We start from the raw sequence: 57,671 nt of genomic DNA on the forward strand, positions 1-57,671 counted from the left end.
CCGTGGCCATGCGCAACTCCAGACCCGGAGCGAACGCACACTGTCGATCAGGCGAACCGCGCAACTCTGGGCTGCCCCAGTCGCCCGGCCTCAAAGCCGCACGACGCCGGACTCCGGTCGCCGAAGTAAAGGCCGTGGCCGCAACGCTGGGGGGAGGTCGCCGCGGCCACGGCCGTCCAGGGGGCGGCTCAGTCGTCCGGGGACGGGGACACGGAGATCACGCGACCCTCCGTGCCCGAGCGGTGGGCGGCCTCGATCACCCGCAGCGCCGCCACCGCGCTCGCCGGGTCCACCGGGAACTCTGCCTCGCCGCGGAGGGCGTCGCGGACCTGGGCGTAGAACGTTTCGGACCGGCCGGTTTCGGTCGGCACCGGCTCGGTCCGGTCGTCCACGCCGAGGTGTCCGGTGTCCGACTCCGGTTCCACTCCCCAGCCGTCGGCGCCGGGGCGCAGGCCTGCCTTGATCTGCGGTTCCTGCACGTCCAGGCCGTACTTCGTGAACGTCGACGCGGTGCCGAGCAGCCGGAAGCGCGGGTTGCGCGTACCGGCCAGCGCCGACGACCACAGGTGCGACCGCACGCCGTTCGCGTGGTGCAGGGCCACAAACACGTCGTCGTCGACCTGTACGCCGGGGCGGCGGCGGTCGACCTCCGCGTAGACCTGGGTGACCGGGCCGAACAGCTGCAGTGCCTGGTCGACGATGTGTGCGCCGAGGTCGTACAGCAGCCCACCGGCCTCTGAGGGGTCGCCGAATTCGCGCCAGTTGTCCTTCACCTTCGGTACCCAGCGGTCGTAGCGGGATTCGAAGCGGAACACGTCGCCGAGCCGTCCCGAGTCGAGGACCTTGCGCACGGTCAGGAAATCCGAGTCCCACCGCCGGTTCTGGAACACCGTGAGCCCGACGCCCTTGTCTCGCGCGGCGGTGACCACCTGCTCCGCCTCGGCCGCGGTCGGCGCGAAGGGCTTGTCCACCACCACCGGCAGGCCCTCTTCGATCGCCCGCAGTGCAAGCGGCACGTGGGTTCGGTTCGGGGTGGTCACCACGACGAGGTCAAGTTCACTCGCCCGGGCGAAAAATGCATCCGCGTCCGGGACGACGTCAGCGTCCGGATGTTCTGCGCGTGCCTGCGCGACCCGCTCGGGATTCGCGGTCACCAGCAGGGCCGGGACCAGGCCCGGTGTCGCGGCGACCAGTGGCGCGTGGAAGATCCGGCCGCCGATCCCGTACCCCAGGATGCCGACCCGCGCGTCATCAGCCATGCCGCCATTAAACAACAGTGTTGCGTAACCAGCCAGCGGTTCGGGATGATCTCCCGATGGCGGATACCGGCGTCAACCTGCGCGGGCTGCGACGCCACAACCGGGCGCTGCTGCTCGGGCACATCCTGCGGGCAGGCGGGCTGAGCCGGGTCGAGCTCGCGGAGCGGTCCGGGCTCACCCAGCAGGCGGTGTCGAAAATCGTCTCCGACCTGCTGCCGGAGGGGTTGCTGGACGTCGAGCGGCAGGCCGCGGCCGGGGTCGGCAAACCCCGCACGCTGCTCCGCCTGCGAGCGGAAGCCCGGTGCGCCCTCGGTGCCCAGCTCGACCGCGACAGCTTCCTCGTGCTGCGTACCGGGCTCACCGGCGAGGTCGAGGAGATCGTGGAAGGCCCGCTGCCGATCGGGTTCAGCCCGTCGACCGCCGTCACCGCGGTGACCGACGGGGTACGCACACTGCTCACCGACGTCGATCCGGCGCGGGTGCTCGGCCTCGGCGTCGGCGCGGTGGGTCCCCTCGACCGGCACGCGGGCCGGGTCCGCGACGCCACGAACATGCCCGGCTGGCACGACGTCCCACTGCGCGACCTGCTCGCCCGCCGTACCGGATTGCCCGTCACGCTGGACAAGAACACCAACTCCGCCGCCTTCGCCCACGCGTGGCCGGAGGAGAACCCGGCCGCCACCGCGGTGGTGCTCGTGGGTACCGGCATCGGCGTCGGGCTGCTCATCGACGGGCGGGTCTACCGCGGTCCGCGCACCAACGCCGGTGAGTTCGGCCACACCACGATCGCCTACGCCGGACCGCGTTGCGCGTGCGGACGGCGCGGCTGCGTCGAGGTGATGCACCGCGCCGCCGGGACCCCGCACGACGCGGCCCGGCTGCTCGGCATCGGGCTCGCCGACCTGGTGCAGGTGCTCGACCTCGAGCGGATCGTCCTGTTCGGACGGACCGTACGCGCCACTCCCGAGGTGTACCGCGAAACGGTGGCCGAGCAACTGCGCGACCTGCTGCCGGTGCCGTACTGGCAGCGGATCGACGTCGAGGTGAGCGACCTCGACGAGGAAGCCGTCGCCCTCGGTGCCGCTTTCGAGGTACTTGCCGGGTTTTACGAGGATCCGAAATGACCGGCAGCCCACCGGCGGACCGATAGCATCTCCAGCCGTGCCCCGCACCAGGAATCACGCCACCGCCGACGAGGCGGATTCGGCACCCCGCACGCTCACCCCCGCGGAGCGGATCGCCCCCAGCCGACAGGACCCGCTGGTGGGCGCGGCGACGAGACCGGTCGGCGGCCCGGTCGGCGAGCACGCCGCGGTGGGCAGGCAGTGGTTCTGGTCGCCGCAGCGGGTCGGGCTCGCGATGGCGGTGCTCGCGCTGGTGGTGTGCTGGTTCGGCAAGGCGTCCTGCATCCAGCAGTACACCGACTCGAACGGCGTGAACCAGCTCGACTGGCGTTCGGGCCGCCCGTTCGTCGCGATGTGCTACTCCGACATCGTCCCGCTGTACAGCTCGGAAAAGCTCGACAATCCGCAGACCTTCCCGTATGCCACGTCCTGGCAGGAGGACTCGCAGACCCGGTACATGGAGTACCCGGTGGTCACCGGCCTGTTCCAGTGGGTCAACGCGAAACTCGCGGCAGGCTGGACGACGGTCGCGAACGCAGGCTGGCTACCCGGCGCGCTACCGGTGGCGATCTACTTCAACATCTCCGCATTCTGGCTCGCGCTGGCGTGGCTGGTCACCGTGTGGGCGACCGGCCGCACCACGAAACGCCGCCCGTGGGACGCGGTGCTCGTCGCGATCTCCCCACTGGTGCTGGTACACACGTTCACGAACTTCGACGCCCTCGCCACCGCCTGCACGGCGGCCGGAATCCTGGCGTGGTCCCGAAAACGCCCGGAAGTCGCGGGTGTCCTGTTCGGACTCGGCGTCGCGACGAAGCTGTACCCGTTGCTGTTGCTGGGAGTGCTGTTCCTGCTGTGCCTGAGAGCGGGAAAACTGCGCGAGTGGAGCCGTACCGCGCTCTTCACCGTGCTCGCCTGGGCAGTGGTGAACGTCCCGTTCATGATCATGGCGACCCGCGGCTGGTGGGAATTCTTCCGCCTGAACACCCTGCGCCCGATGGACCCGGATTCGCTCTACAACGTGGTCGCCCACACCACCGGCTGGGCAGGCTTCGACGGCATGCTCCAAAAAGGACAGTCACCGACCGCCCTCAACATCGTGGTGGCGCTACTGTTCCTGATCTGCTTCGCCGGAATCGCGTACATCGCCCTCACCGCCCCGCGCCGCCCGCGATTCGGGCAGCTGGCCTTCCTGGTGGTGGCGGCATTCCTGCTGACGAACAAGGTCTGGAGCCCGCAGTACTCGCTCTGGCTGGTCCCGCTGGCAGTACTGGCAATCCCGCGCTGGCGGCTGCTACTGGGCTGGATGGTCCTGGACGCACTCGTCTGGGTGCCACGAATGTTCTACTACCTTGGCGTCGACCACAAAGGACTCCCGGAGAGCTGGTTCCTGGGCACAGTCGTGGTACGCGACCTGGCCGTAGCCGCCCTGTGCGTACTGGTGATCCGCGAAATCTACCGCCCCCACACCGACCTGGTCCGCCTAACCGGCGACGACGATCCCACCGGCGGCGCACTGGACCGCACCCGCGACCACCTCAAACTCCCAAACTTCCGCCGCCGTCACCCCACCCCCACCCCAGCAAGTCCGTGAAGGGAACCTTCACGGAATCTGATTCCCTCATGGTTCCCTTCACAGCCTTCCCCCGGCACCCCACCCAAGCCGCACCCGCGCACCCACCGGGACCCAGGCACCCAGACCCGGCCCTGCACCCCGATACGAAGCCAAAAACACGTGCGGAGGGTGGTTGTCAAGGCATCTTTCCCGCCTTGACAACCACCCTCCGCACGTAGTCACAATCCAGCTTCGGGGTGCCCCCACGCAACAGTTCCCTCAAGCAACCTCAAGCAACACTCTTGCGTAAAAACGCGATATCCCCAGCCTGCCCCTCCGAAGGCGTCTCCACCACCACCGGCGCCCCAGCCGCCCGGACCACCTCCGCCAGCAACTCCGGCTCAATCGTCCCGTCCCCATCGACCACCGACGCATGCCGATCCCGATTGGACCCGAACTCGTCCCGAGAGTTGTTGCAGTGCACCAAATCGATCCGCCCGGTGATGGCCAAGACCTTCTCCACCGCAGTACCGAGATCCCACCCGGCCGCATACGCATGACACGTATCAAGGCAGAACCCGGCCCCGAACTCACCGACCTTGTCCCACAACCGGGCGATCACCTCGAGCTCACGGGTCATCGCATTGTCCCCACCCGCGGTGTTCTCGATCAGAATCGGAACCGCAAACCCGCCCTTCTCCGCCTCCCGCTCGAAGAGCTTGCGCCAGTTGGCCAATCCCTCCTCGACGTCGTCGGTCGCACCGACGTGCCCGCCGTGCACGATGAGGCCTTTCGCCCCGATCGCGGCCGCACCGTCGGCGTGCTGGGTGACGTTCTTGCGGGACGGAATACGGATGCGGTTGTTCTTCGACGCGACATTGATCAGGTACGGCGCATGGATGAACACGTCCACCGGCGCGGCGGCGATCTCCGCGCCGTGCGGATGCGGTTTCGGAGCCTTCCACCCCTGCGGGTCGGACAGGAAGAACTGGACGACGTCGGCTTCTCGCTCGGCGACGGCGGCCAGCGGATCGTCGTCGCGGACATGGGCGCCAATCTGCATGCCCTGACGCTACCCCCGGCGCAACCGCCCCCTTCCGCCCGAGCTGGTGACGCTCGTGGAGTACCGTGAGCGCGTTCCGTGATCCAGTCGGGCCTGGGAGGGGCGAATGCGGAAACACGCTGGCCGGATGACCGCACTCGCAGCTGCGCTCGCAGCACCCGTGCTGTCGGCAGCCCTCGCGTTCCCGGGTACGGCACAGGCCGACCCGAGCCCCACGCTCAACGGCGACTGCGCGGCGACCCTGCAGAACGGCAAGTCCGGGCAGGGCCTAGCGCTCGACGCCGGTGCCCCGCTCAACGCGCCGAACCGGCTCACCGTCGGCCTCGATTCCAAGGCACAGCAGACCGACGGCAAGAGCCCGCTCTTCACGCTCCCGGTCGGCGACACTGCCCGCACGCTGGGCGTCGGCGAGACCCCGGTGGTCGGCGACGCAGCCGCGAACACCGTGTGCCCGGTCGCGCAGAACACCGCGAACGGCGTCGGCAACACCACGCAGCAGCTGGTCGGCGACGCGGCGAAGGTCGTACCCCCGCCGGACAACCCTGCCCCGAAGCCGAACCCGCCGTCGCCCGGTCCCGGACCGGGTGGGCCCGGCGGGCCGGGACGGCCTGGGCAGCCGGGTCCGGGCGGCATCATCCTCGAGCCGGTGACCTCGGGCGGCTCCGTCGGCGGACTGTCCGGCCTCGACTCGATCTCCGGCATCTTCACCGGTGCTGCCATGCTGCCGGCGAGCTTCGTGCAGGCGCCGGTGGTCACCACGATCATCCCGGGCCAGCTGCCGCAGGACCAGCCGCCCACGGTCGACGCGAAGAAGTCCGGTACCGCGGAAGCGCTGCCCACCGCGAACCCGCCCGCGCGGCTGCCGCTGCTCATTGCGGTGCTCGCGCTCGCCATTGTCGCCGCGGCGCTGGTCCGCGCGTGGCTGCGGCGCAACCCCGCCTGACCCTGACTCTGCGTGACGCCCGCTTCCACCCGAATGCCTGACCTCGGGAACGAGGCGGGCGTCACTCGTCTTCGTTACCGTCGTTGTCCTTGAGAGCAGCGGGAGCGGCGGAAGGGTCGACGGCCATGCAGCATCGGACACGGAGGGCAACTGCGGTCAGCGCAGCGGCCTTCGTCTTGGCCGGTTCGGCCGCCCTCGCCGCACCCGGCACCGCCGCCGCGGACACGCTCACCACGCCGTGCGGCTCCACGATCACCGCCAAACCGGGCGACCACGTCAAAGGCACCACGCCGCTGCTCGGCCTGCCGCTTGACCTCGGCGTGGTCGGCCAGGTTTCCGGCGTGCTCACCGGCACCATCAACGCGCTGCTCGGCACGGTCTGCAAGGTCACGGTGAACGTGGTGAACACCGCCGTTTCCCCGGTCCCGGTGGTCGGTGCGCCGGTGGCGAGCGCGGTCAACGGCGTTGTCGAAGGCGGCACGAGCGCAGTGCAGCAGGGCGTCGGGGCGGCCGGTCAGGCACTCGGCGGCCCGGCGAAGGAAAGCCCGGCGCCGAACCCGCAGCAACCGCCGTCCGGAGGTTCGGGCGGCAGCCCGCAGCAGGGTGGCGACCCCGCCGGGCAGACCCCGATGCCGGGCTCCACCAGCCCGGTGCTCACCGGCGGCGGGGGCGGCGCGCCGTTCGCGGCGTTCCTGCCCAACTTCGGCAACCTGTCGTACGGCTTCGGCACCGGGTACGCGCCGATGCGCGACTACAGCGGCATCCCGATGGCGATGGCCGGTCTGTTCAGCCCGTCGCCCGCCTTGCGTTACGGCAGCCAGATCCCGGGTTACGCGCCGCAGTACGGCCTCGCGAACCCGGCCGGATCGGCCGGTGGCGATTCGACGATCCAGAATGCCGGGCAGGCGCAGGCGTTACCGAACTCCGGGGGTAACCACACGAACGGGTTGGACTGGCCCGTGCTGGTGGCAGTTTTAGCACTCTCCGGAGTCAGCGCGGGCCTGGTCCGCACCTGGGTACTCCGCCGAATGGCCGCTGCGACTTAGGCCAACTCACCAGTATCTTTGCCGGGGTCCACTCGTTATTCCTGTCGCAATGGCTCACGCCCGCGAACCCCGGAGGAATGTGCTCGTGCGGAAAATCCCCACCTGGAAGCGAACCCGTCGAGCACTCACCGTCACCACCCTCGCCGCCCTTGTCACCGGCGGCACGTTCCTCGGCACCGGCACCGCATCGGCGGCCACCACGCTGGCGAACACGTGCACCGGTTCGGTCAGCGGCGGCATGGGCGACACGGTCGCGGTGCCCGGATCGTCGGTGAAGGAAATGGTCCGCCAGGCCGCGCAGGAGCAGGTCAACCTCTTCAACTTCCTTACCGTGCAACCGAACCGGCTGGCCGACGCGATCACGGCCAAGCCGCCGCTCACCGTCGGCAAGATCCCGAGCTCGGCAGGCGGGAACATCGGCGGGGACCTGATCGGCGCGGTGGTCGCCGACAACCTGCGGGACGCGCCGGGCCTCGGCCTGCTGCCGGACACCCAGCAGCACGTGCTGAGCGCGATCCGCAACGAGGTCACCTCGTCGTGCGGGCTCACCACGCTGGCGAACAACTACGAGGCGCCCTCGTCGCCCTCGTCATCGTCGCCCACCAGCGGCGAAACACCCAGCTCCACGGCACCGACCAGTGGCAGCCCGCTCGGCAACTACCAGCCGGGCACCACCGGAACCGCGCCGCCGCGCGACTACAGCGGCATCCCGATGGCGAGCCCGGGCACGCCCGGCACCGCGATCGCGCCCGGCATCCGTTACCCGGCTGGTGGCGCACTGCCCGGCTCCGGCACGCTGCCGCAGGTTTCCGGACCGGACCCGCAGGGCGCCGGTCCGGACATCCGCAACGCGGGCAACGCCGAAGCGCTGGCCAGCCGGGGCAGCACCACGGACGTGCAATTGCCGATGCTGCTCGCGGTGATCGTGCTGGCCGGGGTCACCGCCGGACTGGTGCGCACCTGGGTGCTGCGCCGCGCGGCCTGACCCGCTGCACGGGGCTGTCGGCCCCGCCGGGTACGCTTACCTGGACAAACCCTCCTGTCACGGATCCGCCGTGGCCGCAGAGCCCATAGGAGGTGAGTGGTTGTGTCACGCCATTACGAGGTAATGGTCATCCTGGACCCCACGCTCGACGAGCGGACGGTCGCGCCCACGCTGGACAACTTCCTCAACGTGATCCGCACTTCGGGCGGAAGCGTCGAGAAGGTCGACGTCTGGGGCCGCCGCCGGCTTTCGTACGAGATCAAGAAGCACGCCGAGGGCATCTACGCGCTGCTGGACCTGAACTCGACGGCCGAGGCCGTCAAGGAGCTGGACCGTCAGCTGTCGCTGCAGGAAACCGTCCTGCGCACCAAGGTCATGCGCCGCGAGATCAAGCGCGCCGCGGCCAAGCCCCCCGCGCCCGCCAAGGCCTGATCCGAGCCCGATCCGAAGGGACGCCATCCGTGGCTGGAGACACCGTCATCACCGTGGTCGGGAACCTCACGTCCGACCCGGAGCTGCGCTTCACCCCGTCCGGTGCGGCGGTCGCGAACTTCACCGTCGCGTCCACCCCGCGCACGCTCGATCGCCAGAGCGGCGAGTGGAAGGACGGCGAGGCGCTCTTCCTGCGCTGCAACATCTGGCGGCAGGCGGCGGAAAACGTCGCCGAGTCGCTCACGCGGGGTGCCCGCGTGGTGGTGCAGGGCAGGCTGAAGCAGCGGTCGTTCGAGACCAAGGAAGGCGAGAAGCGCACCGTCGTCGAGCTCGAGGTCGACGAGATCGGCCCCTCGCTGCGGTACGCCACGGCCAAGGTCAACAAGGTCAGCCGCGGCAGCGGCGGCGGTGACTTCGGCGGCGGCGGCGGTTTCAGCGGCGGCGGCTCCGGTGGCGGAGGCGGCAACCGCGGTGGCGGCGCGCCTGCCGATGACCCCTGGGGCTCGGCCCCGCCCGCGGGCGGCGGCGGAGGCGGTTTCTCCGACGAGCCCCCGTTCTGATCTCAGTTTTTCTAGTATTCCAGGAGTAGCACTGTGGCCAAGCCACCCATTCGCAAGCCCAAGAAGAAGGTCTGCGTGTTCTGCAAGGCCGAGAAGAAGGGCCGTCCGGAACTGATCGACTACAAGGACACGAACCTGCTGCGGAAGTACATCTCCGACCGCGGCAAGATCCGTGCCCGTCGCGTCACCGGCAACTGCAGCCAGCACCAGCGCGACATCGCCATCGCGGTGAAGAACTCGCGCGAGATGGCGCTGCTGCCCTACACGTCCACCGCGCGCTGAGAGGAGTCCGAGTCATGGCGAAGATCATTCTCACCACGGACGTGGCGAACCTCGGCGGCCCCGGCGACATCGTCGAGGTCAAGGACGGCTACGCGCGCAACTACCTGCTGCCCCGCGGGTACGCGATCGTGGCCAGCAAGGGCGCGGAGAAGAACGTGCGCACGATCCAGCGCGCACAGGAGTCCCGCCGCATCCGCGACCTCGACCACGCCAAGGAAATCAAGGCGACGCTCGAGGGCCTCGGCGCAATCCAGCTGACGGGCAAAGCCGCAGCCGGCTCGAAGAAGCTGTTCGGCTCCATCACGGCCGCCGAGATCGTCGACGCGATCAAGGCACAGGGCGGCCCGCTGCTCGACAAGCGCATCCTCGACCTGCGCGACCACATCAAGACGGTCGGCAAGCACTCGGTCAAGGCCCGCCTGCACCCGGACGTGAAGGTGGACGTCCGCCTCGAGGTGAAGGCAACCGCCGTCTGAGGCTGTCGTTTCGAAGCATGTTTCGAAGCGCCCCTGGGGATTCCCGGGGGCGCTCCTTTCTGTGTGGAGCATTCGGCTGATGACCGTGCGTTACGATCTTGGCCGGTCTTGCTTAGCGGGGGAGCGTTCGATGCACGGAACCGTCCGGATCGCCGCCGGGGTAGCGGTCTTTGCCCTGGTCACCGGGTGCAGCGGAGGCGCTGCACAGCCTTCCCCTGCCGCTTGTTCCGGCCCGGCGAGCAGGCAGGATGCGGCTGGAAATCCTCCGGCAACTCGGTGAACTCCGTCGGCATCACCGTCGTACCGCAGAACACCGGCGGAATCAGCGACATCTACGCCCAAAAAGCACAACAGGCCTACTTCGAACCGGTCAGCATCAACGGCTACCCCGGCGTCTACTCCGCCAAAGCCGACCACCGCGCCGACGGCAACTGCCAGCTGTGGGTCGGCGTCACCGACCAGCTCGCCGTCGCCGTCACGCCCCTCATCAGCACCGGCCAGAACAAAAGCAATCCATGCGGCATCGCGGAGAAGTTCGCGGCCGTCATGATCAAGCACCTCAAGAACGCCTCGTGACCCTCACCTTCGGGAAGAGTGCGCAGCTCGGGAGCCCTCCGGAAGGAACTGAACAGCCAGCGGGAACCAACAGCCGTGCGTTACCATCCAACTTGCTGATCTCGCCGTTTGGGGAGCGAGAAGTAGCCTAAGGGGGTCAACCGGATGTCCGATGTGCCACCGCCCGCGCCGATCATGGTCGGCGGATACGGAACCGCAGGTGGGTACAAGTTCAGCGAGGACGAGGTCGACTCGGTCATCAAGCAGTGGGAAGACCTGCTCGCGAACCTGAACAAGGACCTCAAGGACGCGCGGAACATCGCCGACGTGAAGCGGCCCGCCGACGAGTTCGCCAGCAATGACTTCGTCGACAAGGGCGCGAACCCGTCCGGACAGACCTTGCTCGATCAGCACCAGCGCATGGTCGACTACGTGAACAACTTCATCACCGCACTCAGGGCCGCGAAGAACAAGATCACTGTCGCCGAGCAGGAAGCTCGCGACGCCGCGAACAAGTCTGGAGTCTGAGCAGCTCATGCCGCACCGCACCGTCCGGGTCGCCGCCGCAACCATCGCCGCACTCGGTTTGCTGACCGCGTGCAGTGGTGGCTCGGGTGGTTCAGGTGGCACCAGCCAAACTCCCGCGCCTGCCGCTTCGAGCGGTGCGCCGAGCACCGGATCCGGTCCGAAGGTCCCGGCGCCACTGCCGACCCAGGTCTTGCTCAACGACCCATGCAACGTGCTCACCGCGGCCGAAGCCACAGAGATCGGCCTGGCCTCGCCCGGAGAGAAGACCACCGGCAGCGGCCTGATCGGGTGTCAATGGACTTCGTCTGGCAGCAGGCAGAATTTTGTGGGGATCACGCCGCTTCCGCAGAACACCGGCGGCATCGGGGACATCTACGCCCAGAAGGCGCGGCAGGCCTACTTCCAGCCGACCGCCATCGACGGCTACCCAGGTCTCTTCGCCGACACCCAGGACGGCCGCCCCTCAGGCACCTGCACCCTCTGGGTCGGCGTCACCGACCAGCTGGCCGTGTCGGTCATCCCGGCAATCGGCACCGGCGCGAACAAAAGCAATCCATGCGGCATCGCGGAGAAGTTCGCGGCCGTCATGATCAAGCATCTCAAGGGTGCGGCATGACCGGCAGGCTGCCGGTACCCGGCTCGGAAGGAGTGGCTCATCATGGGGAATGACGCCAACACCGTCGGCAAGGAACTCAAGTACGCGGCCATCGGTGCCGGTACCGGGGCGGCCGTCGGGTCGGTCGTGCCGGTCATCGGGACCGCGGTCGGGGCCGGGGTGGGTGCGGTCGTCGGCGGGCTCGTCGGGTTGTTCAGTGGGGGGCCCGACGCGAAGCTCGCCGAGGCGGACCTCGGGGGGCGCTCGATCGATGCGCGGACCATCTGGGAGAAGATCCACGTCGGCGACAGCTCGTCGCTGCAGGGCGGGGTCACCGCGGCCAACTCGCTCAAGGGCGTGCACGACTCGCGGATCACCGAGATCGACGGTCTCAACAAGAAGATGGACGCCGCCTGGCAGGGGGGTGGCGCCACCGCGGCGCAGGCCGGTGCGCATCCGCTCGGGATCTGGCTGCACGACTCGGTCGGCAACCTCGGCAAGAGCCACACGTACCTGAACACCCAGGTCGACTGCTTCAGCACGGTCAAGACCAAGGTCGCCGAGATCGCGAAGGACCCGCCGCACGCCGGGTTCTGGGACGGGGTCAACCCGCTCAGCGACAAAGACGACGAGATCAACCAGTACAACGAGACCGGCAAGGCGAACGTCCAGGCCTACACCAACTACTTCAACGCCAGCGGGCAGAACGCGAGCCAGCTGCCGCAGTACACCGCCTGGCAGGGCAACAACATCTCCGACCCCGGCGGTCCCGGCAAGTTCGGCGGCGGTCCCGGTGGCAACTTCGGCGGCGGACCAGGCGGCGGTCCCGGTGGCGGCGGCAGCTTCACGCCGCCCAAGACCGACATCCCCAAGTTCGACCCCAACGGGCCCAACACTCCGCCGCACACCAACCTGCCGAACGATCCCCGGCACGGGCTTCCCGACCCGAACACCCAGATCCCGGTCGGGCAGTACCCGAACGACACCACGTCGGCATCGAGCTACGTGCCGCCGTCGGTCGACCCGAGTGCGTTCAACCCGAGCGCCTTCGGACCCGGTGGCAGCGGCAGCGGGTTCGGTCCCGGTGGTGGCGCGGGTTCCGGTGCCGGCGCGGCGGGCTTCGGGCCGGGCGCGTTCGGCGGGGCCGGATTCGGTCCTGGCGGAGCGGGTTCCGGTGCGGCGGCAGGCGGCGCGGGTGCCGGGGCCGGTGGCATGGGCGGCATGCGCGGTGGCGCGGGCGGCGCAGGCGCGGGCAAGGCCGGGGCAGCCGGAATGGGCGGCATGGGCGGTGCCCGTGGCGGTGGCAAGGGCGAGGACGACCAGGAGCACACCACCAAGTACCTGGTGGAAGAGGACGCCAACGAGCTCTTCGGCTCCGACCAGCTGACCGTGCCCCCCGTGATCGGTGAATGAGGCCTTCCGACGTGATCACCCTTGATCGACCGACCAAGTTCACCCTCCCGACGCTGTACAACCTCATCCGGCGCCGGGGCGGGGAGCCCCACCAGGCCATCGCCGACACCCCGACGTTCTTCGACCCGGACGCCGAACGGCGGATGGACCAGCAGGTCAACGAGGCGCTCACCGAGTCCGGCCTGATGGGACCCCGCGGGATGGACCGCGACCTGCTCGCGCTGGTCGAATCCATCTCGCACCCGCAGCTCGAGTACTACGGCTGGTTCGACGGGACCTTCGACGACGGCAGCCCCGGCAACTACTCGGTGCTCGTCGGCAGTGGCAACGGCGGCGGTTTCGGCCTGCTCCGGATCATCGGCGAGAACACCGTCACGGTGTCGCGCCAGCGGCCGGACCTGCTGCTGCAGACGTTCCTCGACCTCATCCCGGCGGGACGGCCGGCGAGCGGGCAGCCGCTCGTCACCAGCCGGAGCGAGTACGAGAGCGGGCGGGCCGCGGGGTCGGAGGACGCGTCGCAGCGGTCGATCATGCAGAGCGGCCAGCGCAACGAACAGCTCTCGCCGCTCAAGGAGATCCAGCGGATCCTCAAGCTGCCGCGCACCGGCGCGGGGGCGCTGTACGTCGCGGCCCGGCCGAACGGCGGGCGACGGCGGCGGATCCCGAAGCCGGTCAACTTCATCGACACCAGCGAGGGCCGCTGGCTGATGGAGGAACGCCCCGGCCAGGACTCGCTGATCGTCTTCACCCCGGGCTCCCCGCAGACGATCTCCGAACGCCTGCGCACCGCTCAAAGCGCGCTCGGCTGAGCGCTCAAGCACTACTCCGGGTGGGGTTCCCGCCGGGCCACCGCGAGGTGACCGGCCGGTGAATCCCACCCGGTTTCGTGTTTGCACGCGGTTAACCTGCGCTTTCCCCGGTCCGGTCACGGAACGCAGTCCCCGGCGACCCGTCCGGCCGTGATTCTCCGTCGTTCAGCCCATCGGGTCGGCGCTCTACCGTCCGTAGCAACCATCCACAGGCAGCCGTGCACCGGCGCGCGCGACACGCCGAAGAACACGTCGGCTGCGACACGCCGGACGAGTTTCCGCGAAGTTCTCCACAGTCTCTACACAGGGTTTGACCTGCAATTTCCCTGAAGCCGATCAGCACTGTCCCCACCTTGTCCACAGGCTGACCGGCACCTGTGATTCGTTGCCCCCAGTCATCCACAGGTTGTCCACAGGACGGTCAACACCCGGAATTGCGCTCGTCCTTCCGGGGGATCTAGCGTGCCCTCTCGCCCAGTACTCACGGTGGCTCCCGGCGTGGCGCTCATCGGCGGCGGGGACGCCGGTCCATCATCGGGAGGGACCGGGCAGACGACTGGGAAAGCCGGGCCGAATCCGGCATACTCGAACAGGTGTTCGCACGAGGGAGGTGTCCGGGGCGGTGGCGGTGACCGACGACCGCGGTCCGATGTACGCGGAGTCCGATCCGGGTCCCAGCGATCCCGGGCCGGGCGGGTTCGACCGTCAGCCACCGCAGGACATCGCGGCGGAGCAGTCGGTGCTCGGCGGCATGCTGCTGTCGAAGGACGCCATCGCCGACGTCATCGAGGCGCTCGGACCCGGCGACTTCTACCGGCCCGCGCACCAGGCGGTGTACGACTGCATCCTCGATCTCTACGGCCGCGGCGAACCGGCCGACCCGATCACCGTGTCCGCCGAGCTGGAACGCCGCGGCGAGCTCGGCCGCGTCGGCGGGGCGCCGTACCTGCACACGCTCATCGCCACCGTGCCCACCGCGGCCAACGCGGGCTACTACGCGGAGATCGTGTCCGAGAAGGCCGTGCTGCGCCGCCTGGTGGAGGCCGGCACGCGCATCGTGCAGTACGGATACGGCGCGGCCGCGGCGGACGGCGCGAACATCGACGAGGTCGTGGACCGCGCACAGGCGGCGATCTACGACGTCACCGAGCGGCGTACGAGCGAGGACTACGTCGCGCTGGAGGACCTGCTCCAGCCGACCATGGACGAGATCGACGCGATCGCCTCGCGCGGCGGCCAGTCGCAGGGCATCCCCACCGGCTTCGCCGATTTCGACGAGCTCACCAACGGCCTGCACCCCGGGCAGATGATCATCGTCGCGGCCCGTCCCGGTGTCGGCAAGTCGACGCTCGGCCTGGACTTCGTCCGCTCCGCATCCATCAAGCACGGGCTCACCAGCGTCATCTTCTCGCTGGAAATGAGCCGCACCGAGATCGTCATGCGCATGCTGTCGGCCGAAGCGAAGATCCGCCTCGCCGACATGCGCGGCGGCAAGATGTCCGACGACGACTGGACGCGCCTCGCCCGCCGGATGAGCGAGGTGTCGGAGGCGCCGCTCTTCGTCGACGACTCGCCGAACATGACGATGATGGAAATCCGCGCGAAGGCCCGCCGGCTCAAGCAGCGGCACGACCTCAAGCTCGTGGTCGTCGACTACCTGCAGCTGATGACGTCCGGCAAGCGCGTCGAATCGCGGCAGCAGGAGGTCTCGGAGTTCTCGCGGCAGCTGAAGCTGCTGGCGAAGGAGATCGAGGTACCGGTGATCGCGATCTCCCAGCTGAACCGTGGTCCGGAACAGCGCACCGACAAGAAACCGATGCTCTCGGACCTGCGTGAATCGGGATCACTGGAGCAGGACGCGGACATCGTCATCTTGATCAACCGCCCGGACGCATGGGAACGCGACGACCCGCGCGCAGGCGAGGCCGACCTGATCCTGGCGAAGCACCGAGCCGGCCCCACGAGCACGATCGTGGTCGCGCACCAGCTGCACTACAGCCGGTTCGCCGACCTCGCCCACGACTAGACGCCCACGATCACGCCCCCCGGCATCGCGACCGAGGGGGCGCGCTTTCGTGCGCCCGGACAACGACGCGCGATTCGCCAGCCGCCCGAACCAGGCGTACTCTGGTAGTTGAACTTTCAAACACATGGAGGCAGCCATGGCGACCCGTACGCCGGTCCTGTACCTCAGCCACGGTGCGCCGCCCCTTGCGGATGATGCGACGTGGACAAGGCAGCTCGCGCGGTGGTCCGCCGGCCTGGCGGAACCGCGGGCGATCCTGGTCGTTTCGGCGCACTGGGAGGAGGCGCCGCTCACCCTCGGTGCCACCACCACGGTGCCGCTGGTCTACGACTTCTGGGGTTTCCCCGAGCACTACTACCAGGTGAAATACGCCGCTCCGGGCGCTCCCGAGCTGGCTGCGCAGGTACGCAAGCTGCTGCATTCCACCGGCACCCCGGTGCACGACGCGCCGGAGCGCGGGCTCGACCACGGCGCGTACGTCCCGCTGGTCGAGATGTATCCCGGCGCCGACATCCCGGTGCTGCAGATCTCCATGCCCTCGCTCGACCCGCAGCAGCTCTACGACCTCGGCCGCAAGCTCGCTCCGCTACGGGACGAGGGCGTGCTGATCATCGGCAGCGGTTTCTTCACCCACAACCTCAGCGCCATGCAGCAGGTCACCGGCACCGACGGCACGCCGCCGCAGTGGTCAGCGGAATTCGACCACTGGGGCGACGAGGTTCTGCAGGCCGGTGACCTCGACGCGCTGCTCGACTTCCAGCACAAGGCACCCGCCGCCGCGCTCGCGCATCCGCGGATCGAGCACTTCGCCCCGCTGTTCGTCTCCCTCGGCGCAAGCACCGCGGAAGGCAAGGGCCGCACGGTGATCGACGGATTCTGGTACGGCCTCGCGAAGCGATCGCTCGAATTCTCCTGACCACACAACGAAACGGGCCCGGAAGCACTTGGCTTCCGGGCCCGTTCGGGGTCACCCCCGGCACGCTTCAGGCGAAACGGCTCACTTCTGGAAGAAGCTGGTCACCTTCGCGGCCAGCTTCTGGAACGCACCCAGCGGCGCCGTCGCGTCGCCGACCGCCGGGACGGCCGGGGCCGCGGTGGGCAGGTCGGTGGGCAGCGTGGTCGGCGCACCCGGCACCGCGGGCAGCGCGGTGACGGCCGGCAGCTGCTGCAGCGTCGGCAGCGAGGTCTTCACCGGCAGCTGGGCAGGCAGAGCCGGAACGTCGGCACGCTCGGCACCCGCACCCGGCAGAGCCGGAACACCCGGCAGCGACGGCAGCGACGGGGCCGACGGCAGACGGACGCCGTCCTTGAGCCCGGACACCGACGGCAGCACCGTGCCACCCTGCAGCTGGTTCAGCTGGCCGAGCGCGTTCAGGCCGCTGACCTGCGGCACGTCGGCACGCTCAGCACCCGGCAGCGCCGGGGCGGGCAGCGTCGCGGCGGTGGGCAGGCCGCCACCCGGCAGCGCCGGGAGAGCAGCGGCGTCGGCCGGGAGGGCCGGCATCGCGGGCAGCGCCGAGAAGGTCGGCAGCGCGGGCAGCTGGTCGGCCGCCATCTCGCCACCGATCGGCACGTTGATGCCCGGCTCGTCCACGATCTCGGTGGAGTTGGTGGCCTCGGCGGTCGCCCGCCCGACCAGCTCCAGCGGGATGCCGAAGATCTGCACCACGGCGCCGAGCGGGTGGTAGAAGTTGTAGCCGGACAGCGCGTCGCCCGGACCGTCGGTGGTGGGCTCACCACCGTTGGTCGCGGTCAGCTCGTTGTGCCCGACCGCGTGCGCGACGCCGCCCACGGCGACCGCGTCGCCGAAGACCTGCGCCACCGCGGTGGCCGGGATGTCGAGGATGTTGCCGGAGATCGCGCCCTCGAGACCCGAGGTGGTGTCGTCACCGGCGTTGGTCACGACCGTGGTGTTGTCGCCGTGGCCCGAGGACACGCCCGCCACCGACACCGCGTCGCCGAAGACCTGCGCCACCGGCAGAGCGTCCACGCCGATGATGTTGCCCGCGATCGCACCGAAGTCGCCGTTGGTCGTGGCGTCGCCACCGGAGGTGGAGGTGATGTCGTTGGTGCCACCGCCGTGACCAAGCGCGCCACCGGCGAGCCCGTCACCGAAGATCGTGGCCGCACCGGCGACCGGCGCCTTCACGATGTTGCCGGCGAGGCCGCCGTCCTTCCCGTTGGTGACGGCGTCGCCGCCCGCCTTCGAGTCGGTGAGGTTGTCCGCCCACCCGGTGCCGATGCCGGCAACCGCGCCGCCGACGCCGTGGCCCTGGACCGGCAGCGAGACCGGAGCCTCGACGATGTTGCCCGCGCCGGCGCCCTTGGGTCCGGTCGCGTGGACGTCGCCGCCCGCGGTCGAGGTGGTGTCGTTGGTGGCCTTGCCGTGGCCCTGTCCGACGAACGCGCCGCCGATGCCGAAGAGCTGCACCGGGGTCGACACCGGGACGGTGCCGAGGTTCGAGCTCAGGAAGCCGTTGTCGTCGTCGGTGCTGCCACCGCCGCCGCCGTGCACGACCTTGGTCTCGGTCGCCTTGCCCGAGCCCTGCCCGATGAACGAGCCGCCCACGCCGAAGACCTCGGCGGGCACGCCCACCGGGACCTGGACGATGTTGCCCGAGCCGGACGAGTCGTTGCCCTGGCTGCCGTCGTAGCCACCGGCGGTGACGGTCTTCGTCTCCTCCGAGGTGCCCGACGCGTTGCCGATGTGGCTGCCGCCGATGCCGTGGACCTCGGGCGCACCCGCGACCTGGCTGTTGACGATGTTGCCGCCGAGCATCGACTCGTTGCCGCGGGTGTAGCTGCCGTTGCCGGCGTTCGCGGTGGTGTCGTTGACGCACTTGGCGTGCGCGTTGCCGATGTACGTGCCGCCGACGCCGCACGCCTCGACCGGGAGGGCCACGGCCGGGTCGACCACGTTGCCCGCACCGGCGGCCTTCTGGCCGCTGGTCTTGACGAAGCCGCCCGAGTCCGCGTTGGTCGAGTGGCTGGAGGACGACCCACCGTCGAGTGCCTTGCCGGTGGTGGCGTTGCCGATCCACGAGCCGGCCACCGACGCGACGTTCGCGATCGGGCTCAGCTGCGCGGCCCCGGCGTTGCCGCTCAGGAACGAGCCGTCACCGTCGGTCTCGACGTAGGTCGGGGTGCCCTTGAGGCTGCCCGGACGGGTGTCCCCCGCCTTGGCGTCGGTCGAGGAGCTCGAGTCCGCATCCGCGTCCGAGCCCCACACGCCACCGGCGTTGCCGTTGAACTTGACCGGGAGGGCGATGGGCGCGCCCACCACGTTGCCGCTGCCCGCGGCGCCCTTGCCGTTGGTCAGGATCGACCCGCCGGAGGTGGCGGAGCTGTCGGCGGAGTACTCGCTGTAGCCGTTGCCGAGGATCCAGGACGCCGCGTTGCCGGTCACCTGGACCGGGGTGGCGAACTGGCCCGCGACGACGTTGCCGGACAGGCCGGAGCCCTTGCCGGAGGTGTCGATGTTGCCGGTCTCGGTGGCGCTCTGGTGCGCCGAGCCGCCGTGCACCGCGCCGCTGCCGCCGGCCAGGCCGACGCCGTTGCCGGCGATCTGCACCGGCAGCGCCCAGTCGAGCGCGACGACGTTGCCGGCGAGGCCGGAGTTCTTGCCGTCCGTCGCGATGTCCTGGTTGTGGCTGTACGTCTGGTCGTGCGAGGTGCCGTTGACGTGTGCGTCCCCGAGGACACCCACCGCGTTGTCCACGATCTGGATCGGCACGACCACGTCACCGACGACCTTGTTGCCCTTGAAGGCGTCGTGGGTCGGCGTGAGCTGCCGCGGCGCCTCGGTCTTGGGGAGGCTGTCGGTCAGGCTGGCTCCGCCGGGCGTCTTCGCCGAGGCGAGCGCGTCCTTGACGGCCGAGGTGACGGGCTTGGTGCTGACCTCGCTGTGGTGGGCCGGGATGTCGACCTGCCCGAGCGGGGTGCCCACGGCGTTGTTGGCGACGTCCACCGGAACGGTGACGTTGAGGTCGAGCGGGGAGGCCGGGGTGTCCGGGTTGACGTTCTCGTCGGCCGAGGCGATGCCGGTACCCAGCATCAGCAACCCACCCGTGACCAACGCGGTCTGGAGTCCGCGCTTTGCCCAGGTCTGCATGGGGTTTTTCTCCTTCATTTCGGGTTCCCTTGCGGGTTCGTGGCGGTGCCTGAATGCACCGGGGAATTGCGAGCGGAAAATGCGCGTCGCACGAAAAAACCCGCGGGTTGTGCCGGTGACTGCGGGAGCACGGAAAAGTGCTCGAGGCAGTCAGCGACCCCGCGGGTGCAGTGGATCAGTCAGGAGTGACGCCGGGCTGCTCGCCCGGGGTGCGCAGCGTGTGCTGCAGGCCGGCGCGGGTCGAACCCGCGACGGCGTTGTCGACGGCGGCGATGACCCACGCGGGGACACCCATGTTGAGACCGTCGAGGTGGCCGCCGGGAGCGGTGGTGCCCCCGGTCGGCGGAGTGGGGACGGAAGGCGGCGCAAGGGGAAGCTGCGCCGGGGAGAACGGGACGCCGGGCAGGTTGCGGTCGCCGTGGTGCTGCGACGGCAGGTCGCTGCCGGACGGGAGGTCGGCGCGCGAGGCGTCGACCGCGGGAAAGACCGACTGCAGTGCGTCGGAGGTGGACATCGCCGCATCGCCGAGATCCTGACCGGCTTCGGCAGGCTGCTCGGGGATGCCAGGGGCGGACCCCTCACCGGCGGCCGGAGCGGCGGGCAGCGAGGGCAGGTCGACCAGGCGGCCGGGGGCGGCCGGGTCGAGCAGGTCCCAGAGCTGGCGGCCGAAGTCCTGCGCGGCAGGCGGCGGCGTGGTCGCGTCGGCGATCACCTGACGGGCGTCCTCCGGCTTGCGCGCGATGTGCTCGAGCGAGCCGAGCGTGCGCTCCACCGGGCGGAGCACGGCACCTTCGCCGAGGTCGCTCACCGCGCCGCTGACCTGCCCGGCGACCTCCTGGCTCTGCGCCAGGTCGTCGCGGTGCGGGTTGCCGAAGCGGTCCAGCGAGCAGCCCGGACGCTCGGCGCCCGGCTCCGACCACGTGGTGGCGTTCTGCCCGCACGAGGTGAGGCTCTTCGCCGCACCGGCGACGTCGCCCGCGAACCGGGACACACCGTCGGTGACATCGCCGAGGCCGGCGACGGTGGCGTCGGTGACCGGCGTGACGCTGCCGGTGCTGGTACCGGTGTCGGCCGAAGCCGTGGCCGAGGAGACGGCCCACGCGGCGGCAGTTGCCGCGAGCGCCCCACCGACGACGAACAGCGCACGCGACGCGAGACGGCCGAAGCGCGTGGCGCCCCGCCTCTCGAGTGCGGCATCGTTCGACACTGGTGATTCTCCTCGGATAAAAAGCGAATTCGGTTATTCGGCGGGTTTCGGCGCGAACGTGGCGCAGTTCCCCGCGGTGTGCAAAACCGAGACAACCAAATTTCCGGTCCGCCGCGCATCCTCGACACGGCTTGATGCCACCATCGTGTGAACAACACAGAGTGTGGCCGGGTCTCACGATGCGTCATCCCCGGAGGAGACGGGCGGTTACTCCGGAGTCGGTTCACGCCGGGCTGTCAAGCCGCGATTCGAGCGAACCTCCGGGCGATCCGCCCGGTTTTGTCGGACCGTACCGATACGGTGATCCTCGTGAGCGAGCCACGGCGCGGACGGCGCGAACAACCGTCCTCATCCGAACCGGCACCCGACATCAGCGGGCTGATCCCGCGCGGGCTGCGGGTGTCCGCTGCGTTGTCGTGGCGATTCATCGTGGTGATCGCCGCGCTGTACGCGGTGGTGTTCCTGATGGGGTACCTCGCCGCGGTGGTGGTGCCGGTCTCGATCGCGCTGCTGCTGGCGGCGCTGATGGCACCTGCGGTGTCGCGGCTGGTGCGCGCCCGTTTCCCCCGCGGGCTGGCCACGGCGATCGTGCTGGTGGCCGGGCTCGCCGTGCTCGGCGGGCTGCTCACCTTCGTGATCACCCAGTTCTCCAGCGGCCTGCCGCAACTGCAGGTACAGCTCAGCAACAGCCTGAACCAGATCAAGGACTGGCTGAACAACGGCCCGCTGCACCTGCGCCAGGAACAGATCCAGGACTTCATCAACCAGGCGATCGGCTTCCTGCAGAGCAACATCACCACTACCGCGCTCACCACGGCGAGCACGGTCGGCGAGATCCTCACCGGGTTCGTGCTCACGCTGTTCGTCACGATCTTCTTCCTCGCCGGCGGCGACGGCATCTGGTCGTTCCTGGTGCGCGGCGCGCCGCAGACCATCCGCTCGCGGGTGGACGTGGCCGGGCGGCGCGGGTTCGCGTCGCTGGTCAGCTACATCCGCGCGACGGCGGCGGTGGCGGTGGTCGACGCGGTCGGCATCGGCATCGGGCTGTGGATCGTCGGCGTGCCACTGGTGATCCCGCTGGCGACGCTGGTGTTCCTCGGCGCGTTCATCCCGATCATCGGTGCGGTGATCGCGGGTGGCATCGCGGTGCTCATCGCGCTGGTCACCAAGGGCCTCATCGGCGCGGTGATCGTGCTCGCGATCGTGATCGGCGTGATGCAGCTGGAAAGCCATGTGCTGCAGCCGCTTCTGCTCGGCCGCGCGGTGCGGCTGCACCCGCTCGCGGTGGTACTCGCCATCGCCACCGGACTGGTCGCCGCGGGAATCGCGGGTGCGTTGCTGGCCGTGCCGCTGCTGGCGGTGCTCAACTCCGGCATCCGTTCCCTGCTGCACGAACACGATCCCGACCCGGCCGCGGTCGACGTGCTGCACAGTCAAGCAGCCAAACCCAACGACGATCCCGGTGAAGATCCCGGTGAAGACGGTGGCGACGAGAAGAAGTGAGTGCTCCGACCACCCGTGATCCGGCGACGCCGCTGTGGCGCGGTGTCGTGGTGCTGCGCGTCGTCACCTGGTTGTTCGCGCTTGCCGTGGTGATCGCCCATCGCTCGGATTTCCAGCGGCCATGGCTGGCGTGGCTGATCGTCGGCGTGATGGGCGCGTGGACGCTCGGGTCGAGCCTCGCGTACGCGCGCGAGAACGGCAGGCACCGCTGGCTGGTGATTCTCGACGTCGTCCTCACCACGGCGCTCATGCTCACGTCGCCGTGGATTCTCACGGACGCGCAGTACGCGGCCGCGGCGCCGTTGATCACCACGGTGTGGGCAGCCGTCGGACCGCTTGCGGCGGCGACGCGTTTCGGCGCGCGCGGCGGCGTGGTAGCTGGTCTGGTGGTAGCTGTGGGTACTGCGGTGGCGCGCGAGACCGTCGACCTGGACGTGGTCCGCGACGGGGTGCTGTTGTGCGCGAGTGGCCTCCTGGTCGGCATGGCGGCCACGCTCGCGCGAAGCTCGGCCGAAGCGCTCGCGCGCGCACTGCGCACCGAAGCAGCGACGGCGGAGCGGGAACGGCTTGCGCGCTCGATCCACGACAGCGTGCTGCAAGTGCTTGCGCGTGTACGGCGGCGCGGGCTCGAGGTCGGCGGCGAAGCAGCGGAGCTGGCCCGGATGGCCGGGGAGCAGGAGATCGCGTTGCGGGCGCTGGTGAGCAGCGAACCCACGCGGCCCGGGGACACGGCTGACCTCCGCTCGGCGTTGCAGCTGCTGGCCACCACGTCGGTGCAGGTGTCGACGCCGGCCGGCACGGTCGCCCTGTCCGCGCACGTCACCGAGGAGCTGGTCGCCATCACCCGCGAGGCACTGTCCAATGTGGAGAAACACGCCGGTCCCGGCGCCCACGCCTGGGTGCTGCTGGAGGATCTCGGCGGTGAGGTGGTGGTGAGCATCCGGGACGACGGGCCGGGGATCGAAGGCGGACGGCTGGAACGAGCGGCGGCCGAGGGCCGGCTGGGGGTGGTGAAGTCGATTCGCGGCCGGGCGGCCGACCTCGGCGGCACCGCGGTGCTGGACAGCGCACCCGGCCGCGGAACGGAGTGGGAGGTCCGGGTGCCGGCCACGACAAGGGACGGGCGATGACGGAACGGGCGATCTCGGTGATGGTGGTCGACGACCACCCGATCTGGCGGGATGGGGTGGCGCGCGACCTCACCGAAAACGGGTTCGAGGTCGCCGCGACGGCACCGGATGCGCCCGCGGCCATCCGGATCGCGCGGGCAGTGCGGCCGGACGTGGTGCTGATGGACCTGAACCTCGGCGGCACGTCCGGGGTCGACGCGACCCGCGAGATCACCGCGGCGGTCCCGGACACGCGCGTGCTCGTGCTCTCGGCGAGCGGCGAACACAACGACGTGCTGGAAGCGGTGAAGGCGGGAGCGTCGGGCTACCTGGTGAAATCGGCCTCGGCGGCGGAACTGGTGGACGCGGTACGCCGCACGGCCGAGGGGGACCCGGTGTTCACGGCCGGTCTGGCGGGCCTGGTGCTCGGCGAGTACCGCCGGATGGCCGACACGCCGTCGGGAACGCCGGAGCCGCCGCGCCTCACCGACCGGGAGACGGACGTACTCCGCTTGGTCGCGAAAGGCCTCACGGCGCGGCAGATCGCGGAGCGGCTGGTGCTCTCGCATCGCACGGTGGAGAACCACGTGCAGTCCACGCTGCGGAAGCTCCAGCTGCACAACCGGGTCGAGCTGGCCAGGTACGCGATCGAACACGGACTGGACGAGGACTGAGGTCTCGGACCGCGCGGCGAAGGGCACCATTCGAAGGTTTCGCGGGCAAGATCGCGTTCACGCGGGATTTCATTGCGCAGTAATTCTCCTATTTTCGGCAGCGCCGGAAATAGACCGGCAGAAACATTTCCGTGAATCGCCGGATCGAAGAATGGATACGCAATGAACAGAAAAGTTTCCGGATTGGTGACCGCTGCGGTCACGCTCGGATCGATGCTCCTGCCCGCCTCGGTGGCCTCGGCGAACCCGGTGCCGTGCAACAACAAGGACTTCGTCCGCGTCGTCTATCATTTCAAGTCCTTCGGGCAGACCTCGTACGACGAGGCGTGCTTTGCGAATGGCGGCTGGAACAGGTTCACCGGGCACGCGAGTGCCACCAGCTGGATGGACCGGCTTTACACCGGCAACAACAACACCGCCTTCCGTGACTGCAATGGGACCGTGCTCCGATTCGCGGCGCACACCGCGAATATGTTCTCGAAAGCCCGGTGCATCAGTGAAATCGGGATCGGCGTCTAGGAGTCCCTAGGAAGTCACCACGCCGGGAGCCTGCAGTGCGCCGGTGAGTTTCGCCTTGCCCAGTCGCCACGCGGGTTCTCCCGGGTGCCAGGCCGCGACCACGCCGTCGTCCAGCACCAGGTCACCTGCTTCGGTCCAGTCGAGGCCGGACTGTTTCAGGTTTTCCGTCGTGAACGGCATCGACGGGGCTTGCTGCCAGGTGCGGTCGCCGAGGTTCAGCAGCCACAGGTCGCGGGTCTGGGTGCCGGTGCCGTGCCACGACGGGGTGCCGAAGTCGACCGCGGCGACCGTCGCGTCGCGGCTCGGCACGATCAGCGGGGTGGTCTGGGCTACCGGCAGCGGCACCTGTTTGCGGGTGCCGTCGCGCAGGTCCAGCACGGTCAGATCGGCCAGCCCGGCGAGGACGAGCCGGTCACCAGCCGCGGAGAGGATGCGTGGCGCCTGCTGCACGGTGCGTCCGGTGGCCGGGTCGATCAGCACGTCGACGGTGTCCGCGGTGCCGGTGCCGACCGTGATGAGCAGGCCGTACGAGGTCTCCTGGCGGACCATCGTGCTGCACGCCGCCACGGTGCCCTGGCCGAACGAGGTGCCGGTGAGCGCGACGTGTTCGAGCCGGCAGTTGTCCGGGCTGTCCTGGCGGATCAGCCACACGCTGGTGCCGTCCGCGCCCGGCGCCGCGCTCACCGCCTTGCCGAGCGAGCGGGGAGCGGAAATGCCCAGGTAGACATACACGTCAGCCGGATCGCACGTGATCCGCTGGCACTTCGGCCCGGTGAGCACCACCGGGGTCCGGCCGACGCGCAGCACCGAAACCAGCCGGTCGCCACCCGGTACGCCGGGGAGCGTGGCGCGGGTGCCGGAGTCGGCGTCGAAAATGGTCGGCGGGGACGTCGCCAGCAGCAGTTCCACCCCGATCCCGCCGGTCGCGACCCCGCCGTAGAGGCCGGTCGGGGGAGGGGTGGTCGGCTCCGGCAGTGGCGGCGAGGAGGGGGCAGGCGGCGGGGCGGGCGGCTCGCCCGTACACGCGCTCAGCAGGCAGCAGGCCACGACCAGCGCGGCCATCGCGCGGAATACGGGACCGTTCAGGGTTTTTCCCCGATCTGCCTGCGGAAATCGAGTTCTACCATCGACGGCATGGCCGAGGAAGAGACGACCGCCGCGGAGACCGCGACCGAGACCAAGCCGTTGACCGAGCGCGACATCCGGGTGTCCGACGACGAACGCGAGCACGTCGTCGGCGTGCTGCAGAAGGCCATCGGCCAGGGGATGCTCACGCTGGACGAGTTCACCGAGCGCACCGACCAGGCGCTCGCCGCCAAGACCCGCGGCGACCTCAACACGGTCCTCGCCGACCTGCCCGGCCTGGTGCACCCGGCCGCCGCGCCGTCGTACGTCCCGCCGAGCGAACCCAGCCCGTCGTACCCGTCTTCTTACGCGCCGGGGCAGCGGCTCGAGCTCAACGCCAAGTACTCGTCACTGCAGCGCCGTGGCCCGTGGCAGGTGCCGGCGGCGATGGTGGTGCGCAACAAGTACGGCAGCACGAAACTCGACTTCACCGAGGCCCGCGTCGCCACGCCGGTGGTGGAGATCGAGCTCGACTCGAAGTGGGGATCGGTCGAGCTGGTGATCCCGCAGCACGCGGCGGTGGACTACAACGCCATCACCGAGATCAAGTTCGGGTCCCTCGACGACAAAACCGGCAGCAACGGCCACGCGGGCAGCCCGCGGTACGTGCTCACCGGCCGCATCCACGGAGGCTCGCTGGTCATCCGTCACCCTCGGCGGGGCATCTTCGGCTGACCAGCGCCCGGCGCCGGACCTGGTCCCCCCGGGTCCGGCGTCTTGCTACCCGGCCACCGCTTTGCGCGCCGCCGCCGGATCGCTCGTGGCCAGCGCGGCTTCGGCCAGCTCGCGAGCCTGCTCCAGCGACACCGACGCCAGGCTCGCGCCCACTCCCCGTACCGCCGGGGCGTTCATCGACAAGCTGGTCAGCCCGAGCCCGGCCAGCACCAGCGCGAGCCGCGGGTCGGCCGCTGCCTCGCCGCACACGCCGGCCGGTTTGCCGGTCGCCGCTGCCGCGTCGCCGATCAGCTTCAGCAGCCGCAGCAACCCGGGTTGCCACGGGTCGTTCAGTTTCGCGACTGCGCCGAGCTGCCGGTCGGCCGCGAAGGTGTATTGGGCCAGGTCATTGGTGCCGACGGACACGAAATCGACCGCGTCCAGAATCTCCCGCGCGGACAATGCGGCGGCCGGGATCTCGATCATCACCCCGGCCCGCGCGATCCCAGCCGCACGGACGCGTCCGGCAAACCAGGCGGCTTCCTCGACGGTGGCGACCATCGGCGCCATCACCGAAACCTCCGCGCCCGAGTCCTGCGCGGCACCGGCAATGGCCTCGAGCTGCCGGTCGAGCACCTCCGGCCGATCGAACGCCACCCGCAGGCCGCGGACCCCGAGCGCCGGGTTGGGCTCGGTCTCCGGCGACAGGAACGCGAGCGGCTTGTCCGCACCCGCGTCCAGCGTCCGGACGATGACCGGCTTGCCGCGGAACGGCGAAAGTACTGCGGTGTAAGCCTTTCGCTGCTCTTCGACGGACGGCTCGGCCGGCGCGTCGAGGTAGCAGAACTCCGTGCGGAACAGTCCGACGCCCTCGGCACCCGCGTCCGCGGCGGCCTGCGCGTCGGCCGGGGAGCCGACGTTGCCGTACACCTTCACCCGGTGCCCGTCGGCCATCGCGCCGACGCCGTTCCACTCGGCCGGGCCGGACGCGGTGGCCGTGACGATCGGTGCATCCGGGTCGGCGGGCTCGACCAGGCCGGTGTCGCCGTCGACGGACAACGCCTTCGCGTCCAGTGCGAGCAACCCGCGGACTGCGACGATGGCCGGAATTCCCAGCGCCCGCGCCAGAATCGCGGTGTGGCTCGTGGGCCCGCCCTCCTCGGTGACCAGCGCGAGCACCTTCGCCGGGTCAAGACCCGCGGTGTCGGCCGGCGCGAGATCCCGCGCGACGAGCACGCTCGGCGACGTCAGCTCGGGCACCCCGGGCGGGGCGACGCCGAGCAGTTCGGCCACCAGGCGATCGCGCACGTCACGGACGTCGCGGACCCGCTCGGCCATGTACCCACCGGCCGCCGCGAGCGCTTCGGCGAAGCCCTCGGCGGCCTGGTAGACGGCGCGGGCCGCGGGTAGGTTCCGCGCCGTCACCAGCTGTTTTGCCTGAGCGGCGAGCGCCGGGTCGGCGGCCATCGCGGCGGTGGTGATGAGGATCGCCGCGGCATCGCCGGTCGCCGCTTCGGCCTGCGCTTCCAACCGCGCGGCGACGACCTGCGCGGCGGGTTCGATCCGGGCCGCCTCGGCCTCGGGATCGGCCGGTTCGGGCGTGCTCGCGGGTTCACCGAGCGGTTCGGCGACCCGCACGACGGGACCACTCGCGCGGCCCGGGCTCACCGCGACCCCGGTCAGCGGCGTACGGGACTCGGCAGCACTCTCAGACATGGTCTAGACCATAGCTCACATAGACGGCGATTACCCGGGGTGGCGCATCACTCACCCGGTTCCGCACCCGTTCCACCACCGGACGCACCTCCTCGTGCCACCACGCACCGGCCAGTTCCGCGCGGTCGCGGAGCGTCCGGCCCCGCAAAGTCTGCCGGAAACCCCATGCCTCCGCCGAGTCCGCGAGCCGGAACCAGTCGGCCGGATCGTCGAGCCACAGACCGGCCCGATCGGCGTCGGCCAGCGGGACGCGTTCCAGGAACATCCGCTCCGCCTTCTTCGACGGCAGGTCCGCCAGGGTCAGGCAGCGCAGCGCCCACGCGACGGTGCACACCGACCGCACCTCGGCCCGGATCGTCGCCGCTCCGCGGGCTCTGGCCAGCGCAATCCGGTGGTGGCCGTCCTCGACGAAGTACATCTCACCCAGCCGCACGAGCCGTACCGGCGGGAGCTCGCCGCCGGTCGCCGCGAGCGCGCACCAGCGGTCCCGCAGCGCTCGGTTGCGCGGCCGGAACAGCCGGTCGAAGTCGTCGCCCCGCGCGAGGGTCCCCACCACTCCGTCGACCGGAACGGTGCGCAACCCCTCGTCCGTCTCGGCCGTTCTGCCCAGAGCAGCAAGCGTTTCGTCGAGCGGCATCAACGCCAGCGGACCGCCGCGGCGCGCCAACCGGGTCGCGTACCCCTGCCACCAGGCCGAATCGAACGAATCACCCACGTGATCCCCAACACAGCCCGGCGGCAGGTCATTCCAGTTCGGCCGCGGTCGGGTACGACGGCTGGGCGCCATGCCGCGTCACGCTCACCGCAGCGACCTTGACCGCGCGCTCGGCCGCTGCCACCAAGGGCGCTCCTTCGGCAAGGGACGCTGCCAGCGCTCCGGCGAACGCATCCCCGGCACCGGTGGTGTCGACCGCCTGAACCTGAGGCGAGTCGACCGTTGTCGACTTGTCGCTCTCGACCACCACCGCGCCCTTCGCGCCGAGCGTGACCACGGCGGCGCGCGGCCCCAGGTCGAGCAGCTTGCGCGGGTCGGCTCCCTCGGCCTCCTCAGCGCCGAGGAGGTACGCCGCCTCGTGCTCGTTGACCAGCAGGACGTCCAGCGCCGACAACGTTTCCGGCGAAATCTCCGCCGCGGGGGACAGGTTCAGCAGCACCAGCGCACCCGTCGCTCGCTGTACCGCGCGCTCGACCGTCTTCAGCGGCACTTCCAGCGAAGCGACCAGCACGCGGACACCGTCGAGCACCTCGTCGGTGACGTCCTCGGGCTCCAGCGCGGAATTGGCGCCGGGGGACACGAGAATCGAGTTCTCGCCGTCCGGGGTCACCGTGATGTAAGCGATTCCGGTGGGTCGCTCGACCGTCTTCACGAATTGCGTACCGACACCCGCGCCGGACAGCGAATCGCGTAGCAGCCGACCGTACGGATCGTCGCCGACCGCGCCGAGCAACGCCACGTCCGCACCCAGTTTTCCGGCCGCCACCGCGGTATTCGCACCCTTGCCACCGGGGGACAGCACGGTGTCGCCGCCCAGTACCGTCTCGCCCCCTCCGGGCCGACGATCGACCGGAACGACGAGGTCGGCGTTCGCGGATCCGACCACCAGTACCGCTGCACACATGGCCGCCACTCTGCCACGGCCCGTCCTGCCCGCCAGGTGTGCCCAAAAGTGAAAGTCTTTGTAACTTTACCCGCGGCGAGTGCGACAATCAGGCAGAACAGCGAGCGCTCGTCACTCGATCGGGGGATCCAACTCCCCCACGCGTCACTTCTGACACGGGCTTCGCTCTTCTGGAGCGTCACTGGCCTCGAGCCGATGACGTTGCCCCGACCGGAAGCGCACCGGAGAGGGCATCGGGTCGCCGGCGCCGATCACGTAGCCCCCCGAGTGATCGGCGTCGGCGGCGCCCCGCCGCCGTGCTTACGCGAAAAAGAGTGTCCGGACCACCTAGAATGTCCGGATGAGCAGCCCCACGCGGAGGGGTCGCGCGCGAGCGGCTACCGAACAGGACATCCGGTCGACCGCCCGGCGGCTGCTGGTCGAGCACGGACCGGAGGCGGTCACGCTGCGGGCGATCGCCCGGGAGCTGGGGATCACCGCCCCCGCCCTGTACCGCTACTACGAATCGCGGGACGACCTGCTCGAGAACCTCCGCCTAGACGTCTGCGCCGATCTCGCCGCCGGTCTGGCCGAGGACATCGCCGACCTCCAGGACGAGGGCCTGCTGCAGTTGTTCGCAATCTGCAAGGGTTTCCGTCGCTGGGCACTCACCCACACCAAGGAGTTCACGCTGGTGTTCGCGTCGCCGACGGGTGGCACCGGCACCGCGACCGGCAGCGCGTTGCACCGCCTCGACGAGCCGTTCGGCCGGATCTTCCTCGCCAGCGCCGGGCACGTGCTCGCGCAGCACGACCTGGTGATGCCACCGAACGACGTGGTCCCGCCCGAACTCCGCGACGACCTCACCGCCTTCCAGCAGGACCTGCTCACGGTGCTCGCCGAGTCCGGGCGGGAAATCCCGCCGGAGAAGCTGGACCTCGGGCTCACGTACCTGATGATCACCTTCTGGGCACGGCTCTACGGCCACGTGACCCTCGAGGTCTTCGGCAACTACCCGATCCCGGTGTCCAAACCGGACGTCCTGTTCGACGCCATGCTCACCGACCTCGCCCGCGACGTCGGCCTCTACTCCGGCTAGGGCGTGTGCCCGCCGTCCACCGAAACGGTCGCGGCGGTGACGTACGAACTGGCCGGATCGGCAAGGAAGGCCACGGTCTCCACCACCTCGTCCGGCGAGCCGTAGCGCCCGACCGCGGTCATCGCGGACTTGCTCACCGCGTACAACATTCCCGGCCCGGGCACGCGATCGGTGACGCAACTGCCGACCCGATTCCGCGGCTGCTGCCGGTCACCAGAGCTCGTGACGCTTACAGGACGATGTTGACCAGCCGCCCCGGTACCACGATCACCTTGCGCGGCGTCTTGTCCCCGACCAGCGCGGCGATCTTCTCGTCGGCCAGCGCCGCGGCCTGCACCGCGTCGTTCGCGGCGTCGGCGGCCACCGTGACTCGCGAGCGGACCTTGCCGTTGACCTGGATCGGGTACTCCACCGAGTCCTCGACCAGGTACTTCTCGTCCACCACCGGGAACGGCCCGTGCACCAGCGAGTCGGCGTGGCCCATCCGGTGCCACAGCTCCTCGGCGATGTGCGGGGCCAGCGGGGCCAGCAGCAGCACCAGCGGTTCGGCCAGCTCGCGCGGGGTCTCCGCGGTCGCGCCGTACGCCTTGGTCAGGTGGTTGTTCAGCTCGATCAGCTTCGCGCCCGCGGTGTTGAACCGCATTTCCGCGTAGTCCTCGCGCACGCCGGCAATGGTGCGGTGCACCAGTTTCCGGTCGGCCTCGGTTGCCTCGTCCGCGGAAACCCGCAGCTCGCCGGTCTGCTCGTCGATCAGCAACCGCCACAGCCGCTGCAGGAACCGGTGCGCGCCGACGACGTCCTTGGTCGCCCACGGCCGCGACATGTCCAGCGGGCCCATGGACATCTCGTACAGCCGGAAGGTGTCCGCGCCGTACGTCTCGGACATCTCGTCCGGCGTCACGACGTTCTTCAGGCTCTTGCCCATTTTCCCGTACTCCTGGCTGACTTCCTCGTCACCCAGGTAGAACTTGCCGTCGCGCTCGACGACGTCCTCCGCAGGCACGTACACGCCGCGCTGGTCGGTGTAGGCGAACGCCTCGATGTAGCCCTGGTTGAACAGCCGCCGGTACGGCTCCTTCGACGACACGTGGCCCAAGTCGTACAACACCTTGTGCCAGAACCGCGAATACAGCAGGTGCAGCACCGCATGCTCGACACCGCCGACGTACAGGTCGACGCCGCCCGGGTCATCCACGCCGTGCTCGGCCGGGCGCGGGCCCAGCCAGTACGCCTCGTTTTCCGGCGCACAGAACACATCCTGGCTCGCCGGGTCGACGTACCGCAGCTGGTACCAGCAGGATCCGGCCCACTGCGGCATCACGTTGGTGTCGCGGCGGTACTTCTTCGGCCCGTCACCCAGATCCAGCGTGACCTCGACCCAGTCACCCGCGCGCGACAACGGCGGCGAGGGCTCGGAATCGGCGTCGTCCGGGTCGAAGGTCCTCGGCGAGTAGTCGTCGATTTCCGGCAGTACCACGGGCAGCTGGTCTTCCGGCAGCGCGATCGGCAGGCCGGACTCGTCGTACACGATCGGGAACGGCTCGCCCCAGTACCGCTGGCGGGCGAACAGCCAGTCGCGCAGCTTGTACTGCACGGTGCCTTCGCCGTGGCCGTTTTCCTCCAGCCAGGAGATGATCGTCTTCTTCGCGTCGGCGACGCCCATGCCGTTCAGGCTCACCGTGTCGTTGGCGGAGTTGATCGCCGGACCGTCGCCGGTGAACGCCTCGCCCTCGAACCCCTCGCCGGGGTCGACCGTGCGGACGATGTCCAGCTCGAACTTCTTCGCGAAGTCGTAGTCACGCTGGTCCTGCGCGGGCACCGCCATGATCGCGCCGGTGCCGTAGCCCATCAGCACGTAGTCGCCGACGAAGACCGGGATTTCCTTGCCGTTCACCGGGTTCACCGCGAAAGTGCCGGTGAAGACGCCGGTCTTGTCCTTGTTCTCCTGACGGTCCAAATCGGACTTGCGCGCCGCCGCCGCGCGGTAGGCCGCGATGGCCTCGGCAGGCGTGGCGGCACCGCCGGTCCAGCTTTCCGGGTGCTCGCCCGGCCACTTCGCCGCGGTCAGCTTCTCCACCAGCGGGTGCTCCGGCGCGATCACCATGTACGTTGCGCCGAACAGCGTGTCCGGCCGCGTCGTGAAGACCTCGATCTTCTCGTCCCCGGCGGCAAACGCCACGCGCGCGCCCTGCGAGCGGCCGACCCAGTTGCGCTGCATGGACTTGACCTTCTCCGGCCAGTCCAGCAGGTCCAGGTCGTCGACCAGGCGGTCGGCGTACGCGGTGATCCGCATCATCCATTGCCGCAGGCTCTTGCGGAACACCGGGAAGTTGCCGCGATCGCTGCGGCCGTCCGCGGTCACCTCCTCGTTCGCGACGACGGTGCCCAAGCCGGGCGCCCAGTTCACCGGCGCCTCGGAGATGTAGACCAGCCGGTGGTCGTCGATGACCTTGCGCTGCTCGACGTTGCTCAGCTCGGCCCACGGGCGGCCGTCGGGCGTCTCGCGCTCACCCGCGGCGTACGCCTTCTCCAGTTCCTCGATCGGGCGCGCCTTGCGGGCGTCCTCGTCGTAGTAGGAGTTGAAGATCTGCAGGAAGATCCACTGGGTCCACTTGTAGTAGTCCGGATCGATCGTCTCGACCGACCGGCGCTCGTCGTGGCCCAGCCCCAGCCGCCGCAGCTGGCGGCGCATGGTGGCGATGTTCTGCTCGGTGGTGGTGCGCGGATGCGTGCCGGTCTGCACCGCGTACTGCTCGGCGGGCAGGCCGAACGCGTCGTAGCCCAGCGTGTGCAGCACGTTGCGGCCGATCATCCGGTGGTAGCGGGCGTACACGTCGGTGCCGATGTAGCCCAGCGGGTGCCCGACGTGCAGCCCGGACCCCGACGGGTACGGGAACATGTCCTGCACGAACAGCTTGTCCGACGGCACCGGCTCACCCTCGTCGGCGAGCGGCCCGACCGGGTTCGGCGCGTGGTAGGTGCCGTGGTCGGACCAGTGGTCCTGCCAGCGCTGCTCGATCTGCCCGGCCAGCTCCGCGGTGTAACGGAACGGCGGCAGCTGCTCGCCGTCCGCCGCGCTGTGCGCCGTGGCACCAGTGTCGGTGGACCCTGTCATCGCCGTCTTCCTCCGTGTCGAGCCACTCCAGAAACAACTCGACCCCCCAAGCCCGAGGGCATGAGGGGTCGCCGCGCCGGCCCGGTCATCCGACCAGGTCAGCGCGGCAGGCCAAGGAGCAGCCGAGCCATGTTCATGACGTCATCGTAACGCCCTGGTCAAAGCCGTTCCGACGGGACCGCCAAAGCGACGACCTGGGTCACCTGCGCCGCGGAGAAGTTGTTGTCGCTCACGAGCACGAGACTGCGCTCACCGCGGGGCAGCCGCGGACCCCAGGTCATCCCCTCGATGTTGTCCACAGTGGACAGTCCGAGGCTCGAAAGGTCCACGAGCAGCTTCTTTTTCACCGGCTTGACGTGCTTCGCGTTCAACAGCGACGGAGTGTTCAGCACATTGGTGGCCCCGCTGGTGTCGATCTCGAAAATCCGCACCTTGTTGCCGACGCCCGCGACGAACGAGCGCTCCATCATCAGGAATTTCGTCGGGTCGGCCTGGTTCAGGGCGAGCATCGACGAGACGCCGGTGTCGGCGAACGCGCCGGGCGCCGGGGTGGTGAAGAGCTTTTCCTGCGGGTACGCGTACTGCGCGAGCAAGTGCCCACCGCGGGTCTGCAGCGTGATCCGCGACAGCGCACCCGACGTCGGGGTGGGCGGCGGACCGTCCTGCAGCAGCGGAGCCTCGACCTCGCTGGCCAGCAGCGTGCCGAAGCCGGTGTAGGTGAGGCCTTCGAGGACGTAATTACGGCGTGGGCCGGCGTCGGGGGTCATCCGCTCGTTGGCGGGAAGCGGCAGGTCACGGACGTAGTGGCCATCGCGGGTGGCCTCGCGGATCGAGGGCTGGATGAGGTGGCCGGCGAGCCGGTCGCCTTCCTGTGACCAGGTGTAGTGCCCGGTCCACGGGTCGACGCGCAGCTCCTCCGGGTCGACGGTCTGCGCGTTCTGCGGCGCGGCCGGGTCGTTCTTGGCGAGCGGCGGGTACGGCGTGCCGTCCGGACGGAGCAGCGGGCTGGTGCCGGTGAAGGTGACCGGGCCGATGCCGTGTGCGTCGATCGGGAACTCGGCGGTGTAAAAGCGGGCCGGGTTGATGGCGGAGCGGTCGTCGCAGATGAGGGCGTACCCGCCGGTGCGCGGGTCGAAGTCGATCGACGACAGCCCGCCGACGGTCGTGCCCTGGAACTGCAGGTTGTGCGGCACGATCTGCTCGCCGAGGAGCCGGACCGGACGTGGTGCGGCGTCAGCGGTGCTTGGGACGAGCAATGACAGCGTGACGATTCCGGCGGCAGCGAGCAGCCGGGGTCTCGTGGACGAAGACATGGCCCGTAGCACAGCGGACGAGGGTATCCGGGACATGGCCGCGAGGTCACGCTTATCCTCATGCGGTGTTCGTTATCGCGCTCGTCCCGATCGTGCTCGGTGCCGTCGTCGGCTGGGGTGGTTTCCTCGGTTTGCGCGAACGGCTGACCCGGGCAAGCGGTACCGGAGTCCGTACAGCGGCTTCGCTGCGCAGCGAAGCGGCGTTCAAGCTGGCCAACCACGTGGCCGGAATCCCGACGCTGGCCGGCGGCGCCGTCGCGGTGGTCGCCGGACTCGCCGGGCTCGCCATGCCCACGACGGCGGGTCTCGTGGCAGCCGCGGTGGTGGGAGTGCTGGGACTGGCGGTGATGGTGCTGGCCGGTGCCCGGCTCGGCGCCCGCGCCGCGCTCACCGTGCCCGCGCCCGCACCCGCTGGTTGCAGTGGCTGCGCGTGCGGCGCCGGCGGCTGCGGAGTACTGCAGAAGGCCGACGAGGCCTAGTTGCGCTGCAGGTCGCCCGGATGGGTGGCCAGCAACGCAAGCGGTACCCCCTGACGGCGCAGCACCTGACCCCACAGGTCACGGCTGGGCGGCGCGAGAATGTCACTCGGCAACGCGGGGACGATCACCCAGTCCTCACGCTCGATCTCGCCCGCAAGCTGCCCGGAGTCCCACCCGGCGTACCCGGCGAACACGCGTACGCCGCGGACTTTCGGCACCAGCACCTCGGGATCGCTGTCCAGATCGACCAGCGCAACCGGCCCCCGCACGGCCACGACGCCCGGCACACTCGCCGCGGTCTCGCCGGTCCGGAGCGCCGCGAGACACAGCGCAGTCTTCTTGTCGACCGGCCCGCCGACGAACACCGACTGCGGCTCCGCGACATGCCCACCCCAGCCGGGTAAGACGTCGTGCACGGGAACGTCACTGGGCCGGTTGAGCACCACCCCGAGCGTGCCCTCCGCCCGATGGTCGATCACGAACACCACGGTCCGCTTGAAGTTCGGGTCGAACATCGTGGGTGCGGCGACCAGGAGCGTTCCCGGTTCAACCTCGGCGTCCGCTGGCACGCCGACAATGATCCCATCACCCGCGGAGGGAAATCCGCCCGGCACGGGAACACCAGCCACAGGAGCCCCGTTGGGAACAGTAGGCCGGTGCACTCGTGTCCCCCGGGCTCACTGAAGAACCGCCTTTGTGGAATACCGTACGGCCGGAGCCACACTGCGCCAAGCCGCCGAGAGGCGACCCGAGTGCACCGGTTGGGGGTCTGTGTTCGGCGCTTTTGGCGCCTTCCCTCCGCAACCGGTGCCTTTCTCCCGGGGGGCCGAGCCCCCCGGACCCCCGCGGTGCTTATCGTTCCGGTTTTCGGGTTGGCGGGGCTGGCGCCCCTTTGGCTCGGGTCGGTGACGTCCTTTTTCTCTGTTGTGCGCGTCTGTCGGTTTGGGTCGTCCCAGTTCGATCCACGTCGCGGACCCCAACCGCTGGCGCCCCGCCGACTCAGGTCGATCCACCTGGCGGGATGGACTCCGTTCCCGCGACTGCGGCGCCAGCGTTCGCTGTGGCCGTCGGAGGGTTCTCAAGCCAGCTGGCTCAGCTGGCCAACTCTGGTCCCGCGACCGCCACACACCACCACCAACCTCAGGCGCCCGACGGAATCCGACCTGCCGGGCCCCGCCAGCGAGCCCCGGTCTAGTCAGGGCTGGGGTCTCGGGGCGGCTTCGTTGCATGCGGGGCTGGCGTCGGCGGTAGTCAGTGTGCTGGGTTCGGCCGACTTTCGTTCCGCGGCCGTCGCCTGCCTGGGCTTCTTGTCCGGTGGGTCTCGATAGGGTTGGGGGCGTGGCTCGGGTGGTGGGGGAGCGGGGCGGGGCTCGGGGGCTGGTTCGTGATCCGCAGTTTCGGCGGTTGTTGTTCACTCGCTTCGCGGCGCAGTGGGGCGACGGGGTTTACCGGGCCGGGCTCGCCGGGGCCGTGTTGTTCAATCCCGAGCGGGCGGCTGACCCGCTGGCCATTGCGGAAGGGTTTGCGGCTCTTCTGCTGCCCTATTCGCTCGTCGGGCCGTTTGCCGGGGCGCTGCTCGACCGGTGGGATCGGCGGCGGGTGCTCGTGTTCGCCAACGTCGTGCGGGTGGGGGCGATCGTGGCGTCCGCGGTGGCGGTCGGGACCGGGGCCGGGGGGATCGGGTTGTTTTCGCTTGCGCTCCTTGCCGAGGGGGTTACCCGGTTCATCGGGTCCGGGTTGTCCGCCGCGTTGCCGCACGTGGTCGCGCCCGAGAGGGTGGTCTCCGGGAATGCGCTGGCGGCCACGCTCGGGTCGGCGATTGCGGTCGTCGGGGGTGGGTGTGCGATCGGGTTGCGGGCGGTTTTCGGGTCCGGGGACGTCGGTTCGGCCGAGACCACCGCGTTTGCCGCGGCCGGAGCACTGCTGTCGGCGTTCCTGGCGCACCGGTTCGCGAAAGGTGTGCTCGGGCCGACGGTCGTCGACGAACCGACCAACCCGGTGCTCGCCGTTGCGCGTGGGCTCGCGGACGGGGCTCGGCATGCGTGGCGTGCGCCCAGTGTCACGGCCGGGTTCATCGCGCTCTTCGCGCATCGGGCGGCGTACGGGATATCGCTGCTGGTCAGCGTCCTGCTGATGCGCAACTACTTCGCCGACGACGGTCTCCTCCGCGCCGGGTTACCCGGGCTCGGGCAGATGGTCGGGTTCGCCGGGATCGGGATTCTCCTGGCCGGCGTCTTCACCGCGCGGCTGATCCGCGCGTTCGGCCGCCTCCGCACGGTCCTCGGGGCGCTTCTTCTCGCCGCTCTCGCGCAGGCCGGGCTCGGGCTGCCGATGCTGCTGCCACCGGCACTCGTCGCTTCCTTCCTGATCACCGGTGCCGGGCAGGTGCTGAAACTGTGCGTCGACTCGTCGGTACAGCTCGACGTCGCCGACGAAGCCCGTGGCCGCGTCTTCGCGTTGTACGACACCCTCTTCAACATCACCCAGGTCGCGGCGGTCGCGGTTGCGGCGATTTTCGTCCCGGACAACGGACATTCGCGCGGCCTGATGATCGCGGCAACCGTGCTCTACCTGCTGGGTGGCGCCGGATACGTGCTGGCCCGGCGGCGGCACGCCGATTCGCTGCCGCAAACCGTTGAGCCTCAAGCGGGGTCGTAACTCCCTGTTGGGCACTAGGGTGACGGCTGACCCGGTCGAGTTAATCTCGGCCCGCGCAACCACCACGGGGGGCCACCGTGAGCACTATCGGCGACGACCGTGCCCGTCTTGACGCCGTCCTGACCTCGCCCGACGGCCTCGTCCGGGCGACCCCGGGCACCGCTGGCACGCTCGGCCGGCTCGAGTTCGCCCCGGACACCTTCGAGCGGACGACTCCCGCCCAGCTGGCCGTCATCGTCCAGGCGCTCGTGCAGCAGCTCACCGACGTGCCGGACGCCGCGTTGTCGCAAATGCCCGCCCCGCGGCCGACCCCGCGGCGCGTCCGTCCGCGTGGACCCGTTCCGCAGAACCGCCGCCGCGGTTCCTGAGGCCGTCCTCGCCGGACGGGATGATTCACGTGGAACCAGCGCTCACCAGGCCAGAGCAGCACGCGCCGGGTGACCTTGCCCGCACGCTGCCGCACAACCGGAGACTCACCCGGTTGGTGGACGGTACCGTCGTGATGCGATGCGGTGAAGAGCCCGCCAACCTGGTTCATCACCGCGAGGTACGGTTCGCCACGACGCCTCGGCCACTCGAACGGGAGCGAGTGACCCGCAGTTTTCGTCCCCGGAGATCACTCTGCGTGATCATCGGCGACGCAGTGGCGTACGTACTGCCCAAGCCGATCGCGGAGCACGAGTCCGACGGAAGCCTGGAGAGGACCTGAGTAGGTGGAAGCGGCGGAAGCGGTGGACAAGGTCGGGAAGTGGTTGCGCGCCGTGCACGGCCCCGAGGTCTCCGGCCCGGGTGGCCTCCGGGTCGACCACGACCGCGTGCTGCGGGTCCCCGAGGGCTGGTCGATCCCCTACAACACGGTCGCGTTCCTCGACGACGGCCGCCCGGAGAAAGAGCTGTTCCCACCGCCGTCGGTGGTCGTCCGCGAGCCCGACGGCGAGCTGCGCCAAGCCCATCCGCAGCCCGGCGGGCTCAGCACGCCGGTGGCCTACCCCGGGCAGGAAAGCTGGCGCGAGGTCGTCGACCCGGAGTACGCCAAGGCCGGGCTCGGCGAGCTGGGCGTGCCGCTGCCTGCCGTCGCGGGCTGGGTGAAGGTCGACAACGACGGGCACCAGACCGGCGACGAACGCGAGAACCCGGAGTACAAGGCGGGCCCGATCCGCCGGGGCTACCCGCGGCCGGAGAACCCGCTCGAAACCCTGCTGGCGTTCGCGAGTGTCGGCTGGCTGTCACGCGAGCAGCTGCTGATCGGCCTGCTGCGCTGCGAGGTCTTCGTGCCGCTCGACCGCCAGACCGGCGCCACCGACGATTTCTACTTCTCCGAGGAACGCAACGAGCTGCGCGTTTTCAGCTCGACCCGGCATTTCCCGGCCCGCGAGCACGCCTGGTGGCGCGTGGACCTGGCGACGCTGGCCGAATTCGAGCATCCGCCGAACCTCGTGATCAACGGCGGACCGGCCACCTTCGAGGACGTCTCCGGCACCGAGCTCACCGCGACCGCGAAGCGGTTTCCCCGGCACGAGCCGCGCGTCGACGAGCACGGCAGCTGCCCGGAAATCGAGGAGGACCTGGAGAAACTCGCCGTCGACACCGCCGCGCGGATGGGCTTCGACCAGCCGGTGGACGTACCCAGGATGGCCGCCGAACGAGCGCGCCGGCACGGTTTCGAGCTCACCGCCGACGAATGCCGCAAGACCGTGCTCGGCCGGTCCTGGCTGCGCCGCCTCGAACAGCCGGAGCCGGTCCGGACGCGGCCGAACGACTTGCGTGCCAACGGTCTCGTGCCCTCCTGGGACAACGACGGCCGGATCGTCCCGCGGCTCGACACCTTCGGCAAGTACCCCGAGACGAACCTGGAGAACTTCCGTTTCGGCTGGCAGCGCGTGGTCGGCGCGTGGGTCGGGTTCGCGCTCGGCGAGGCACTCGGGGCGGCCGTCGACCGGATGCGGCTCGACGAGATCGTGTCGGCCTACGGTCCGGACGGCGTCCGCGAGCTGCCCCTCGCCTTCGACCAGCCGGGCCGGATCGGCTCGTTCACGCAACGGCTGCTGTTCCTCACCGAAGCCGTGATCCGCAGCCCGCACCGGGAACAGCCGGAGTCGCGGGACGTCGAAAAACTCTTCCCCGGCGTCGTCCGCAGCGCGCTCGGCCGGTGGCTGCACACGCAGGGCGCGCCGATGGACAGCGCCGACGGCTGGCTTGTGAAGGTGCCCGAGCTGCACGTCCGCCGCACGGCCGACGAGGCCGAGCTCAACGGGTACCACGCGCTGGTCACCGGTGATCCCCAGGCGGCCCCGCTGTCCGGTCCGGCCGCGCTGATCGCCGCGCTGCCGGCGGTGCTCACCGAGGCGGGTCCGGGTACCGGGTTCAGCGGCGGCATCCAGCAGGTCGTGCGCGACCTCGCGGGTGTCACGCACCAGCCGGACGACGTGGCCGCGGCGACGTACCTGGCGTGGGTGTTCGAGAAGGCGCTCACCAAGGATTCGTTCAGCTACCCGGTGTGGAATCTGTCGCGGGAAGTGCTGGAGGAGCACGACGACGAGACGATCCGCGCGCTGGTGGCGGAATCCGTACCGTTCTTCGGCGAACACGGACTGCCGGACCTGCGGATGCCCGAGCTGATCGGCGACGGACAGAGCACGTTGTCGGTGCTCGGCCGCGCGTTCGCGGCGCTGTCCGGCTTCGAAAACTACCCCGAACAGGCGCTCTTGCGCGCCATCAACCACTCCGGCCGCAGCGCGCTCACCGGTGCGCTGGCCGGTGCTCTGCTCGGCGCCCGCGCAGGGGTGCCCGGACTGCCGTGGAAGTGGGTCGAGCAGCTCGAACTGCATCACCTGATCGAACAGCTCGCGACCGACGCGCTCTGGCATTTCGACCGGCATTCGGCGCGTGCCGCGCTCGGGGACGCCTGGGTGCAGCGCTACCCACGGCACTGACAAGCACTGAGCGTCACCCGAGCGGGTATCGGTGACCGATGATCCCGCGACGCCCCGGTCGGCTAAGTTCGGTGCCGGGCACACGGGGGATTCGGGGAGGAACCAGACGTGCGGTACCGGGTGGAATCGGGAGAACGCCCAGACGGCCGGTACGCCACGCTGGACGGCCGCACTTTTACCGCCCAGCGCTCCACCACCGACGGCACCCTGCTGCTCAGGGTGCTGCCCGGCGAGGAAGCACCCGAGGGTTTCGACCGGATCCACGAAGGCCGACCGGCCCGCGTCATACTCGCCAACGAGGTCCCGGCGACCTTCGACCTGCGCACGTACGCCGAATACGAGGCCGAGCTGTTCGAGGTCGCCCCGGGTGACCAGGCGAATCTCACGCTCCGCTGGACCCGGCACGATCCGGTCCGCGCCACGCAGCTCGGGCTCACCGATTTCTCCGCCACCGTCCCGGGAAAGCAGCTCACCGGCTTGTGGCTGACCCGCCACGACCACGGCGAGCCGCAGGCCGAGAGCGGTGACCAGGGAAAACTGCTGCGCGCGATCGGCCGCACGCTGCGTGCGGTACCCGGCGGCTGGACCCGCGTCGCCGCGCAGTTCCGGCAGGTCGGCGACTACGCCGAGCTGGAAGTCCGGGCCGTCGGCGACGAAAACGGCCCGGTTTCCGTGTCCCTGCCCGGGTCTCCGCAGCTGAGCACGCTCTTCGCCCAGTTGCGCGCCGCGATGTACCACCCGGAGAGCGGCACCTGGTTCCAAGGCACCTTCACCCTCGACTCGGCGTCCCAGTTCGACTTCGATTTCGACGCCGACCACGAGCCTGGCTGGCGGCTGCCCCCCAACGACGGCGGCCGCCCGGCCCGCGAGTCCTACGCGGTCGAGCTGACCCGGTTTCCCCGTCCGGACAAGCATTTGCCCGACTGGCTCGCCGCGAAAGCCGGGCTGCCGCTCGACGTCGTCTTCCGCCAGGCCAGCCCGGTCGACGCACACCGTGAGGGCGAACGGCCGATGGTCAACCGCCCGCCCGTGCCGCCGGAGCAGGTCCGCGGGGTGCTCGACTACCTGTTCCGCGCGCCCGTCGTGCTGCACCGCCCGACCCCGCAGCCGGACGTGTTCGCGCCCGGCTCCCCGCCCGACGTACCGCAGGCCTTCCACACCGATGGCACCTGGCTCTGGCCCGCCGCCGTGCCGCATTACCTGCGTAAATACGGTGTACCGCCGGAGCCCGAACTGGTCGAGCACATCCGCGCCGCCGGTTTTCGCCCGCCGCTGGTGCCCGAACTGGTGCGCGCGACCGCCGAGGCCGTCGTGCTCGGCACCCCGCGTCCGCCGCGCACCGAAGCCGAGCTGCCGGACGACAGCGCGCTCGCCCAAGCCGTCCGCGGTGGCAGCGAACCGGACCGTCCGCTGCGCGGCGCCGACACGTTGACCCTGTTGCAGCAACGGCTCACCGAGCACGGCGTGCCGTCGACGGCGTACCGGATCGGCGCGAACGAGATGCCCGCCGAGGGCGTATGGACGTTGCGCCGCGCGGAAAACGGCTGGGAAGTGTCGCGTCCGCCCGCCGTGGAACCGGTGGCTTTCGCCGCCCTCGCCGACGCCGCCCGGTTCCTCCTCGGCACCCTGCTGATGCTGCCGCCGCACCAGGAATCCGATCAGCCCGCGGACTGGCCGATCGTGCCGATGCGCGGCGAACCACCGCTGTCGTTCTTCCGCGGCAAGCGAATCGTGGCGCTGCCCGCAGGTACGACGGTCGCCCGGTTCGGCCCCGAATCCGGCAACCTCGTGCACCCGGTTTCGGTGCGGTTCCCGGAAACCTCGCTGCCCCCGGACCGCGAACGCGACCGGCACGAGTACCGCGTGCAGCGCACCATCCGGGTCCTGACCGGAATCACCGCGCCGTGGGGCCCGTTCCCCGGCGGAGCGACCGCGTTCCTGCTGCCGCGGCCGATCGCGCACCACCTGGAGTCGGGCGCGCTTTCCCGGCCGTGAGCGAGGTTCCACGTGGAACCATCCGGCTGAATGGGGGCAGCAACCAGAACAGGTCAATGCACTGCACACCGTTATCAAGCGGCGGCCAGGCCCGTAACCGGACTGACCGCACCACTACCAGTTCACCCGCGGCAGAGTTCCTTCCGTCTGGCAGCCCCCCACCATGGTCAGCAGCGCTTACGCGATTGCCCTTTAGGCACGCTACGCTGGCAGTATGCTCACTCGACTCGAAGTCCAGGGTTTCAAGAACCTGCTGGACGTACAGGTCGATTTCGGGCCGTTCACCTGCATTGCGGGCGCGAACGGCATCGGAAAATCGAACGTGTTCGATGTGATCGACTTTTTGGCACACCTCGCGTCGGGAACGTTGATGGAGGCCACCCAACTCGTTCGTGGGTCTGCGGCAGGACGAACCGGCGATCCACGCGATCTCTTCTGGGATGGATACCGCGACCACGAGCGGAAGATCAGCTTGGCCGCCGAAATGATCGTACCGGCTGAGATCGAGGATGATCTAGGCTCACCAGCCCAGGCCACTACGACTTTCCTGCGCTACGAAGTCAGCATCGGGTACGTACGCGCAGATGGCGAGGCCAGCGTCGGGCGCCTCTCGCTCCTTGCAGAAAGGCTCGTTCATATCACCCGCGGTGATGCGCCCAACCGTCTGCGCTTCAAGCACAGCGCCAAGTACTTTCGCAATAATGTGGTCCTGGGGAAACGGAGCGGGGGCCCATTTCTGTCGACCGAAAATCATGAGAATGGCCTCGTCATTAATGTCCATGGTGATGGCGGAAGCTTCGGGCGCCCACAACCCCGCGCAGCGGATCGGGCAGGACGAACTGTTCTCAGTACCATTTCGACAAATGATCACCCGACGGTACTCGCCGCGAGGCGGGAGATGCAAAGCTGGAGGCGGCTCGCGCTTGAACCGTCTGCGCTACGGACCCCCGACGGTTTTGCCGAACCAAGAACACTGAGTTCGGACGGTCGGCATCTTGCCGGCACGCTATTCCGCATTGCACACGATAGTGTGCGGCATCAAACCGCGCCTGACCCGGATGCCGTTTACGCCAGAGTAGCGGGACGACTAGCAGATCTCGGAGACCTGGGCGTCAAAAGTATCGATGTGCAGTCAGATCAAGTGCGTGAAGTCCTTACTCTGTACCTGAACGAACGGGGCGGTCTTCGACTCGCCGCCCGCGGGTTATCTGAAGGCACACTTCGATTCCTGGCACTCTGTGTCATCCTTGAAGATCCCACCATTACCGGTGTCATCTGCATGGAAGAACCAGAGAATGGGATACACCCGGCAAACCTTGAGACGATGCTGCACCTCGTTCAAGATCTCGCAGTCGACCCGAGTATGGCACCAGACACAGACAACCCATTCCGTCAGGTCATCATCAATACACATTCACCCGGCGTTGTACAACTGTGCGATCGTAACGATATCTTAGTAGCTGACAGCCGACTTCAATCAGCCCCTGATGGAAGTACCGTGCGCGCACTTTCGCTTCGTCCGTTAACGGGAACATGGCGGGCAAAAGATTCTAGCGATACGGCGACCGATGCGGACCTAGTCGTGTACATCACCGCGCCTGCCGGAGCCCAGAATAAGCTTCCCCTGGATCTGGTCGGCTGATGCCGAGAGTACTACAAGGGTTGTTCATCGCTGAAGGAACTTCCGACCAGCCGCTAGCCAATACGGTTGAGGTCTTATTCCGGGAAAGCGGTATCGAGCTTCGCCTGACTGTTCCGCCATACGAACAGCTTCCCAAGGTTGCCAAGACCATCAAAGATCGAACTGAAGCCGGTCAACGCTTGATGGAGTGCATCGACGTAGTCGTAGTTCATCGGGACAGTGACAATGTCGGCCACGACGTACGCCGTGAAGAAATCGATTCAGCCATGCACTCTGCTGGGATCGGTGTTTGGTGCCCGATTGTTCCCGTCAGAATGACGGAAGCTTGGTTACTTTTGGACGAAAAAGAAATTCGAAGAGTCGCCGGAAACCCCAAGGGCAGGGCATCCTTGGGTCTTCCCAAGCGACACGAGGTAGAACGAGTCGCTGATCCTAAAGAGGTTCTCCGAAAAGCCTTGCTGGATGCGTCAGCGGCAACCGGGCGGCGGCGCGAACGAGAAGCAAAACGATTCAACTCGCAGAGGCGGCAACTGCTCGAGGGCATCGACCGAGAGGGCCCGCTCAAGGAACTCTCCAGCTGGCAGCAGCTACTGGAGGATGTCGCGAGGTCAAGCCGCCTGCTTAGGCCTTGAACCATCCGTCACTCGCCCGAGCCGAGGCCTTCCGCCGCCGCCCATTTCTTCAGCTCCGCAACGGCGTCGTCGTGGTCGAGCGGACCGCGGTCCAGCCGCAGTTCCTTCAGGAACTTCCAAGCCCGGCCGACCTGCGGGCCTGGCGGAAGGCCGAGCAGCCGCATGATCTCGTTGCCGTCGAGGTCGGGCCGGACGCGATCGAGGTCCTCCTGCTCCTTGATCCGCGCGATGCGAGCCTCGAGATCGTCGTACGTCGCCTGCAGGGCAGCCGCTTTGCGCTTGTTGCGCGTGGTCGAGTCGGCTCGGACGAGCTTGTGCAGCCGGGTCAGCAGGTCACCGGCGTCGGTGACATAGCGGCGTACCGCGGAATCGGTCCACTCGCCGCTGCCGTACCCGTGGAACCGCAGGTGCAGGAACACCAGCTGCGACACCTGCTCGATGATCTCCTTCGAGTACTTCAGCGCCCGCAAACGCTTGCGCGCCATCCGGGCGCCGACCACCTCGTGGTGGTGGAAGCTCACGCCGCCGCCCGGCTGGAACTCGCGCGTGGCCGGTTTGCCGACGTCGTGCAGCAGCGCGGCCAGCCGCAGCACCAGGTCCGGCTCGCACGCCGGCTCGTGCCGGGTCTCCAGCTCGATCGCCTGCGCGAGCACGGTGAGCGAATGCTCGTAGACGTCCTTGTGCTGGTGGTGCTCGTCGATCGCCAGCCGCATGCCGGGCAGCTCGGGCAGCACGTGGTCGGCCAGCCCGGTGTCCACGAGCAGTTCGAGACCCGGCCGCGGGTCCGGCGCCAGCATCAGCTTCGACAGCTCCGCCTGTACCCGCTCGGCGGTGATCCGCTCGATCTCGCCCGCCATCGACGTCATCGCCTCGACCACGCGCGGCGCGGCGGTGAAGCCCAGCTGCGCCGAGAACCGCGCGGCGCGCATCATCCGGAGCGGGTCGTCGGCGAACGACTCCTGTGGGCGCGCCGGGGTGTCGAGCACCTTGAGCCGCAACGCATCCATGCCGTCGTGCGGGTCGATGAACGTCTTCGACACCAGGTCGATCGCCATCGCGTTCACGGTGAAATCGCGCCGCCGCAGGTCGCCCTCGATCGTGTCGCCGAAGGTGACCTCGGGGTTTCGGCCGACGCGGTCGTAGCTGTCCGCGCGGAACGTGGTGATCTCGAGGGTCTTGCCGTTCTTCGTGACCCCGACGGTGCCGAACGCGATCCCGACGTCCCAGACCGCGTCGGCCCATTCGCCCACGATCTGCAGCACCCGGTCGGGCCGGGCGTCGGTGGTGAAGTCGAGATCGCTCGACAACCGGCCGAGCAGCGCATCCCGCACGCTGCCGCCGACCAGGTACAAGCTGTGGCCGGCGCGCTCGAACCGCTCGGCGAGCTCGTCGGCCAGAGGGGACACACGCATCAGTTCCGTCACCGCGTTCTGCTGGGCGACCAGGTTGTTCACTCGAATCCCACCACGAAAATGGCACCCTCGCTGCGGGTACCGCCGGACACGGACACGGAGAGCCAGAGTACCCGGGCAACCGTTTGCTCTAGCATCGCAGCATGTCTGGATCAGCCGGCCGCGCCGGAGGGCCGAAGCCGCGCCGGCGGCGACGGCGGCACCGCGGCAGGCGGCTGACCACGGTCGACGAGACCTCGGCAGGCGGGCTCGTGGTCGACCCGGACCGGGAACGTGCGGTGCTGATCGGCAGGCTCGACCGGCACGGCAGACTGCTGTGGTCGTTGCCGAAGGGCCACATCGAGGACGGGGAAACGGTGGAGCAGACCGCAGTGCGCGAGGTGAAGGAGGAAACCGGCATCTCCGCCCGCGTGCTTCAGCCGCTCGGCACCATCGACTACTGGTTCGTCGCGCAGCAGCGCCGGGTGCACAAGACCGTGCACCACTTCCTGCTCGAATCCACCGGTGGCGAGCTCTCCGACGAGGACGTCGAGGTCACCGAGGTCGCCTGGGTCCCGCTGGCCGAGCTGGAGACCACCCTCGCCTACGCGGACGAGCGCAAGCTGGTCCGCGGGGCAGCAGAACTTTTCGCGCCCGACGAGCGCGGCTGAGAGGGAGCACCCGAGTGAAGCGGCCCGCCGCCTTCTTGCTGTCTTTGCTGGTCCTCGGTGCCACGGCGCTGTTCGGCATACCGGCGAGCGCGCAAGAGGAACCAGCCCGGCTGCGGCTCGACCTCGCCCAGCTGTCCCCGCGGATCGTCACCAGCTCGACGCAGGCGATCACGGTGTCCGGCACGGTCACCAACACGGGAGCCCGGCGGATCGCGAAACCACTCGTCCGGCTGCAGGTCGGGGAGCGGATCGCCAATCCGCGCGCGATGAACTCGGTGCTCGCGGGCGACCCGGTACAGGACACTCCGCTCACTGATTTCACCCCACTGGCTGAAGCACTCGAACCGGGGCAGAGCGCCCGGCTGGACATCACGGTGTCGCTCACCGGACCGCGCGGCGCGCTGCTGCCGCGGCCCGGCGTGTACCCGCTGCTGGTCAACGTGAACGGCACGCCGGAGTTCAGCGGCCCGGCCCGGCTCGCCGCGGTGAGCCTGCTCATGCCGGTGCTGTCCGCGCCCGGCCGCACCGGGCAGCCGACGCAGCGGCACACGAATCTCACCGTGCTCTGGCCGATCACCGACAGCGCGCCGCACGTGCTGTCCGCCCCGTTCGGCGTGCCGCTCACGCTCACCGACGACACCCTCGCCGACGAGCTGTCCCCGGGCGGACGGCTGTACGCCCTGGTCTCGGCCGCGCGCGCGGCGCAGGACTCGAACCAGAAGGTGGGCAGCTCGCTGTGCTTCGCGATCGACCCCGACCTGCTGCGCATCGTCGACGCCATGCGGAACGGGTACCGCGTCAACGGCGCGGCCGGGAAGGGGTCCGACGCCGCGGGCAACTGGCTGGCGTCGCTGCGCGTGCTGGTCAACGGCAAATGCGTGCTCCCGCTGCCGTTCGCCGATGCGGACTTGACGACGCTCGGCAAGGTCCGCGGCGCCGACGGCAACCCGGACACCGCGCTGATGACCACCGCGCTGAACGGCGCCGCGACGATCCGCCAGATCCTCGGCAGCGAACCGCGGACCGGGGTGCTGTGGCCTGGCGGAACACCCGATGAGCAGGCACTTTCGGCGATTTCCGGCGGCGGGTTCCAGACCGTGATCGCCGACGGCACGAAACTCCACGCGGGCGGAGACGGCGAGACGGTTTCCGGTGCCGTGACCCTGCCCGGCGGCCTGCGCGCACAGCCCACGAACGGGACCATCGCGCACGGTCTCGCCGGATTCAGCCCGAACCCGTCGACTCCGACGACGTACAGCGGCGCCTCGCAGCGCGCGGTCGCCACGCAGAACGGGCTGGCCGCGATCGCGTTCGAAGCGGGTCTCGGCCGCACCGAAGCAGCAGGCAACCTGCTGGTCGCGCCGCCCCGGCGATGGAACGCGAGCACCGACGAGCTCAACGCCTTCCTCGCCGGAATCGGCCAGCTCACCACCGCGGGCATCACGAACGGGTCGTCGCTCGACAGCCTGCTGCAGAACGCCGCGACCGGCTCCGCCACGCTCACCTCGGGCACCCGCACCGACAGCGCGGTCGCCGACCAGCTCTCCGACCTCGACCGGAACACCGCCGGCCTGCTGTCGGCCATGCGCATCGACGCCACCCGGCGGGTGGAACCACAGGCGGTCATCGCGCCGGTGCGCGACGCGATCGTGCGCGGCAGCTCGACCGCGTTCGGGGTCCCGTCGCCGCTGTCGGCGTCGGCGAACGCGAACGCCGAGCTCGGCGCGATCCGCGACCAGGTCACCGTGGAACAGCCGCGGCAGACGATCGCGCTCGCCTCCGGTTCGTCGCCGCTGCCGGTGTTCGTGAGCAACGACCTCCCGGTCGGCATCACCGCGCAGATCTCGCTGAAGAACAACCTCGGGATCCGGCCGGAGAAGGCACAGAACTGGTTCTTCCCGGCCAAGGGCGGCAAGAACGAGTACCTGCAGATCGAAGCGCTGCGGGCCGGACGGCTGTCGGTCGATGTGTCCTTGACCACCCCGGCGGGCACTCCGCTCGGCACCACCGCCCGCTTCGAGCTGACGTCCACCGAATACGGCCCGATCACCATCATCGTCACGGTCGTGGCTGGTTGCGCGCTGCTTCTCCTGGCGTCCCGGCGGATCTACCGGCGGCTGAAGGAAGGGCGGAACGGCACGCCCTGACTTCGCGACGGACCAAGTGCGTCCGCCCGTTCCCGATTACCCTGGGTCGGCGCTGCCACAATGGCAGGGACCAGGGGAAGCCGAGGATTGGGCACTGTTGGACAAAGAGCCGGGTCAGCCACCCGAGCGTGCGGGCCGTCCCCGGCGGGACGGTGCCCCACCGCGGCGGGACGAGCGCGCCGAACCGCGGCGTCCGGTCCGTCGCCAGCCCCCGCCGCAGAACCCGCCTGCCGACCGCCGCCAGCCCCCGCCCAACGGCACCCGCCGGCTGCCCCTTCCGGACGGCCCGCCGCCCGAACGCGCCCAGCCGCGCCGGGTCGAACCCCGTGATCGGGGCGAACCCCGTGGCGACTCCCGAGGTCGTACCGATCGCGGCGAACCCCGTGCCGTGCCCCGGGAACGAGGCGAACCCCGCCGCCGGGTCCCCCCGCCGAACAGCCAGCCGGGCCCCACCCGGGCCGCGATGCCACCGGTACGCCGCCCGCCCCCGAACCAGCCATCCGGCCAGCACCCGAGCGGCCCGCCGTCGGGCCGCAACCAGCTGCCGCAACCGAACGCCGCACCGCCAGGCCCGCAGCCGCCGGTGCACCGCGGCCGTACCCCGCGCCCGGCGGCGCCGATCCGGCCGTGGCAGGAAGAGGCGATGCGGGACCCGGACGCCACCCGGTTCATCCCGCGCACCTCCGGGGTCCCGATCGCCGCCTCGCGATGGCCGACCGCCGACCCGGACGTGCTGCGCCCGTACGACGCCCTGGCCACCCAGGTCATGCCGCGGCTCAAGGACGCGCCGCTCGCGCGTCCGGTCGAACCGAGCGCGCCGGAGCAGCCGCCGCCGGACAAGACGCCGTCGCTCGCCAAGGCGAGCGGCCGGATGGCGATCGCGTCGCTGATCAGCCGGATCACCGGGTTTCTCTGGAAGCTGCTGCTGGTGGCGGCGATCGGCGCGAGCGTGGCGAACGACTCGTTCAACGTCGCCAACACGATGCCGAACATCATCTTCGAGCTGCTGCTCGGCGGCGTGCTGACCAGTGTGGTGGTGCCGCTGCTGGTGCGGTCGCAGGACGATCCGGACCAGGGCGCGGAGTACGCGCAACGGCTCGTCACGGTCGGGGTCACGGTGCTGTTCGTCGGCACCGTGGCCGCGGTGATCGCCGCACCCGCGTTCACGTCGCTGTACATCGACTCGTCCGGACAGGCCAGCGCCGGCCTCACCACCGCATTCGCGTACCTGCTGCTGCCCGAGATCTTCTTCTACGGCGTGTTCGCACTGCTCTCGGCAATGCTCAACGCGAAGCACATCTTCGGGCCGACGGCGTGGGCACCGGTGATCAACAACATGGTCGTGATCTTCACGATCCTCGTCGTCTGGCTCATGCCGGGCTCGATCGACGTCGACCATCCCTCGATCACCGACCCGAAGGTGCTCACTCTCGGCCTCGGCGTCACCGGCGGCATCGTGGCGCAGGCGCTGATCCTGGTGCCGCCGCTGCTGCGGTCCGGGTTCCGGCCGCGCTGGGTGTGGGGCCTCGACCGGCGGATGAAGGAGTTCGGCGGCCTCGCGCTGTGGGTCGTCGGGTACGTCGGCGTCAGCCAAATCGGGTACACGATCACCACCCGCGTGCTGACCACGGGCACCCCCGGCGGTGTCACGGTGTACAGCAACGCCTGGCTGCTTTTCCAGCTCCCGTACGGCGTCATCGGCGTTTCGCTGCTCACCGCGATCATGCCGCGGCTCAGCCGCGCGGCCGCCGACGGCGACACCCGGAAGCTGATCGGCGACCTGTCGTACGCGTCGCGGATCTCCACCGTCACGCTCGTGCCGATCTCCGCGGTGATGACGATCGTCGGGTCGTCGATCGGCGTCGCGCTGTTCACCTTCGGCAAGGGCTCGCTCGAAAGTGCCGAGCGGCTGGGCGACGCGCTGGCGATCTCGTCGTTCGCGCTGCTGCCGTATGCGCTGGTCATGCTGCAGATGCGGGTGTTCTACGCAATGAAGGACGCCCGCACGCCCACGTTGATCATGATCGTGATGACCGTGGTCAAGGTGCCGATGCTGTTCCTGTGCCCGGTACTGCTGTCCCCGGACAGCGTCGTGATCGGCGTGATGATGGTGAACGCGCTCACCTACGTCGTCGGCGCGATGCTCGGCCAGGTGTGGCTGTGGGTGACGCTCGGCAACCTGCGCAGCAAACGGGTGATTGGCGTGATCCTCTTCACGGTCGTCGCGAGTGTGCTCGGCGTTGCCGCGGCGTGGCTGGCCGGGCTGATCGTGCCGTCGTCACTCGGGGTGACTTTGGGCGCCTGGGTGAAACTTGTCTTGCAGGGCATCGTCGGCATCGGGGTTTCGTTCGGGGTGCTCATGGCGCTGAAGGTCGAGGAGCTGAAGCCGGCCACGTCCAGAATCACCCGTTTGATCAAGCGTGGGTAACGATTGATTCACGACTCGCGACGCCTCCTCCGTGGGTGATCCGGGTACCCTCGGTGCCGGGAGCGCGACGACGGAGAGAAGCGGTGGATACGAGACGAAGCGAGCAGGCGGCCGACGCCGACCGCGCGGGCATCCGTGCCCGGGGCGGGTCGCTGGCCCCGGGACGGGTCGTGGGGGACGGCCGATACCGGTTGCTCGCGCAGTTCGGGGTGGACGAACGGGCAGCCGCGCATTTGTGGCGGGCCCGCGACGGCCAGCTCAAGCGCGACGTCGCGCTCACCCTCCTGGTCGGCGACCCGGCCGACCCGGAGGCGGCCCGGCTCGCCCGGCGCACGCTGGAACGGGCCGCGCACGCGTCCAAGTTCGGGCACGGCGGCGTGGCCCGCGTGCTCGACGTGCTGAGCCTGGGCAGCGGCGTCACCTCGAGTGAGGGCCTGCTCGGCGTCGTCGTGGCGGAGTGGACCAAGGGCAGCGATCTGGTGGACCTGGTCGCGCAGCGGCCGGTGGCCCCCGCCGCTGCCGCGCGCATGGTCCAGGCGCTCGCCGAGGCGGTCGACCACGCGCACCAGAACGGGCTCGTCCTCGGTCTGGACCACCCGCAGCGGCTGCGGCTCACCCCGGGCGGCGCGCTCAAGCTCGCGTTCCCCGGCCCGCTGCCGGAAGCCACGCTGCGCGACGACGTCAAGGCGCTCGGCGCGGTGCTGTACCTGCTGCTCACCGGCCGCTGGGCGCTGCCGGGCGGCCCGCCCGCGATCCCCGCGGCACCCCTCACGCCGCAGGGGCACGTGGTGCCGCCGCGGTCGCTCGTCCCGGCGGTGCCGCCGGAGCTGTCGTCGCTGGCCGTCCGCACGATCGAGGACGGTGGCAGCGGCGGAATCCGTACCAGCTCGGCGATCCTGCGTGTCCTCGACCAGGTGGCCGAGGAGGAGGAGCGCACCCAGCTCATCAACGCGGTGGGCGACCAGAACACCGAGGCCGACGGCACGATCTGGACCACGAAGAAGCCGGTCAAGGATGTCGCCCGGCGGCGGAAGTTGGCCTTCGGCGTCACCGTGCTGGTGGTCGCCACCGTGGTGATCCTCGCGTGGGGCGGGCTGATGCTGATCAACCTGTTCCAGGGCGATGGCAAGGCCGCCGGTCCCACGCTGAACGTCGCGGCGCCGTCGAGCTCGGCCGCGCCACCGCCGGCCAACCCGGCCGCCCCGCCACCGGCGAACAACCAGCCGCCGGCCGCGCCGAAGGTCGGCGAGCCGGTGAAGCCCAAGTCCGCTTCGGTGTACAACCCGAAGGGCGAGGGCGACAACGCCGGGCGCGCGAAGAACACCATCGACGGCAACCCGGACACGGTGTGGCGCACCGACCAGTACCAGCAGCAGCTGCCCGCGCTGAAGCCCGGCGTCGGCATCATGGTGTCGTTCGACGACAAGGTGAACCTGGCGCAGGTCAAGATCGCCGCGGACAGCCCGGGTACGAAGGTCGAAATCCGGTCGGCGGACAGCAAGAACCCGCAGCTCGACGACACCAAGGTGGTCGCATCCGGCGACCTCAACGCCGCGGAAACCACGCTCACGTTGCAGCAGCCGGCCTCGAGCCAGTACTTCATCGTCTGGATCAGCCAGCTCGGCGGCAACGAAGGCGACGGGTTCCTGAGCCAGATCGGCGACCTGACCTTCCTGCCTGCGCAGTGATCGCCGGTCCCACTCAGTAGGCTCTGGCGGGTGACGGCTGCAGCTCCCACGGATGCCGATCTCATCGCGGCCCATGCCGCCGGGGATCCGCATGCGTTCAGCGAACTGGTCCGGCGGCACCGGGACCGCATGTGGGCGGTCGCGCTGCGCACGCTGCGTGATCCCGAAGAAGCCGCGGACGCGCTGCAGGAGGCGTTCATCTCGGCCTTCCGGGCGGCAGGCAAGTTCCGGGCGGAGTCACAGGTCACCACGTGGCTGCACCGGATCGTGGTCAACGCGTGCCTCGACCGGATCCGGCGGAGACAGGCCCGGCCCACCGTGCCGCTGCCGGAAACCGGGCTGAACGAACCCGCCGCACCCGGCGATTCGATGTCCCAGAAGGAAACCAGCCTGCTGGTCCGCCAGGCGCTCGACGAGCTGCCCGAGGACCAGCGCGCGCCGATCGTGCTCGTCGACGTCGAGGGCTATTCGGTGGCCGAGACGGCGAAGATGCTCGGCATCGCCGAGGGCACGGTGAAGAGCCGGTGTGCCCGCGGGCGGGGAAAACTCGCGAAGGTTCTCGGGCATCTGCGGAACCCGGACGCCCCTGATCACGTCCCAACTCACGAAAGCAAACGCAAGCACGCCACTTCGGAGGGGTCCCGGAGTGCCGGGCGAGCCCAGCGCTCGCCGGGGAACGGGGAGGGACGATGACGGACGAGAGCCGGGGGGCGGGCGGGACCATCGGGCCGCCCTGGTCTGTCGACCTGCTCGCCGACCTCCACGCCGGGGTCCTCGACGACCACGAGGCCGCGCAGCTGTGGCCGCGGGTCAACGCGGATCCCGAGGCCCGCGCGATCATCGAGGCCCTCGAAGCGACCACGGCGGACCTGTCCGCGCTGGCCACGGAACCGGCGCCGCCGATGCCCGCCGAATTCGCGGCGAGAATCGACGCGGCGATCGCTGCCGAGTCCACTGCGCGGCAGGCAGCCACGTTTCCGGCCGCTGAGCCGGCCGCGCCTGTTCTGCAGCCGGTCGCGCCGGTGGTGGACCTGTCGGCGGCGCGGCGGAGGCGGAACCGGCAGCTCGGCTGGGGCGCGGGGATCCTGACCGCCGCCGCGGCCGCGGTCGTGGCTGTCACGCTGGTGGTTCCGGGTACGTCCACGAACGACGGCACGCCGAATGTCGCCGCGCCCGCGCCCGCTGGTCCTTCGGTGGGCGGCGACGGCAGTGGCGCTGAGGCGCTGCTGGGCGGTGGCCTCGGCGTACGCGACTACGGTCCGCTGAAAGACCAGGAGCGGCTTGACGCGTGCGTCACGGCCGCCGGAATGGATGCGAATGTGCGACCGGAGGGCGTGCGGCCGGTGAATGTGGCGGGCAAGGCCGGGGTGGTGGCGATCTACACCACGGGCAAGCTCGCGCAGTTCCGGCTCGTCGCATTCGGCGCGGACTGCGGCCCGGGGAACGCGGACAAGCTGTTCGACAAGGTAGTCGGCGGGTAGTAGTACCCGTCACCACCGGGAACACCGCCACCTACGATCGTGTTGAGCCAGATGCACTGGTCGCTACGAGCGGAGGGTTGACGGGTGGCTGCCGAGGAAATCAGGAACCTGATCATCGTAGGGTCGGGTCCTGCCGGGTACACCGCCGCGGTCTACGCGGCGCGGGCACAGCTCGACCCGCTGGTGTTCGAGGGCACGCAGTTCGGCGGTGCGCTCATGACCACCACTGAGGTCGAGAACTTCCCGGGCTTCCGCGACGGGATCCAGGGCCCTGACCTGATGGAAGAGATGCGCAAACAGGCCGAGCGGTTCGGCGCCGAGCTGCGGTCGGAGGACGTCGAGTCGGTGGAGCTCACCGGCGACGTCAAGTACGTCGTCGCGAACGGCAAGCGCTACGCGGCCCGCGCCGTCGTCCTCGCCATGGGTGCCGCCGCGCGGTACCTGAAGGTGCCGGGCGAGCAGGAACTCCTGGGCCGCGGCGTGTCCGCCTGTGCGACGTGCGACGGATTCTTCTTCCGGGACCACGACATCGCCGTCGCCGGGGGTGGCGACTCGGCGATGGAGGAGGCGACGTTCCTCACGAAGTTCGCGAAGTCGGTCACCATCGTGCACCGCCGTGACGAGTTCCGGGCGTCGAAGATCATGCTCGAGCGCGCCCGCGCGAACGACAAGATCAAGTGGCAGCTGAACTCGCAGATCACCGGGGTCGAGGGCGACGGCAAGGTGTCCGGCCTGAAGGTGGCCGACACGAACACCGGCGAGGAGAAGACGCTGGACGTCACCGGGTTCTTCGTCGCGATCGGCCACGACCCGCGCAGCGAGCTGGTGCGCGGCCAGGTCGACGTCGACGAGGACGGGTACGTGATCACGCAGGGCCGCACGTCGTACACGAACCTGCCGGGCGTGTTCGCCGCCGGTGACCTCGTGGACCGCACGTACCGGCAGGCCATCACCGCCGCGGGGTCCGGCTGCAGCGCGGCCATCGACGCCGAACGATGGCTGGCGGAGCACGGCGAGGAGCACGCGCACGAGACGCCGGAACTGGTCGGCGGCGGTTACGGCGCCGGCGAGCACTGACTTTTCCCACCGAGTTGAAGGAGCAAGGATGGCCAACACCGTGAAGGTGACCGACAAGTCGTTCGCGGACGACGTGCTGACCAGCGAGAAGCCGGTACTGGTCGACTTCTGGGCGACCTGGTGCGGTCCGTGCAAGATGGTCGCGCCGGTGCTGGAGGAGATCGCGGCGGAGAACGGCGAGAAGCTGACCGTCGCGAAGCTCGACATCGACGAGAACCCGAACACGGCGCGTGACTACCAGGTGATGTCGATCCCGACGCTGATCCTGTTCCAGGGCGGCAAGCCGGTGAAGCAGATCGTGGGCGCGAAGCCGAAGGCGGCACTGCTGTCCGACCTCGCCGACGTACTCTGAATCCGTCCACCCGCTGAGAACCCGGGCCTGCGGTGATGGCATCGCAGACTCGGGTTTTCGCGCGTTCGGGTGGCAGTGGTCACGCAGACGTACTTGGGGCACCTCCCCCATCGGGGCTCACCCACCGTGCGGCGCACCGACCGGGCCTGCGTCCTCACCGAGAGTTCACAGGGCACAATAGGTGCCTGGGCTTACTCCCTGTCCGGGTTTCTGTTTCGCATCGAGCCGTTTTCGGTGCCCGAGGAAGAGCGAGGAGTGCATGCGGGTACTCCGCCGCGGTGACGCCGGTCCCGACGTCGCCGAGATCAGGTCGATCCTTGCCGGGATGGATCTGCTCCCGCCGGTGGCGGGGACCGAGCGGTACAACACGTTCGACGGTGCGGTGGAGCAGGCCGTACGGGCGTTCCAGCAGCGGCGTGGGCTCATCACCGACGGGGTGGTGGGCCCGGCGACGTATCAGTCGCTGAAGGCCGCGAGCTATCACTTGGGGAGCCGCCCGCTGCAGTACCTTTTGTCGTCGCCGGTCAGCGGCGACGACGTTTTCACCCTCCAGGAACGGCTCACCGAGCTCGGCTTCGACGCCGGCCGCCCGGACGGCTACTTCGGCCCGCAGACGGAACGCGCCCTGCGCACGTTCCAGCGCGACATGCGCCTGAACGCCGACGGCATCTGCGGCCCGGCCACGATCCGCGAGCTGCACCGC

The 57,671-nt window shown here is 69.6% G+C and carries 51 protein-coding genes (1 of these 51 only partly in view); 38 read left to right on the forward strand and 13 right to left on the reverse strand.

Annotation, left to right across the window (positions count from 1 at the left end):
- Nucleotides 1-188: 188 nt before the first annotated feature.
- A complete protein-coding gene (locus tag OO71_RS20250) occupies nt 189-1,259 on the reverse strand; it encodes a Gfo/Idh/MocA family oxidoreductase (protein ID WP_033291401.1) in 1,071 nt (356 codons plus the stop codon).
- Nucleotides 1,260-1,315: 56 nt separating this feature from the next.
- On the opposite strand from OO71_RS20250, the gene OO71_RS20255 reads away from it, so the two are divergent.
- Both OO71_RS20255 and OO71_RS20260 read left to right on the forward strand, forming a co-directional pair.
- Nucleotides 1,316-2,383: an ROK family transcriptional regulator gene (locus tag OO71_RS20255; protein WP_033291402.1), complete on the forward strand. Its 1,068-nt coding sequence runs from the start codon at nt 1,316-1,318 to the stop codon at nt 2,381-2,383.
- A 37-nt stretch (nt 2,384-2,420) separates the two neighbouring features.
- Nucleotides 2,421-3,977, forward strand: a complete 1,557-nt coding sequence (locus OO71_RS20260; RefSeq protein ID WP_033291403.1) for a glycosyltransferase family 87 protein — start codon at nt 2,421-2,423, stop codon at nt 3,975-3,977.
- A gap of 250 nt (nt 3,978-4,227) precedes the next feature.
- Here OO71_RS20260 and OO71_RS20265 read toward each other — a convergent pair whose 3' ends face one another.
- Nucleotides 4,228-5,001: a deoxyribonuclease IV gene (locus OO71_RS20265; protein WP_033291404.1), complete on the reverse strand. Its 774-nt coding sequence runs from the start codon at nt 4,999-5,001 to the stop codon at nt 4,228-4,230.
- Nucleotides 5,002-5,107: 106 nt separating this feature from the next.
- Between OO71_RS20265 and OO71_RS50935 the strand changes: the two genes are divergently transcribed.
- The 14 genes from OO71_RS50935 (at nt 5,108) to OO71_RS20335 (ending at nt 16,567) form a co-directional block, all read left to right on the forward strand.
- Entirely contained in the window at nt 5,108-5,944 is an 837-nt protein-coding gene (locus OO71_RS50935; RefSeq protein WP_033291405.1) for a hypothetical protein, read from the forward strand.
- Nucleotides 5,945-6,069: 125 nt separating this feature from the next.
- Entirely contained in the window at nt 6,070-6,990 is a 921-nt protein-coding gene (locus tag OO71_RS20275) for a hypothetical protein (protein WP_033291406.1), read from the forward strand.
- Between the two features lie 79 nt (nt 6,991-7,069).
- Entirely contained in the window at nt 7,070-7,975 is a 906-nt protein-coding gene (locus OO71_RS20280; RefSeq protein WP_033291407.1) for a hypothetical protein, read from the forward strand.
- Nucleotides 7,976-8,077: 102 nt separating this feature from the next.
- A complete protein-coding gene (gene rpsF, locus OO71_RS20285) occupies nt 8,078-8,407 on the forward strand; it encodes a 30S ribosomal protein S6 (protein ID WP_211260568.1) in 330 nt (109 codons plus the stop codon).
- 29 nt (nt 8,408-8,436) lie between these two features.
- On the forward strand, nt 8,437-8,967 hold the full coding sequence (locus OO71_RS20290; protein ID WP_033291409.1) for a single-stranded DNA-binding protein: 531 nt from the start codon (nt 8,437-8,439) through the stop codon (nt 8,965-8,967).
- Between the two features lie 33 nt (nt 8,968-9,000).
- The gene (rpsR, locus tag OO71_RS20295) at nt 9,001-9,249 is read left to right on the forward strand and encodes a 30S ribosomal protein S18 (protein WP_003098744.1); all 249 of its coding nucleotides are present in this window, start codon (nt 9,001-9,003) and stop codon (nt 9,247-9,249) included.
- A 14-nt stretch (nt 9,250-9,263) separates the two neighbouring features.
- Entirely contained in the window at nt 9,264-9,725 is a 462-nt protein-coding gene (gene rplI / locus OO71_RS20300) for a 50S ribosomal protein L9 (protein ID WP_033291410.1), read from the forward strand.
- A 186-nt stretch (nt 9,726-9,911) separates the two neighbouring features.
- Nucleotides 9,912-10,301 carry a DUF3558 family protein gene (locus OO71_RS20305; RefSeq protein WP_281178445.1) on the forward strand — a complete coding sequence of 130 codons (390 nt, stop codon included), beginning with the start codon at nt 9,912-9,914 and terminating at the stop codon, nt 10,299-10,301.
- A gap of 144 nt (nt 10,302-10,445) precedes the next feature.
- On the forward strand, nt 10,446-10,808 hold the full coding sequence (locus OO71_RS20310) for a hypothetical protein (protein WP_245633727.1): 363 nt from the start codon (nt 10,446-10,448) through the stop codon (nt 10,806-10,808).
- Between the two features lie 7 nt (nt 10,809-10,815).
- A complete protein-coding gene (locus OO71_RS20315; RefSeq protein WP_033291411.1) occupies nt 10,816-11,424 on the forward strand; it encodes a DUF3558 domain-containing protein in 609 nt (202 codons plus the stop codon).
- Between the two features lie 42 nt (nt 11,425-11,466).
- A complete protein-coding gene (locus OO71_RS50200) occupies nt 11,467-12,816 on the forward strand; it encodes a hypothetical protein (RefSeq protein WP_033291412.1) in 1,350 nt (449 codons plus the stop codon).
- Nucleotides 12,813-13,625, forward strand: a complete 813-nt coding sequence (locus OO71_RS20325) for an ESX secretion-associated protein EspG (protein WP_033291413.1) — start codon at nt 12,813-12,815, stop codon at nt 13,623-13,625. The genes OO71_RS50200 and OO71_RS20325 overlap by 4 nt, the downstream gene beginning before the upstream one ends.
- A gap of 622 nt (nt 13,626-14,247) precedes the next feature.
- Nucleotides 14,248-15,651 (forward strand): replicative DNA helicase, encoded by a 1,404-nt coding sequence (gene dnaB / locus OO71_RS20330; RefSeq protein WP_033291507.1) that lies wholly within the window; start codon nt 14,248-14,250, stop codon nt 15,649-15,651.
- Between the two features lie 136 nt (nt 15,652-15,787).
- Nucleotides 15,788-16,567 carry a dioxygenase family protein gene (locus OO71_RS20335; protein ID WP_033291414.1) on the forward strand — a complete coding sequence of 260 codons (780 nt, stop codon included), beginning with the start codon at nt 15,788-15,790 and terminating at the stop codon, nt 16,565-16,567.
- Nucleotides 16,568-16,648: 81 nt separating this feature from the next.
- Here OO71_RS20335 and OO71_RS20340 read toward each other — a convergent pair whose 3' ends face one another.
- Entirely contained in the window at nt 16,649-19,780 is a 3,132-nt protein-coding gene (locus OO71_RS20340) for a beta strand repeat-containing protein (protein WP_084145083.1), read from the reverse strand.
- Nucleotides 19,781-19,937: 157 nt separating this feature from the next.
- Nucleotides 19,938-20,969 carry a hypothetical protein gene (locus OO71_RS20345; protein WP_033291415.1) on the reverse strand — a complete coding sequence of 344 codons (1,032 nt, stop codon included), beginning with the start codon at nt 20,967-20,969 and terminating at the stop codon, nt 19,938-19,940.
- A gap of 309 nt (nt 20,970-21,278) precedes the next feature.
- Here OO71_RS20345 and OO71_RS20350 point away from each other — a divergent pair, with 309 nt between their 5' ends.
- From OO71_RS20350 to OO71_RS20365, 4 genes are all read left to right on the forward strand, one after another.
- Nucleotides 21,279-22,472 (forward strand): AI-2E family transporter, encoded by a 1,194-nt coding sequence (locus OO71_RS20350; protein WP_033291509.1) that lies wholly within the window; start codon nt 21,279-21,281, stop codon nt 22,470-22,472.
- Complete coding sequence (macS, locus tag OO71_RS20355) at nt 22,469-23,602, forward strand: MacS family sensor histidine kinase (protein WP_033291416.1); 1,134 nt, start codon at nt 22,469-22,471, stop codon at nt 23,600-23,602. The genes OO71_RS20350 and macS overlap by 4 nt, the downstream gene beginning before the upstream one ends.
- Nucleotides 23,599-24,255 carry a response regulator gene (locus OO71_RS20360; protein ID WP_033291510.1) on the forward strand — a complete coding sequence of 219 codons (657 nt, stop codon included), beginning with the start codon at nt 23,599-23,601 and terminating at the stop codon, nt 24,253-24,255. Before macS ends, OO71_RS20360 begins: the two co-directional genes overlap by 4 nt.
- 162 nt (nt 24,256-24,417) lie before the next feature.
- Nucleotides 24,418-24,774: a beta/gamma crystallin domain-containing protein gene (locus tag OO71_RS20365; RefSeq protein WP_033291417.1), complete on the forward strand. Its 357-nt coding sequence runs from the start codon at nt 24,418-24,420 to the stop codon at nt 24,772-24,774.
- Nucleotides 24,775-24,780: 6 nt separating this feature from the next.
- Here the strand turns inward: OO71_RS20365 and OO71_RS20370 are convergent, their stop codons facing one another.
- On the reverse strand, nt 24,781-25,836 hold the full coding sequence (locus tag OO71_RS20370; RefSeq protein WP_033291418.1) for a hypothetical protein: 1,056 nt from the start codon (nt 25,834-25,836) through the stop codon (nt 24,781-24,783).
- Between the two features lie 72 nt (nt 25,837-25,908).
- On the opposite strand from OO71_RS20370, the gene OO71_RS20375 reads away from it, so the two are divergent.
- A complete protein-coding gene (locus OO71_RS20375; RefSeq protein WP_033291419.1) occupies nt 25,909-26,574 on the forward strand; it encodes a DUF1707 SHOCT-like domain-containing protein in 666 nt (221 codons plus the stop codon).
- Nucleotides 26,575-26,619: 45 nt separating this feature from the next.
- On the opposite strand, the gene ptsP is transcribed toward OO71_RS20375, so the two are convergent.
- The 3 genes from ptsP to OO71_RS20390 are packed head-to-tail and all read right to left on the reverse strand — an operon-like array spanning nt 26,620 to nt 29,888.
- On the reverse strand, nt 26,620-28,269 hold the full coding sequence (gene ptsP, locus OO71_RS20380) for a phosphoenolpyruvate--protein phosphotransferase (RefSeq protein ID WP_033291420.1): 1,650 nt from the start codon (nt 28,267-28,269) through the stop codon (nt 26,620-26,622).
- Nucleotides 28,262-28,984, reverse strand: coding sequence for a hypothetical protein (locus OO71_RS20385; protein WP_033291421.1), 723 nt, complete (start codon nt 28,982-28,984; stop codon nt 28,262-28,264). The genes ptsP and OO71_RS20385 overlap by 8 nt, the downstream gene beginning before the upstream one ends.
- 28 nt (nt 28,985-29,012) lie before the next feature.
- A complete protein-coding gene (locus OO71_RS20390) occupies nt 29,013-29,888 on the reverse strand; it encodes a ribokinase (RefSeq protein WP_033291422.1) in 876 nt (291 codons plus the stop codon).
- A gap of 340 nt (nt 29,889-30,228) precedes the next feature.
- On the opposite strand from OO71_RS20390, the gene OO71_RS20395 reads away from it, so the two are divergent.
- Nucleotides 30,229-30,966 carry a TetR/AcrR family transcriptional regulator gene (locus OO71_RS20395; protein ID WP_033291423.1) on the forward strand — a complete coding sequence of 246 codons (738 nt, stop codon included), beginning with the start codon at nt 30,229-30,231 and terminating at the stop codon, nt 30,964-30,966.
- Here the strand turns inward: OO71_RS20395 and OO71_RS48985 are convergent.
- The 3 genes from OO71_RS48985 to OO71_RS20405 all read right to left on the reverse strand — a co-directional run bounded on the left by OO71_RS48985 (nt 30,963) and on the right by OO71_RS20405 (nt 35,394).
- Nucleotides 30,963-31,103 carry an SDR family oxidoreductase gene (locus OO71_RS48985; protein WP_245633728.1) on the reverse strand — a complete coding sequence of 47 codons (141 nt, stop codon included), beginning with the start codon at nt 31,101-31,103 and terminating at the stop codon, nt 30,963-30,965. The two genes, OO71_RS20395 and OO71_RS48985, sit on opposite strands and share 4 nt — an antisense overlap.
- 92 nt (nt 31,104-31,195) lie before the next feature.
- On the reverse strand, nt 31,196-34,081 hold the full coding sequence (gene leuS, locus OO71_RS20400) for a leucine--tRNA ligase (RefSeq protein ID WP_051791734.1): 2,886 nt from the start codon (nt 34,079-34,081) through the stop codon (nt 31,196-31,198).
- Between the two features lie 158 nt (nt 34,082-34,239).
- A complete protein-coding gene (locus OO71_RS20405; protein WP_033291424.1) occupies nt 34,240-35,394 on the reverse strand; it encodes an esterase-like activity of phytase family protein in 1,155 nt (384 codons plus the stop codon).
- 65 nt (nt 35,395-35,459) lie between these two features.
- On the opposite strand from OO71_RS20405, the gene OO71_RS20410 reads away from it, so the two are divergent.
- Nucleotides 35,460-35,873: an SdpI family protein gene (locus OO71_RS20410; protein WP_033291425.1), complete on the forward strand. Its 414-nt coding sequence runs from the start codon at nt 35,460-35,462 to the stop codon at nt 35,871-35,873.
- Here the strand turns inward: OO71_RS20410 and OO71_RS20415 are convergent.
- Nucleotides 35,870-36,451, reverse strand: coding sequence for a YqgE/AlgH family protein (locus tag OO71_RS20415; protein WP_033291512.1), 582 nt, complete (start codon nt 36,449-36,451; stop codon nt 35,870-35,872). The genes OO71_RS20410 and OO71_RS20415 overlap by 4 nt on opposite strands.
- 760 nt (nt 36,452-37,211) lie before the next feature.
- Here OO71_RS20415 and OO71_RS20420 point away from each other — a divergent pair.
- The 6 genes from OO71_RS20420 (at nt 37,212) to OO71_RS49000 (ending at nt 45,733) form a co-directional block, all read left to right on the forward strand.
- Nucleotides 37,212-38,531: an MFS transporter gene (locus OO71_RS20420; protein ID WP_245633729.1), complete on the forward strand. Its 1,320-nt coding sequence runs from the start codon at nt 37,212-37,214 to the stop codon at nt 38,529-38,531.
- Between the two features lie 77 nt (nt 38,532-38,608).
- A complete protein-coding gene (locus OO71_RS20425; protein WP_084145085.1) occupies nt 38,609-38,899 on the forward strand; it encodes a hypothetical protein in 291 nt (96 codons plus the stop codon).
- A 345-nt stretch (nt 38,900-39,244) separates the two neighbouring features.
- Nucleotides 39,245-41,464, forward strand: coding sequence for an ADP-ribosylglycohydrolase family protein (locus OO71_RS20430; protein WP_033291426.1), 2,220 nt, complete (start codon nt 39,245-39,247; stop codon nt 41,462-41,464).
- Nucleotides 41,465-41,572: 108 nt separating this feature from the next.
- Nucleotides 41,573-43,459 carry a TNT domain-containing protein gene (locus OO71_RS20435; RefSeq protein ID WP_033291427.1) on the forward strand — a complete coding sequence of 629 codons (1,887 nt, stop codon included), beginning with the start codon at nt 41,573-41,575 and terminating at the stop codon, nt 43,457-43,459.
- Nucleotides 43,460-43,673: 214 nt separating this feature from the next.
- On the forward strand, nt 43,674-45,101 hold the full coding sequence (locus tag OO71_RS48995) for an AAA family ATPase (protein WP_084145087.1): 1,428 nt from the start codon (nt 43,674-43,676) through the stop codon (nt 45,099-45,101).
- On the forward strand, nt 45,101-45,733 hold the full coding sequence (locus OO71_RS49000; protein WP_245633730.1) for a hypothetical protein: 633 nt from the start codon (nt 45,101-45,103) through the stop codon (nt 45,731-45,733). The genes OO71_RS48995 and OO71_RS49000 overlap by 1 nt, the downstream gene beginning before the upstream one ends.
- Nucleotides 45,734-45,741: 8 nt before the next feature.
- Here the strand turns inward: OO71_RS49000 and OO71_RS20445 are convergent, their stop codons facing one another.
- Complete coding sequence (locus OO71_RS20445) at nt 45,742-47,187, reverse strand: CCA tRNA nucleotidyltransferase (RefSeq protein ID WP_033291429.1); 1,446 nt, start codon at nt 47,185-47,187, stop codon at nt 45,742-45,744.
- 101 nt (nt 47,188-47,288) lie between these two features.
- Here OO71_RS20445 and OO71_RS20450 point away from each other — a divergent pair, with 101 nt between their 5' ends.
- The 9 genes from OO71_RS20450 to OO71_RS20490 form a co-directional block, all read left to right on the forward strand.
- On the forward strand, nt 47,289-47,795 hold the full coding sequence (locus OO71_RS20450) for an NUDIX hydrolase (protein WP_033291430.1): 507 nt from the start codon (nt 47,289-47,291) through the stop codon (nt 47,793-47,795).
- A gap of 14 nt (nt 47,796-47,809) precedes the next feature.
- Nucleotides 47,810-49,942: a DUF6049 family protein gene (locus OO71_RS20455; protein ID WP_033291431.1), complete on the forward strand. Its 2,133-nt coding sequence runs from the start codon at nt 47,810-47,812 to the stop codon at nt 49,940-49,942.
- Nucleotides 49,943-50,585: 643 nt separating this feature from the next.
- Nucleotides 50,586-52,370, forward strand: a complete 1,785-nt coding sequence (gene murJ / locus OO71_RS20460) for a murein biosynthesis integral membrane protein MurJ (protein ID WP_245633731.1) — start codon at nt 50,586-50,588, stop codon at nt 52,368-52,370.
- An 83-nt stretch (nt 52,371-52,453) separates the two neighbouring features.
- Nucleotides 52,454-54,058, forward strand: coding sequence for a protein kinase family protein (locus OO71_RS20465; RefSeq protein WP_033291432.1), 1,605 nt, complete (start codon nt 52,454-52,456; stop codon nt 54,056-54,058).
- Between the two features lie 30 nt (nt 54,059-54,088).
- Nucleotides 54,089-54,751: an RNA polymerase sigma factor SigM gene (gene sigM / locus OO71_RS20470; protein WP_033291433.1), complete on the forward strand. Its 663-nt coding sequence runs from the start codon at nt 54,089-54,091 to the stop codon at nt 54,749-54,751.
- On the forward strand, nt 54,748-55,539 hold the full coding sequence (locus OO71_RS20475; RefSeq protein WP_033291434.1) for a hypothetical protein: 792 nt from the start codon (nt 54,748-54,750) through the stop codon (nt 55,537-55,539). The genes sigM and OO71_RS20475 overlap by 4 nt, the downstream gene beginning before the upstream one ends.
- An 84-nt stretch (nt 55,540-55,623) precedes the next feature.
- The gene (trxB, locus tag OO71_RS20480; RefSeq protein ID WP_033291435.1) at nt 55,624-56,616 is read left to right on the forward strand and encodes a thioredoxin-disulfide reductase; all 993 of its coding nucleotides are present in this window, start codon (nt 55,624-55,626) and stop codon (nt 56,614-56,616) included.
- 28 nt (nt 56,617-56,644) lie between these two features.
- A complete protein-coding gene (gene trxA, locus OO71_RS20485; protein WP_033291436.1) occupies nt 56,645-56,968 on the forward strand; it encodes a thioredoxin in 324 nt (107 codons plus the stop codon).
- 259 nt (nt 56,969-57,227) lie between these two features.
- Nucleotides 57,228-57,671: the beginning of an N-acetylmuramoyl-L-alanine amidase gene (locus OO71_RS20490; protein ID WP_033291437.1), read on the forward strand. Its footprint extends 705 nt past the window's final position; only the first 444 of its 1,149 coding nucleotides appear in the window; the start codon lies at nt 57,228-57,230; its stop codon lies off the right edge, out of view.

The organism is Amycolatopsis jejuensis, assembly GCF_000717335.1.
Classification (GTDB): domain Bacteria; phylum Actinomycetota; class Actinomycetes; order Mycobacteriales; family Pseudonocardiaceae; genus Amycolatopsis; species Amycolatopsis jejuensis.

Bases quoted from the DNA above. Each gene is read 5' to 3' on its own strand.
- murJ (WP_245633731.1), top strand. From the start codon at position 50,586: ATGCGGGACCCGGACGCCACCCGGTTCATCCCGCGCACCTCCGGGGTC.
- OO71_RS20475 (WP_033291434.1), top strand. From the start codon at position 54,748: ATGACGGACGAGAGCCGGGGGGCGGGCGGGACCATCGGGCCGCCCTGG.
- rplI (WP_033291410.1), top strand. From the start codon at position 9,264: ATGGCGAAGATCATTCTCACCACGGACGTGGCGAACCTCGGCGGCCCC.
- OO71_RS20310 (WP_245633727.1), top strand. From the start codon at position 10,446: ATGTCCGATGTGCCACCGCCCGCGCCGATCATGGTCGGCGGATACGGA.
- OO71_RS20265 (WP_033291404.1), bottom strand. From the start codon at position 5,001: ATGCAGATTGGCGCCCATGTCCGCGACGACGATCCGCTGGCCGCCGTC.
- OO71_RS20360 (WP_033291510.1), top strand. From the start codon at position 23,599: ATGACGGAACGGGCGATCTCGGTGATGGTGGTCGACGACCACCCGATC.
- OO71_RS48995 (WP_084145087.1), top strand. From the start codon at position 43,674: ATGCTCACTCGACTCGAAGTCCAGGGTTTCAAGAACCTGCTGGACGTA.
- OO71_RS50200 (WP_033291412.1), top strand. From the start codon at position 11,467: ATGGGGAATGACGCCAACACCGTCGGCAAGGAACTCAAGTACGCGGCC.
- trxA (WP_033291436.1), top strand. From the start codon at position 56,645: ATGGCCAACACCGTGAAGGTGACCGACAAGTCGTTCGCGGACGACGTG.
- OO71_RS20390 (WP_033291422.1), bottom strand. From the start codon at position 29,888: ATGTGTGCAGCGGTACTGGTGGTCGGATCCGCGAACGCCGACCTCGTC.
- OO71_RS50935 (WP_033291405.1), top strand. From the start codon at position 5,108: ATGCGGAAACACGCTGGCCGGATGACCGCACTCGCAGCTGCGCTCGCA.
- OO71_RS20450 (WP_033291430.1), top strand. From the start codon at position 47,289: ATGTCTGGATCAGCCGGCCGCGCCGGAGGGCCGAAGCCGCGCCGGCGG.
- ptsP (WP_033291420.1), bottom strand. From the start codon at position 28,269: ATGTCTGAGAGTGCTGCCGAGTCCCGTACGCCGCTGACCGGGGTCGCG.
- OO71_RS20335 (WP_033291414.1), top strand. From the start codon at position 15,788: ATGGCGACCCGTACGCCGGTCCTGTACCTCAGCCACGGTGCGCCGCCC.
- OO71_RS20315 (WP_033291411.1), top strand. From the start codon at position 10,816: ATGCCGCACCGCACCGTCCGGGTCGCCGCCGCAACCATCGCCGCACTC.
- OO71_RS20405 (WP_033291424.1), bottom strand. From the start codon at position 35,394: ATGTCTTCGTCCACGAGACCCCGGCTGCTCGCTGCCGCCGGAATCGTC.
- OO71_RS20375 (WP_033291419.1), top strand. From the start codon at position 25,909: ATGGCCGAGGAAGAGACGACCGCCGCGGAGACCGCGACCGAGACCAAG.
- OO71_RS20325 (WP_033291413.1), top strand. From the start codon at position 12,813: ATGAGGCCTTCCGACGTGATCACCCTTGATCGACCGACCAAGTTCACC.
- OO71_RS20255 (WP_033291402.1), top strand. From the start codon at position 1,316: ATGGCGGATACCGGCGTCAACCTGCGCGGGCTGCGACGCCACAACCGG.
- OO71_RS20395 (WP_033291423.1), top strand. From the start codon at position 30,229: ATGAGCAGCCCCACGCGGAGGGGTCGCGCGCGAGCGGCTACCGAACAG.
- leuS (WP_051791734.1), bottom strand. From the start codon at position 34,081: ATGACAGGGTCCACCGACACTGGTGCCACGGCGCACAGCGCGGCGGAC.
- OO71_RS20340 (WP_084145083.1), bottom strand. From the start codon at position 19,780: ATGAAGGAGAAAAACCCCATGCAGACCTGGGCAAAGCGCGGACTCCAG.
- OO71_RS20370 (WP_033291418.1), bottom strand. From the start codon at position 25,836: ATGGCCGCGCTGGTCGTGGCCTGCTGCCTGCTGAGCGCGTGTACGGGC.
- OO71_RS20365 (WP_033291417.1), top strand. From the start codon at position 24,418: ATGAACAGAAAAGTTTCCGGATTGGTGACCGCTGCGGTCACGCTCGGA.
- OO71_RS20275 (WP_033291406.1), top strand. From the start codon at position 6,070: ATGCAGCATCGGACACGGAGGGCAACTGCGGTCAGCGCAGCGGCCTTC.
- OO71_RS49000 (WP_245633730.1), top strand. From the start codon at position 45,101: ATGCCGAGAGTACTACAAGGGTTGTTCATCGCTGAAGGAACTTCCGAC.
- OO71_RS20250 (WP_033291401.1), bottom strand. From the start codon at position 1,259: ATGGCTGATGACGCGCGGGTCGGCATCCTGGGGTACGGGATCGGCGGC.